Origin of the sequence: Enterobacter sp. NFIX58 (assembly GCF_900110475.1) — a bacterium.
Lineage (GTDB): Bacteria > Pseudomonadota > Gammaproteobacteria > Enterobacterales > Enterobacteriaceae > Enterobacter > Enterobacter quasiroggenkampii.
In genome coordinates, this window is record NZ_FODW01000001.1 from 1 (window position 1) to 56,681 (window position 56,681).

General features: G+C 56.7%; 56 protein-coding genes and 1 pseudogene (1 of these 57 running past the window's edge). 38 read left to right on the top strand and 19 right to left on the bottom strand.

From position 1 onward, the window contains the following. Positions 1–247 precede the first annotated feature (247 nt). Entirely contained in the window at positions 248–1,513 is a 1,266-nt protein-coding gene (locus tag BMW97_RS00005; RefSeq protein ID WP_045908189.1) for a dicarboxylate/amino acid:cation symporter, read from the bottom strand. A gap of 430 nt (positions 1,514–1,943) precedes the next feature. On the opposite strand from BMW97_RS00005, the gene BMW97_RS00010 reads away from it, so the two are divergent. From BMW97_RS00010 to BMW97_RS00085, 16 genes are all read left to right on the top strand, one after another. Beyond that, complete coding sequence (locus BMW97_RS00010) at positions 1,944–2,516, top strand: Csu type fimbrial protein (protein ID WP_008500422.1); 573 nt, start codon at positions 1,944–1,946, stop codon at positions 2,514–2,516. A 12-nt stretch (positions 2,517–2,528) separates the two neighbouring features. Further along, entirely contained in the window at positions 2,529–3,077 is a 549-nt protein-coding gene (locus BMW97_RS00015; protein ID WP_045908190.1) for a Csu type fimbrial protein, read from the top strand. 16 nt (positions 3,078–3,093) lie between these two features. Next, positions 3,094–3,852, top strand: coding sequence for a fimbrial biogenesis chaperone (locus BMW97_RS00020; RefSeq protein ID WP_045908191.1), 759 nt, complete (start codon positions 3,094–3,096; stop codon positions 3,850–3,852). Then, complete coding sequence (locus BMW97_RS00025) at positions 3,828–6,212, top strand: fimbria/pilus outer membrane usher protein (RefSeq protein WP_045908192.1); 2,385 nt, start codon at positions 3,828–3,830, stop codon at positions 6,210–6,212. Before BMW97_RS00020 ends, BMW97_RS00025 begins: the two co-directional genes overlap by 25 nt. Beyond that, positions 6,209–7,171 (top strand): Csu type fimbrial protein, encoded by a 963-nt coding sequence (locus BMW97_RS00030; protein WP_045908193.1) that lies wholly within the window; start codon positions 6,209–6,211, stop codon positions 7,169–7,171. Before BMW97_RS00025 ends, BMW97_RS00030 begins: the two co-directional genes overlap by 4 nt. Positions 7,172–7,255: 84 nt before the next feature. Further along, entirely contained in the window at positions 7,256–8,923 is a 1,668-nt protein-coding gene (tar, locus tag BMW97_RS00035; protein ID WP_045908194.1) for a methyl-accepting chemotaxis protein II, read from the top strand. Positions 8,924–8,967: 44 nt separating this feature from the next. Further along, positions 8,968–10,569 (top strand): methyl-accepting chemotaxis protein IV, encoded by a 1,602-nt coding sequence (gene tap / locus BMW97_RS00040; protein ID WP_045908195.1) that lies wholly within the window; start codon positions 8,968–8,970, stop codon positions 10,567–10,569. 19 nt (positions 10,570–10,588) lie between these two features. Beyond that, positions 10,589–11,455, top strand: a complete 867-nt coding sequence (cheR, locus tag BMW97_RS00045; RefSeq protein WP_008500429.1) for a protein-glutamate O-methyltransferase CheR — start codon at positions 10,589–10,591, stop codon at positions 11,453–11,455. Beyond that, entirely contained in the window at positions 11,452–12,501 is a 1,050-nt protein-coding gene (locus BMW97_RS00050; protein ID WP_090392328.1) for a protein-glutamate methylesterase/protein-glutamine glutaminase, read from the top strand. Before cheR ends, BMW97_RS00050 begins: the two co-directional genes overlap by 4 nt. A 17-nt stretch (positions 12,502–12,518) precedes the next feature. Then, complete coding sequence (gene cheY, locus BMW97_RS00055; protein WP_008500431.1) at positions 12,519–12,908, top strand: chemotaxis response regulator CheY; 390 nt, start codon at positions 12,519–12,521, stop codon at positions 12,906–12,908. A 10-nt stretch (positions 12,909–12,918) separates the two neighbouring features. Continuing rightward, positions 12,919–13,563 carry a protein phosphatase CheZ gene (gene cheZ / locus BMW97_RS00060; RefSeq protein WP_008500432.1) on the top strand — a complete coding sequence of 215 codons (645 nt, stop codon included), beginning with the start codon at positions 12,919–12,921 and terminating at the stop codon, positions 13,561–13,563. A gap of 148 nt (positions 13,564–13,711) precedes the next feature. Next, a complete protein-coding gene (gene flhB, locus BMW97_RS00065; RefSeq protein WP_021240449.1) occupies positions 13,712–14,860 on the top strand; it encodes a flagellar biosynthesis protein FlhB in 1,149 nt (382 codons plus the stop codon). Further along, positions 14,853–16,931 (top strand): flagellar biosynthesis protein FlhA, encoded by a 2,079-nt coding sequence (flhA, locus tag BMW97_RS00070; RefSeq protein WP_045908197.1) that lies wholly within the window; start codon positions 14,853–14,855, stop codon positions 16,929–16,931. Before flhB ends, flhA begins: the two co-directional genes overlap by 8 nt. Continuing rightward, positions 16,931–17,323: a flagellar protein FlhE gene (locus BMW97_RS00075; RefSeq protein ID WP_045908198.1), complete on the top strand. Its 393-nt coding sequence runs from the start codon at positions 16,931–16,933 to the stop codon at positions 17,321–17,323. The genes flhA and BMW97_RS00075 overlap by 1 nt, the downstream gene beginning before the upstream one ends. Positions 17,324–17,585: 262 nt before the next feature. After that, entirely contained in the window at positions 17,586–19,169 is a 1,584-nt protein-coding gene (locus BMW97_RS00080) for an MFS transporter (RefSeq protein ID WP_045908199.1), read from the top strand. Positions 19,170–19,173: 4 nt separating this feature from the next. After that, positions 19,174–20,313, top strand: a complete 1,140-nt coding sequence (locus BMW97_RS00085) for a beta-galactosidase BglB (RefSeq protein WP_090392673.1) — start codon at positions 19,174–19,176, stop codon at positions 20,311–20,313. Positions 20,314–20,389: 76 nt separating this feature from the next. Here BMW97_RS00085 and argS read toward each other — a convergent pair whose 3' ends face one another. Next, complete coding sequence (argS, locus tag BMW97_RS00090; RefSeq protein ID WP_045908200.1) at positions 20,390–22,123, bottom strand: arginine--tRNA ligase; 1,734 nt, start codon at positions 22,121–22,123, stop codon at positions 20,390–20,392. 239 nt (positions 22,124–22,362) lie between these two features. Here argS and BMW97_RS00095 point away from each other — a divergent pair, with 239 nt between their 5' ends. Then, positions 22,363–22,932 (top strand): VOC family protein, encoded by a 570-nt coding sequence (locus BMW97_RS00095; RefSeq protein WP_045908201.1) that lies wholly within the window; start codon positions 22,363–22,365, stop codon positions 22,930–22,932. Positions 22,933–23,001: 69 nt separating this feature from the next. After that, positions 23,002–23,745, top strand: a complete 744-nt coding sequence (gene cutC, locus BMW97_RS00100) for a copper homeostasis protein CutC (protein WP_045908202.1) — start codon at positions 23,002–23,004, stop codon at positions 23,743–23,745. A gap of 262 nt (positions 23,746–24,007) precedes the next feature. On the opposite strand, the gene cmoB is transcribed toward cutC, so the two are convergent. From cmoB to BMW97_RS00125, 5 genes are read right to left on the bottom strand one after another with little or no spacing between them, the layout of a single operon-like run. Continuing rightward, positions 24,008–24,979, bottom strand: a complete 972-nt coding sequence (gene cmoB / locus BMW97_RS00105; protein ID WP_045908203.1) for a tRNA 5-methoxyuridine(34)/uridine 5-oxyacetic acid(34) synthase CmoB — start codon at positions 24,977–24,979, stop codon at positions 24,008–24,010. Continuing rightward, positions 24,976–25,719 carry a carboxy-S-adenosyl-L-methionine synthase CmoA gene (gene cmoA / locus BMW97_RS00110; RefSeq protein WP_045908204.1) on the bottom strand — a complete coding sequence of 248 codons (744 nt, stop codon included), beginning with the start codon at positions 25,717–25,719 and terminating at the stop codon, positions 24,976–24,978. Before cmoA ends, cmoB begins: the two co-directional genes overlap by 4 nt. Positions 25,720–25,759: 40 nt before the next feature. Further along, the gene (locus BMW97_RS00115; RefSeq protein ID WP_021240443.1) at positions 25,760–26,155 is read right to left on the bottom strand and encodes an MAPEG family protein; all 396 of its coding nucleotides are present in this window, start codon (positions 26,153–26,155) and stop codon (positions 25,760–25,762) included. Positions 26,156–26,206: 51 nt separating this feature from the next. Beyond that, complete coding sequence (locus tag BMW97_RS00120) at positions 26,207–27,025, bottom strand: DUF72 domain-containing protein (RefSeq protein WP_045908205.1); 819 nt, start codon at positions 27,023–27,025, stop codon at positions 26,207–26,209. Continuing rightward, positions 27,022–27,588 carry a hydrolase gene (locus tag BMW97_RS00125; protein ID WP_045908206.1) on the bottom strand — a complete coding sequence of 189 codons (567 nt, stop codon included), beginning with the start codon at positions 27,586–27,588 and terminating at the stop codon, positions 27,022–27,024. Before BMW97_RS00125 ends, BMW97_RS00120 begins: the two co-directional genes overlap by 4 nt. Positions 27,589–27,851: 263 nt before the next feature. On the opposite strand from BMW97_RS00125, the gene aspS reads away from it, so the two are divergent. The 6 genes from aspS to ruvB all read left to right on the top strand — a co-directional run bounded on the left by aspS (position 27,852) and on the right by ruvB (position 33,107). Next, positions 27,852–29,624 (top strand): aspartate--tRNA ligase, encoded by a 1,773-nt coding sequence (gene aspS / locus BMW97_RS00135; RefSeq protein WP_032675040.1) that lies wholly within the window; start codon positions 27,852–27,854, stop codon positions 29,622–29,624. Between the two features lies 1 nt (position 29,625). Next, a complete protein-coding gene (gene nudB / locus BMW97_RS00140) occupies positions 29,626–30,069 on the top strand; it encodes a dihydroneopterin triphosphate diphosphatase (RefSeq protein ID WP_008500446.1) in 444 nt (147 codons plus the stop codon). Positions 30,070–30,096: 27 nt separating this feature from the next. Beyond that, positions 30,097–30,837 carry a YebC/PmpR family DNA-binding transcriptional regulator gene (locus tag BMW97_RS00145; protein WP_008500447.1) on the top strand — a complete coding sequence of 247 codons (741 nt, stop codon included), beginning with the start codon at positions 30,097–30,099 and terminating at the stop codon, positions 30,835–30,837. A 34-nt stretch (positions 30,838–30,871) separates the two neighbouring features. Beyond that, positions 30,872–31,393, top strand: a complete 522-nt coding sequence (gene ruvC / locus BMW97_RS00150) for a crossover junction endodeoxyribonuclease RuvC (protein WP_003859749.1) — start codon at positions 30,872–30,874, stop codon at positions 31,391–31,393. An 80-nt stretch (positions 31,394–31,473) separates the two neighbouring features. Further along, a complete protein-coding gene (gene ruvA / locus BMW97_RS00155; protein WP_045908207.1) occupies positions 31,474–32,088 on the top strand; it encodes a Holliday junction branch migration protein RuvA in 615 nt (204 codons plus the stop codon). Between the two features lie 8 nt (positions 32,089–32,096). Beyond that, positions 32,097–33,107, top strand: coding sequence for a Holliday junction branch migration DNA helicase RuvB (ruvB, locus tag BMW97_RS00160; protein WP_008500449.1), 1,011 nt, complete (start codon positions 32,097–32,099; stop codon positions 33,105–33,107). Positions 33,108–33,159: 52 nt separating this feature from the next. Here ruvB and znuB read toward each other — a convergent pair whose 3' ends face one another. Together znuB and znuC are read right to left on the bottom strand one after the other, a co-directional pair. Further along, positions 33,160–33,945 carry a zinc ABC transporter permease subunit ZnuB gene (gene znuB, locus BMW97_RS00165; protein ID WP_045908208.1) on the bottom strand — a complete coding sequence of 262 codons (786 nt, stop codon included), beginning with the start codon at positions 33,943–33,945 and terminating at the stop codon, positions 33,160–33,162. Next, positions 33,942–34,697, bottom strand: a complete 756-nt coding sequence (znuC, locus tag BMW97_RS00170) for a zinc ABC transporter ATP-binding protein ZnuC (RefSeq protein ID WP_045908209.1) — start codon at positions 34,695–34,697, stop codon at positions 33,942–33,944. Before znuC ends, znuB begins: the two co-directional genes overlap by 4 nt. 77 nt (positions 34,698–34,774) lie before the next feature. Here znuC and znuA point away from each other — a divergent pair, with 77 nt between their 5' ends. From znuA to lpxM, 3 genes are all read left to right on the top strand, one after another. Then, positions 34,775–35,719 carry a zinc ABC transporter substrate-binding protein ZnuA gene (znuA, locus tag BMW97_RS00175; RefSeq protein ID WP_045908280.1) on the top strand — a complete coding sequence of 315 codons (945 nt, stop codon included), beginning with the start codon at positions 34,775–34,777 and terminating at the stop codon, positions 35,717–35,719. Positions 35,720–35,734: 15 nt separating this feature from the next. Then, the gene (gene mepM, locus BMW97_RS00180) at positions 35,735–37,054 is read left to right on the top strand and encodes a murein DD-endopeptidase MepM (protein ID WP_045908210.1); all 1,320 of its coding nucleotides are present in this window, start codon (positions 35,735–35,737) and stop codon (positions 37,052–37,054) included. Positions 37,055–37,175: 121 nt separating this feature from the next. Beyond that, positions 37,176–38,147 carry a lauroyl-Kdo(2)-lipid IV(A) myristoyltransferase gene (gene lpxM / locus BMW97_RS00185; RefSeq protein WP_045908211.1) on the top strand — a complete coding sequence of 324 codons (972 nt, stop codon included), beginning with the start codon at positions 37,176–37,178 and terminating at the stop codon, positions 38,145–38,147. 45 nt (positions 38,148–38,192) lie between these two features. Here lpxM and pyk read toward each other — a convergent pair whose 3' ends face one another. Together pyk and BMW97_RS00195 are read right to left on the bottom strand one after the other, a co-directional pair. Beyond that, positions 38,193–39,635, bottom strand: a complete 1,443-nt coding sequence (gene pyk / locus BMW97_RS00190; protein WP_008500455.1) for a pyruvate kinase — start codon at positions 39,633–39,635, stop codon at positions 38,193–38,195. 140 nt (positions 39,636–39,775) lie between these two features. After that, positions 39,776–40,645 (bottom strand): MurR/RpiR family transcriptional regulator, encoded by an 870-nt coding sequence (locus BMW97_RS00195; RefSeq protein WP_023312229.1) that lies wholly within the window; start codon positions 40,643–40,645, stop codon positions 39,776–39,778. Between the two features lie 356 nt (positions 40,646–41,001). Between BMW97_RS00195 and zwf the strand changes: the two genes are divergently transcribed. The 3 genes from zwf to kdgA all read left to right on the top strand — a co-directional run bounded on the left by zwf (position 41,002) and on the right by kdgA (position 45,203). After that, positions 41,002–42,477, top strand: a complete 1,476-nt coding sequence (gene zwf / locus BMW97_RS00200) for a glucose-6-phosphate dehydrogenase (RefSeq protein WP_023312228.1) — start codon at positions 41,002–41,004, stop codon at positions 42,475–42,477. A gap of 233 nt (positions 42,478–42,710) precedes the next feature. After that, positions 42,711–44,522, top strand: coding sequence for a phosphogluconate dehydratase (gene edd / locus BMW97_RS00205; RefSeq protein WP_045908212.1), 1,812 nt, complete (start codon positions 42,711–42,713; stop codon positions 44,520–44,522). Positions 44,523–44,561: 39 nt separating this feature from the next. Then, positions 44,562–45,203: a bifunctional 4-hydroxy-2-oxoglutarate aldolase/2-dehydro-3-deoxy-phosphogluconate aldolase gene (kdgA, locus tag BMW97_RS00210; RefSeq protein ID WP_008500459.1), complete on the top strand. Its 642-nt coding sequence runs from the start codon at positions 44,562–44,564 to the stop codon at positions 45,201–45,203. 42 nt (positions 45,204–45,245) lie between these two features. On the opposite strand, the gene purT is transcribed toward kdgA, so the two are convergent. Beyond that, entirely contained in the window at positions 45,246–46,424 is a 1,179-nt protein-coding gene (gene purT / locus BMW97_RS00215; RefSeq protein ID WP_045908213.1) for a formate-dependent phosphoribosylglycinamide formyltransferase, read from the bottom strand. Between the two features lie 171 nt (positions 46,425–46,595). Between purT and BMW97_RS00220 the strand changes: the two genes are divergently transcribed. Together BMW97_RS00220 and ptrB are read left to right on the top strand one after the other, a co-directional pair. Continuing rightward, complete coding sequence (locus tag BMW97_RS00220; RefSeq protein WP_090392330.1) at positions 46,596–47,246, top strand: tellurite resistance TerB family protein; 651 nt, start codon at positions 46,596–46,598, stop codon at positions 47,244–47,246. An 85-nt stretch (positions 47,247–47,331) separates the two neighbouring features. Continuing rightward, positions 47,332–49,392 (top strand): oligopeptidase B, encoded by a 2,061-nt coding sequence (ptrB, locus tag BMW97_RS00225; RefSeq protein ID WP_045908214.1) that lies wholly within the window; start codon positions 47,332–47,334, stop codon positions 49,390–49,392. Here ptrB and exoX read toward each other — a convergent pair. The 3 genes from exoX to BMW97_RS00240 form a co-directional block, all read right to left on the bottom strand. After that, positions 49,389–50,051: an exodeoxyribonuclease X gene (gene exoX, locus BMW97_RS00230; RefSeq protein ID WP_008500463.1), complete on the bottom strand. Its 663-nt coding sequence runs from the start codon at positions 50,049–50,051 to the stop codon at positions 49,389–49,391. The genes ptrB and exoX overlap by 4 nt on opposite strands. Positions 50,052–50,075: 24 nt before the next feature. Further along, positions 50,076–50,726, bottom strand: a complete 651-nt coding sequence (locus BMW97_RS00235) for a carbon-nitrogen hydrolase family protein (protein WP_045908215.1) — start codon at positions 50,724–50,726, stop codon at positions 50,076–50,078. Positions 50,727–50,836: 110 nt separating this feature from the next. Beyond that, positions 50,837–51,067 (bottom strand): DNA polymerase III subunit theta, encoded by a 231-nt coding sequence (locus BMW97_RS00240; RefSeq protein ID WP_045908216.1) that lies wholly within the window; start codon positions 51,065–51,067, stop codon positions 50,837–50,839. A 137-nt stretch (positions 51,068–51,204) separates the two neighbouring features. Here BMW97_RS00240 and yobA point away from each other — a divergent pair, with 137 nt between their 5' ends. Genes yobA through BMW97_RS00255 form a run of 3 tightly spaced genes read left to right on the top strand, consistent with a single transcriptional unit; the run spans position 51,205 to position 52,802 of the window. Next, a complete protein-coding gene (gene yobA / locus BMW97_RS00245; RefSeq protein ID WP_048029432.1) occupies positions 51,205–51,576 on the top strand; it encodes a CopC domain-containing protein YobA in 372 nt (123 codons plus the stop codon). 1 nt (position 51,577) lies between these two features. Next, on the top strand, positions 51,578–52,447 hold the full coding sequence (gene copD / locus BMW97_RS00250; RefSeq protein ID WP_090392332.1) for a copper homeostasis membrane protein CopD: 870 nt from the start codon (positions 51,578–51,580) through the stop codon (positions 52,445–52,447). A 16-nt stretch (positions 52,448–52,463) separates the two neighbouring features. Further along, positions 52,464–52,802, top strand: coding sequence for a YebY family protein (locus BMW97_RS00255; RefSeq protein WP_008500468.1), 339 nt, complete (start codon positions 52,464–52,466; stop codon positions 52,800–52,802). Between the two features lie 376 nt (positions 52,803–53,178). On the opposite strand, the pseudogene BMW97_RS24220 reads toward BMW97_RS00255, so the two are convergent. The 3 genes and pseudogenes from BMW97_RS24220 to BMW97_RS00270 form a co-directional block, all read right to left on the bottom strand. Beyond that, positions 53,179–53,496, bottom strand: a pseudogene (locus BMW97_RS24220) (integrase); the annotation flags it as partial. Positions 53,497–53,567: 71 nt separating this feature from the next. Next, positions 53,568–54,020, bottom strand: a complete 453-nt coding sequence (locus tag BMW97_RS00265; protein WP_045908220.1) for a DUF3828 domain-containing protein — start codon at positions 54,018–54,020, stop codon at positions 53,568–53,570. 1 nt (position 54,021) lies between these two features. Beyond that, positions 54,022–54,381, bottom strand: a complete 360-nt coding sequence (locus BMW97_RS00270; protein ID WP_045908221.1) for a hypothetical protein — start codon at positions 54,379–54,381, stop codon at positions 54,022–54,024. 181 nt (positions 54,382–54,562) lie between these two features. Between BMW97_RS00270 and BMW97_RS00275 the strand changes: the two genes are divergently transcribed. Together BMW97_RS00275 and BMW97_RS23730 are read left to right on the top strand one after the other, a co-directional pair. After that, positions 54,563–54,802 carry a hypothetical protein gene (locus BMW97_RS00275; RefSeq protein ID WP_045908222.1) on the top strand — a complete coding sequence of 80 codons (240 nt, stop codon included), beginning with the start codon at positions 54,563–54,565 and terminating at the stop codon, positions 54,800–54,802. Positions 54,803–54,817: 15 nt separating this feature from the next. After that, entirely contained in the window at positions 54,818–55,138 is a 321-nt protein-coding gene (locus BMW97_RS23730; protein ID WP_139177165.1) for a hypothetical protein, read from the top strand. A 76-nt stretch (positions 55,139–55,214) separates the two neighbouring features. Here the strand turns inward: BMW97_RS23730 and BMW97_RS00280 are convergent, their stop codons facing one another. Continuing rightward, entirely contained in the window at positions 55,215–56,156 is a 942-nt protein-coding gene (locus tag BMW97_RS00280; protein WP_045908223.1) for a VirK/YbjX family protein, read from the bottom strand. A gap of 166 nt (positions 56,157–56,322) precedes the next feature. Between BMW97_RS00280 and pphA the strand changes: the two genes are divergently transcribed. Next, positions 56,323–56,681, top strand: the 5' portion of a protein-coding gene (gene pphA, locus BMW97_RS00285; protein WP_045908224.1) for a protein-serine/threonine phosphatase. 286 nt of this gene lie beyond the right edge of the window; the window shows 359 of its 645 coding nt (coding positions 1–359); its start codon is at positions 56,323–56,325; its stop codon lies beyond the right edge, outside the window.

The following is a 56,681-nucleotide window of genomic DNA, read 5'->3' on the forward strand; positions in this document are numbered from 1 at the left end:
GTGTTCGAGCCATTTGTAGGCCGGGTAAGGCGAAGCCGCCACCCGGCTTTTTTACATCCTGCTCCACCAGCTCAGCTTCCGTGGCCACCCATACGTTAATGCTCGGGGCCGTCTTCACTGCAGGATATCACGGCGAGTCACGTGGCATAAAAACAAAGCCGGGTGGCGCTGACGCTTACCCGGCCTACGTGTTCGAGCCATTTGTAGGCCGGGTAAGGCGAAGCCGCCACCCGGCTTTTTCATGCCATTACGCTTCCTGCTTTACCAGCTCAGCTTCAGCGTCCGCGTCCCGCGCACCTTCATTCTGCGACAGCATCGCGGTCGCAATACCATTCCCCAACACGTTAATCGCGGAACGGCCCATATCCAGGAAGTGGTCGATCCCCATCAGCAGCAAAATACCGGCGACCGGAATGTTGAAGCTTGGGATCGTCGCGGCCAGCACCACCAGCGAGGAGCGCGGTACGCCCGCAATCCCTTTTGAGGCCAGCATCAGAGTCAGCATCAGCACCGTCACTTCAGAGAAGCTCAGGTGAATGTTGTACGCCTGAGCGATAAACATTGAGGCGAAAGAGCAGTACACCATCGACCCCACCAGGTTGAAGGAGTAGCCAATCGGCAGCACGAAAGAGGCAATGTTGCGCGAGCAGCCAAAACGCTCCAGCTGCTCCAGCGTTTTAGGGTAGGCCGCTTCAGAACTGCTGGTGGTAAACGCCACCAGAACTGGATCTTTCAGCATGCTGACCAGGCGGAACACCTCTTTTTTCAGCACCATGTAACCCACGGCCAGCAGCACCATGCAGGTGAGAAGAATGGCAACATAGTAGCCGCCAATAAAGGAGGCATAGTTCAACAGAATGCCCAGACCCTGCGTGGCGATAACGGATGAGATTGCCGCGAAAATGGCCAGCGGCGCAACGTACATCACATAACCCGTGACCTTCAGCATGATATGGGAAACCACGTCCAGCGCAGCCACCAGTGGGGCATTGAATTTCTGCCCCAGCGACGCGCCGCCAATGCCGAAGAACATGGAGAACACCACAATCTGCAGGATCTCATTGTTCGACATCGCCCCCGCGATGCTGGTTGGAATGGTGTGTGACAGGAACGCTTTTAGCGTCATTCCCCCAACGGCCAGACCGGTATCCACCGCCTCGGTCGGGATGGTCAGGTTCAGCCCGCTTCCCGGATGCTCCAGCGTGACGATAAACAGGCCGACCAGAATAGAGAGCACGGATGAGCTGATAAACCATACCATCGCTTTGCCGCCCACGCGGCCAATGGTAGAGGTTTCGCCCAGCTTCATAATGCCGACGGTGAGCGTACTGAACACCAGGGGGGCAATGACCATTTTGATCAGTCGGAGGAAAATATCGGTCAGAAGGGTAATATTATCCGACCAGGCTTTGATGGCATCCGCAGATGCATATTCATGAATTGCTGCCCCTGAAAGAATACCCGCCAGCATGAATATCACGATGAAGAGTGTGAGTTTGTTTGCACTTGCCACGAAAAAAGACCCTCTATGCGCTTCAGATGTAGCCCGCGGCGATACATATAAATTTTTTATTACGACGCGGGAAATTATTCGGCACATAAATTGACGCAAAGCGTAGGGGGATACAACTCCTTTTTAAGTTTTATTAATTTTGTTGTTATTGCCATGACGATATATTGTGATCTGCATCACACTTTAATGGATATATTCTCAGAAAATAAATTAAAAAAGCGGGAAAAATGATTTTAACTACATGTTATTTAAGGAAATAAGAAGTCAATAAGACAAAGTGCTTATGCGTTAAGGGGCAGGTGGTCGAAGCGATATCCGTAAACTAAATTCTCAATAACCCCCCTCAGAGGAACATTAAGCGGGGCTAACATCTTGAACGAAATAAATAAAATGTGGCAAGGGAACGGAGACGTCTTCTGGAGGGTGGTAAATGAAAAGAAAACTCCTTTTGATCTGCGCAGGCACCTTACTGACTGCGACAACGGTCCATCAGGCGCTGGCCGTCACTAGTAGCGGCACCATCGGCGCGACGCTGACACTCACGAACGGCTGTCTGATAAACGGATCGCCCACGCAAAACGGCATTAACTTCGGGACACTGGATTTCGGCACCCATCCCGCAACGTTTTCCACTCTGACCACCCAGCTCACCGGCGCCAGCGGCGGAAACACCTTCACCATTCAATGTACGACCGCCAGCTATACGGTGGCGATCACCGGCAACACCAACTCCACCGCTCCCGGTACCGTTGTTGGCACCCCAGGAACACCTGCCCGCTATCTGGTTAACACCGCCAACGCGGCTCAGGGCGTGGCGTACAGCCTGTACAGTGATAGCGGGTTTAACAGCGTGATTGCCAATAACACCGCGTTGCCGATCGCCTCTACGGCAGGAGGGGTGGACAGTTACACCCTCTACGGACGTATTACCGGCGGCGGTAACAGCGTGACGGTCGTACCCGGAACCTACACAGACACGATTAACGTCAGCGTCACCTATTAGTCCTGCACCGCCATGAAGGCAACTCTCACAGGTCTGCGCATATGCGCAGAGGGACACGTGCAGCCTTTTTTCGCGCTGATCGTCGGATTGCTGATGACGCCTGCGGCGAATGCGGTGACATCACAGTCCTTTAAAGTCAGCGCGACCATCGTCCCGGGATGTGTGGTGACCACCGGCAGCGGAGGGCTTCTCGGGACGCTGGATTTTGGCACCCATAACGGCGTCGAGAGCGCACCGGTCAGCACCAGTTTTGTGCCAAACGGGGCCTTATCTATCGCCTGCACGCCAGGCGTGGCGCTGAGCATGAGCATTAATGGCGGCCAGAATTATTCAACCGTTCGCCGCATGAAACGCTCGAACGGCGCCGACGTGGTGGGATATCGGCTTTACAGCAGCAGCTCGCTGGCCGCGAACAGCGAGATTGGCGTCAACCAGGCGATACCGGTGACCTATAGCAACAGCAATAACATCGCGCTGCCGCTTTTTGGCGTGGCGCTACTGACCGGATTTAGCCCGGCAGGAACGTATTCCGATCAGCTCACCGTGACCTTGTCATGGTAATAAAGGGAGAGTGTTGATGAAGCCAATTGTCAGACCTGTTTGTCTGGTGGGCGCGTTGGGAATGGCTGTGGCAACCGGTCAGGCGCAGGCGGCAGCCACCATTCTGCTCTGGCCGATCGACCCATGGCTTGCGGCAGACGCCAACGCCACAGAACTGTGGATCCAGAACCAGGGAAACAGCGCCACAACGATGCAGGTGCGCATTGTGCGCTGGAAGCAGGAGGACGGACACGAGCGCTACACCGCACAGCAGGATGTGGTCGCCAGCCCGCCCATCGTCACGATTGGCACAGGCAGCAAGCAGCTTATCCGCCTTATTAAGCAAGCTCCCGTTCCCGCAGGCATCGAGCAAGCCTACCGCATTATCGTGGATGAAATTCCTCAGCCTGATGCCAAAGCAGAACCCACCATCGGCCTCAAATTGCAGATGCGTTACTCCATTCCGCTGTTTGTGTATGGTCAGGGGATCCCGACCATAAAAGAGGGGGCGCATCACGCGCTGGTGGAGACCCGGAACCTGAGCTGGCGGGTGACGCGAACGGATGGGCAGCCAGCACTGGAGGTCCGGAATCGGGGGGATGTCCATGTCAGGCTGAGCCAGGTGGCGCTGGAGCAGGGAGGGCAGAAACGCACGGTTGCGGAGGGATTGCTGGGTTACGTACTTCCCGGCAGCACCCGTAGCTGGCCGGTACCCGCGGGCGTTCGTCAGCCGGAGCGGATGAGCGCGCAGATTAATGCCAGGGACGCACAATGGCAGTCGACGCCCGTCAACTGAAGCCGGCGATGATGATACTGCTTTGCGTCAGTTCGGCGACCTGGGCTGAGCCCGGCGATGACAGCCTGCCGCCGCCGCCCCAGGCACAGGCGATACATGATGAAGCGGTCTTCCAGCTTGCCCTCGTGCTTAACCACTACGACACCGGTCTGGTCGTGCCCGTGACGCAGCGTAAAGGCGCTTTCTTTATCTCCAGCGCCGACCTGCTACGCGCGGGGTTGCCACCGGAACATGTTCCTGCCGGCGAGGTAAATCTCTCTTCGCTTTCTCAGGTGAGGGTCGAGTACGACAGCGCAGCGCAGCGCCTGCTGCTGACCGTTCCCCGCGACTGGGTCGCGTCCCGCGTGACGCCGTTCAGCGCGCAAGCGACGCAGGCCAAACCGCACTTCGGGCGCGGCGCGCTGCTCAATTACGATCTTTACACCAACCACACGGAGCATATCGGCGGACAGGCGTCTCTCTGGCATGAGTTCCGCTACTTTAACGAGAACGGTTCGTTTTCCTCCACCGGCTATGCCCGGGAAAATTTCACCGGCAACGAGGTGCAGCAGGAGGGGTATGTCCGCTATGACACGACCCTGCTGTTCACCAATGAGGATGACGCGATGAGCTGGAGCGTCGGGGACGTGATCAGCGATGCCCTGAGCTGGAGTTCCAGCGTGCGGATGGGGGGGATCAGCGTCGGGCGGGATTTCTCCCTGCGGCCTGACCTGGTGACGTGGCCCCTGCCCGAATTCGCCGGGGAAGCGGCGGTACCCACCTCGGTCGATCTTTTTATCAACGGGTATCGCTCCGGCTCAACCCAGCTTCAGCCGGGTCCCTTCACCCTGACCAATCTGCCCTATATCAACGGCGCCGGGGATGCGGTGCTGGTCACGACGGATGCGCTGGGGCGACAGGTCAGCACCACGCTGCCGTTTTACGTCACCAGCGACTTGCTTAAAAAAGGGCTGAGCGACGGCGCCGTGACGCTGGGCAGCCTGCGGCGTAATTACGGTATCAGGAATTTTGACTACGGCTCCGCGGCAGGCAGCGGCTCGTATCGCTACGGGGTGACGGACTGGCTGACCCTGGAAGGGCATGCGGAAGGGGCGCAGGAGCTGGCGCTGGGCGGGGCAGGGACGGTGATAAAACTCGGCCAGTTTGGCGTGGTGAATACCGCTTACTCGCAGAGCCGCATGCGCGGGGATACGAGCGGGCAAATCAACTGGGGTTACCAGTACAGCACCAGCGAGTTCAGCGTCGCCACCCAGCACACGCGCCGTGACCGCGGTTTTGGCAATCTGGCCCTTTACGACCAGCCGACGGTGTATGACGAGAACAATAAACCCATCGCCAGCTTCAGCCGCAATACGGACCAGTATTCTCTTACCTTCAATCTGGGGCAGTACGGCAACATCGGCGCGGCCTGGATCGGCGTGGAAAGTTTTGACAGTCAAAAAACCGAGCTGCTTAATCTCTCATGGAGTCGCAATTTGTGGGGCGCGAGCAGTATTTACCTCGCCGGGAGCCGGGACCAGCAGCGGGGAGACTGGACGGTCGCGCTGTCGCTGCAGGTGCCGCTGGGGGCACGCGACAGCGCCGCGTTCACCGTTGAAAACACCCCGGATGCCGGCAGTACCCAGCGCATCAACTATAACCACGCCATGCCGTCTGACGGCGGCTTTAGCTGGAACATGGCCTGGGCCAACCAGTCAAAATCCAGTGATTATCAACAGGGCACGCTGGGCTGGCGTAATAACAATATTGAACTGCAGGGCGGCGGCTACGGCGAAAGGGACATGATGACCTGGTGGGGCGAGGCGATGGGCGCGATTGTTCTGATGGACGGCGAGCTGTTTGCCGCGAATAAGATCAACGATGCGTTTGTCGTCATTAGTACCGACGGTCATCCGGATGTGCCCGTCAGCTATGAGAATCAGCCCGTCGGTAAAACGAATAACAACGGTTACCTGCTGGTCAGCGGGGTGTCGGCGTATTATCCGGCTAGCTACCGCATTGATACCCTGAACCTGCCGGCGGATACCCGTCTGAAAGAGACCGAGCGGCGGATCGCGATCCGGCGTCACAGCGGCTATCTGGTTGATTTCCCAATGGAGCAGGAGCGGGTGGCAAGCGTCATTCTGCACGATGTACGCGGCCAGGCGCTGCCGGTGGGAAGCCAGGTCCGACGCGCTTCGCGCAGCAATGCGGTGGTGGGGTATGACGGCATCGCCTGGCTGGAGAATCTTAGCGATGTGAACCCGCTGGAGGTGATCGCGCCTGATGGAAAACGCTGCAGGGCTACCCTGACCGTGGGAGCCAACCCGGAGCACAAGCTGCAAACCTACGGTCCGCTGGTGTGCCGGGAGTCGCCATGAAGCGCCTGCTGCTGTTGATACTGCTGCTGTTTTCCGGCGGCGGCTGGGCGGCGTGTACCGTCAGTACGGTCAACGCCTCGTTTGGCAGCGTCACGTCGTTTGCGCTCAGCGGAACCGGGGAGGTGGAAACCACCGGCACGCTGGTGGTGGCCTGCGATGCCATACTGAATCTGTTGACCAACGACTCGGTGACGCTGACCTATACCGCGGCATCGGTCTCGGGCAGCAGTCGGGCCACCATGAAACGCACGGACAACGCGGCCATCACGGACGTGATCCCCACCCGGCTGTGCGGACTCGCGGGCTGCGCGAGCAGCAGCGAGGTACAGATAAGCAAATCGTATACCTGGAGCGGGAATACGCTACTGGGGTTGCTGGGGTCAAAGCAGTACAACATCCCGCTCTATTTCCGTACCGTCGCCGGACAGAACGTTTCTGCCGGGCCGTATCAGGTGCAGTTAACCTTCAGCGTTAACTACAGCGTCTGCTCCGTGGGCGCGCTCGGTATTTGCACAATCAATCAGACGGGCACGGCGACGACCACCATTCTCCTTAACCTGACCGTGACCAACGACTGCAGCGCCATGACCACGCCGGACGTCAACTTCAACAGCGCGCCGCTGGTGCAAAGTTTCCCTACCGTCTCGCAGGCGATTGCCGTCACCTGTACCAAAGGCAGCACGTATACCATCGGCATTAACAACGGTGCTAACGCGCTGAATAACGTGCGCCGGATGGTAAGCGGCAGTAACTACCTGAGTTATGACATCTATAAAGAAGCCACGGGTAACCGCTGGGGCGGCAGCGGCAGCGAACGCTGGACCAGCGCGACGTCGTCGCAGGTCAGTACCGATGGTCTCCTGCGTACCTACAACTACACCGCGAAAGTGCTGACCAATCAGGCCACGCCACCCGCCGGAACCTACACCGATACGCTGATTGTCGACGTGGCTTTCTAACCCCGCGCTTTTCCCTTTCGCAAATGTAAAGTTCCTGTTGGCTGTGCCGATAACACCGTTAATAAATCTATGAGAAGGTGTTGTATGTTGAACCGTATCCGCGTTGTCACAATGCTCATGATGGTGCTGGTCATTTTCGCACTTCTTCAGCTCATCTCCGGCGGGCTTTTTTTCTCGTCATTAAAACAGAACCAGGACAGCTTTGCGGCCTCGAACGATCTCCGCCTGCAGCAGAGTGAGCTCACCTCAACGTGGGATCTGATGCTGCAAACGCGTATCAACCTGAGCCGCTCGTCCGCGCGCATGATGATGGATCCCAACAATCAGCAGAGCAGCGCGAAAACCGATCTGTTGAAAAATGCCCGTGCCACCCTCGCTGACGCCGCAAAACATTACGACGCCTTCAAAAAGATTACCCCGCAGCCTGCGATGGAGCAGGTGAGCCAGAACATTGACGAAAAATACAACGCCTATCATGCCGGTCTGGCAGAGCTGATTCAGTTCCTTGAGAGCGGCAACATGGACGCCTATTTCGCGCAGCCGACGCAGGGGATGCAAAACGCCCTCGGCGCGGCGCTGGGGGAGTACGCGAAGGTCAGTGGCGATCTGTATCACTCCGCGTTTGCTGAAAGCCAGAATGACTACCGCTTTGCGAAATGGCAGATGGCGGTGTTGGCGCTGGCGCTGGTCATTGTGCTGATCGCGGTCTGGTACGGCATTCGCCATATCCTGCTGAACCCTCTCGGTCGCGTCATTGCCCACATTCGTGACATTGCCGGCGGTGACCTGACCAAAACGCTGACCGTGTCCGGGCGTAATGAGATCACCGAGCTGGCAAACAGCGTTGACCATATGCAGCGTTCTCTTATCGATACCGTCGCCAACGTGCGTAGCGGCACGGATGCCATCTATACCGGCACCAGCGAAATTGCGATGGGCAATAACGACCTCTCTTCGCGCACTGAACAGCAGGCGTCCGCCCTGGAAGAGACGGCGGCCAGCATGGAGCAGCTCACCGCGACTGTGAAGCAGAACGCCGATAACGCCCGCCAGGCGTCTCAGCTGGCGGAAAACGCCTCCGAGACGGCACAGCGTGGCGGCCGCGTGGTGGATGGTGTGGTGAAAACCATGCACGACATCGCCGAGAGCTCGAAGAAAATCGCCGACATTATCAGCGTCATCGACGGCATTGCCTTCCAGACTAACATTCTGGCGCTGAACGCCGCCGTGGAAGCGGCGCGTGCGGGCGAGCAGGGACGCGGGTTTGCCGTGGTGGCCGGGGAAGTGCGCAACCTGGCCAGCCGCAGCGCCAACGCGGCAAAAGAGATCAAGTCGCTGATTGAAGATTCCGTCTCCCGCGTGGATACCGGCTCCGTGCTGGTGGAAAGCGCCGGGGAGACGATGAATGACATCGTGAATGCTGTCACCCGCGTGACGGACATCATGGGTGAAATCGCCTCTGCGTCTGATGAGCAGAGTCGTGGTATCGACCAGGTTGCCCTGGCGGTATCGGAAATGGATCGCGTGACACAGCAAAACGCCGCGCTGGTGCAGGAATCCGCTGCGGCGGCCGCTGCGCTGGAAGACCAGGCAAGCCGTCTGAAGATGGCCGTCTCGGCGTTTCGTCTCGCTTCACTCGCTGGAAACACGGTCACCCCGCAGGCGACGTACCGCGCGCCAGCCGCTGAACCGGCTGCAAACCGTACGCGTACCGCGACGACCGGACAAGATGAAAACTGGGAAACATTTTGACTGACAATTAAACCGCGGCTGCTTGCCGCTTGATGGGAGCGTGGATGTTAAATCGTATTCGTATCTCGACCACACTGTTTTTGATTCTGATCCTTTGCGGTGTGTTGCAGGTTGGCAGTAACGGGTTGTCTTTTTGGGCGTTTCGCGATGGCTATCAGAATTTGCAGGACGTTGAGGCGAGTAATCAGCAGCGCTCCGCACTGGCACAAACCCGTGCCGTGCTGTTGCAGGCAAGCACTGCGCTGAACAAGGCGGGAACCTTAACCGCGCTAAGTTATCCGCCGGATGACATTAAGGCGCTGATGGCCACCGCGCGCGACAGCCTGAAACAGGCTGACGCACAGTTTAAGGCCTTTACGGCACAGGCCACCGGTAGCGAGAAAGAGAAAGCGCTGAAGGCCGCCATGAAGACCCATTTTGAACAGTGGTACAGCGATCTGGACCATCAGGCGACGTGGCTTGAGAACAACCAGCTGTCGGACTTTATGACCGCGCCGGTTCAGGCCTCGCAGGCCGCGTTTGACGGCAGCTTTAACGCGTGGCAGCAGGATATTAACCAGTCTGTACAGCGTGCCGGTGACCAGAGCCGTCAAAGCTATCACATGTCGGGCGTCATCTTTGCCGTGGTGGTGATTCTGGCAGGGTTGCTGACCGGTGCCGCGCTGCTCTGGTCGCGCAGAATGATTGTGCAGCCGCTGGCCATTATCAGCAGCCACTTCGACAGTATTGCGAAAGGCGACCTGGCGCGTCCGGTGGCGGTGTTCGGCAAGAACGAAATTTCGGCAATTTTTGCCAGCCTGAAGGCGATGCAGGGATCGCTGCGGGAAACGGTATCCGACGTGCGTCAGGGCAGTTATGCCATGCACACCGGGATCTCAGAGATTGCGGCGGGTAACAACGATCTCTCGTCCCGCACCGAGCAGCAGGCGGCCTCGCTGGCGCAGACGGCAGCCAGTATGGAGCAGCTGACCGCGACGGTAAGCCAGAACGCCGATAACGCGCGTCAGGCGTCTGACCTGTCAAAACAGGCGGCGATGACGGCGAAGAAGGGCGGCGACCAGGCGTCCCACGTCGCCAGTACCATGCAGGAGATCGCCACCAGTTCACAGAAAATTGGTGACATCATCAGCGTGATTGACGGTATCGCGTTCCAGACCAACATTCTGGCGCTGAATGCCGCTGTGGAAGCCGCGCGTGCCGGGGAGCAGGGGCGCGGGTTTGCGGTGGTGGCGGGTGAAGTGCGTAACCTGGCGAGCCGCAGCGCCAACGCGGCGAAAGAAATTAAGGTGCTGATCGAAGAGTCGGTCTCACGCGTTCAGCAGGGCTCAACGCTTGTGGATACTGCGGCGAAAACCATGCACGAAATCGTCACCTCCGTGACGCGGGTGAACGACATCATGGGCGAGATTGCCTCGGCGTCGGATGAACAGCGTCGCGGCATTGAGCAGGTTGCCCAGGCGGTGAGCCAGATGGATCAGGTGACGCAACAGAACGCCTCGTTAGTTGAGGAAGCGGCAGCGGCAACCGATCAGCTGGCCAGCCAGGCGGATCGTCTGACCGGGCTGGTCGCGGTATTTAATGTGAAAGAGCACGTTGAAGCAGTAACAGAAGTCGGGCGGTCGCAGGCCGTGCCAGTTGTATCCTGAATGTAATTAAGAAGGCGCTATGACATCACCAATGCCCCCTGGGCAAACGTCATTATTGTTGCAGATGACACAGCGCCTCGCGCTGTCCGACGCGCATTTTCGTCGGATATGTCAGTTAATCTACCAGCGTGCGGGGATCGTGCTTGCGGATCATAAGCGGGACATGGTCTACAACCGTCTGGTGCGGCGCTTGCGTACGCTGGGGCTGGATGATTTTGGCCGCTATCTGAGCATGCTCGAGGCGAACCAGAACAGCGCAGAGTGGCAGGCTTTTATTAACTCGTTAACCACCAACCTGACGGCGTTTTTCCGCGAGGCTCACCACTTCCCGGTTCTGGCCGAGCATGCGCGCCGTCGCACCGGGGAGTATCGCGTCTGGAGTGCGGCCGCCTCGACGGGTGAAGAGCCGTACTCGCTGGCGATCACCCTTGCCGATACGCTGGGGATGGCGCCCGGGCGCTGGAAGGTCTACGCCAGCGATATCGATACCGAAGTGCTGGAGAAGGCGCGTAACGGCGTTTATCGCCAGGATGAACTGAAAACGCTGTCGCCGCAGCAGCTGCAGCGTTATTTCATGCGCGGGACGGGCCCGCATGAAGGCCTGGTACGCGTACGCCAGGAGCTGGCGAACTGCGTCGAATTCGCGCCCGTTAACCTGCTGGATAAGCAGTACAACGTGCCGGGGCCTTTCGACGCCATTTTTTGCCGTAACGTCATGATCTATTTTGATAAAACGACGCAACAGGACATTTTGCGTCGGTTTGTTCCGTTGCTCAAGCCTGACGGTTTACTGTTTGCCGGGCACTCGGAAAACTTCAGCAACCTCGTGCGTGAGTTTAGCCTGCGTGGGCAAACGGTATATGCGCTGAGTAAGGAAAAAGCATGAGTAAAATCAGGGTATTGTCTGTCGATGATTCAGCGCTGATGCGTCAGATCATGACTGAAATTATCAATAGCCACAGCGACATGGAGATGGTGGCAACCGCGCCTGATCCGCTGGTAGCGCGGGATTTAATTAAAAAATATAACCCCGACGTGCTAACGCTGGATGTCGAGATGCCGCGCATGGATGGCATCGATTTCCTCGAAAAATTAATGCGGCTGCGGCCCATGCCGGTGGTGATGGTCTCCTCCCTGACCGGGAAAGGATCGGAAATCACCCTGCGCGCGCTGGAGCTGGGGGCGGTGGATTTTGTCACCAAGCCGCAGCTCGGCATCCGTGAAGGGATGCTGGCGTACAGCGAGATGATCGCCGAGAAGATCCGCACCGCGTCGCGGGCGAAGCTTGCCGCCCACACGCCGATGGCCGCGCCGACGACCCTGAAGGCCGGTCCCTTACTCAGCTCGGAAAAACTGCTGGTCATTGGGGCGTCAACCGGAGGAACAGAGGCAATTCGTCATGTACTCCAGCCATTGCCGCTCTCAAGTCCGGGTATTCTGATCACTCAGCATATGCCGCCAGGCTTTACCCGTTCGTTCGCAGAACGCCTGAACAAGCTGTGCCAGATCAGCGTGAAAGAGGCGGAAGACGGCGAGCGCGTGCTCCCGGGGCATGCCTATATCGCGCCGGGCGACAAGCATATGGAGCTGGCGCGCAGCGGCGCTAACTATCAAATCAAAATTCATGACGGACCGCCGGTCAACCGGCACCGTCCGTCGGTGGATGTGCTGTTTCATTCGGTGGCGAAACATGCGGGGCGCAACGCCGTGGGGGTGATCCTGACGGGGATGGGCAACGACGGTGCCGCCGGAATGCTTGCAATGCACCAGGCTGGCGCCTGGACGATTGCGCAGAATGAAGCAAGTTGTGTGGTGTTCGGCATGCCGCGCGAGGCCATCAATATGGGTGGCGTGAGCGAAGTGGTCGATCTTAGCCAGGTAAGCCAGCAGATGCTGGCGAAAATCAGTGCCGGACAGGCAATACGTATTTGACTCAGGAGTATTATTTTATGGCGGATAAAGAGCTTAAGTTTTTGGTTGTGGATGACTTTTCCACCATGCGTCGCATTGTGCGCAACCTGCTGAAAGAGCTGGGCTTCAACAACGTTGAAGAAGCAGAAGACGGCGTTGATGCGCTGAACAAACTGCAGGCTGGCGGGTTTGGTTTTGTGATCTCCGACTGGAACATGCCAAACATGGACGGTCTGGAACTGTTAAAAACCATTCGTGCTGATGCGGGAATGGCGTCCATGCCGGTTCTGATGGTCACGGCAGAAGCGAAGAAAGAGAACATCATTGCCGCTGCACAGGCGGGCGCAAGCGGCTATGTGGTGAAGCCATTCACCGCGGCGACCCTGGAAGAGAAGCTCGGTAAGATCTTCGAGAAACTCGGCATGTGAGGTGTTGGTTATGATGCAACCTGCTATGAAACCCGTTGAAGAACACTCGCCGAGCGACATCATCGTCCGCATCGGCAGCCTGACGCGCATGCTGCGTGACAGCCTGCGTGAGCTGGGTCTGGATCAGGCGATTGCCGAAGCGGCGGAAGCGATTCCTGATGCCCGCGATCGTCTGGACTACGTCGTGCAGATGACCGCTCAGGCCGCTGAACGTGCGCTGAACAGCGTGGAAGCGTCGCAGCCGCACCAGGATGCGATGGAAAAGGGGGCGAAAGCGCTGACCAAACGCTGGGACGAGTGGTTTGAGAACCCTATCGAGCTGGCGGATGCCCGCGAACTGGTGACCGATACCCGTCAGTTCCTGGGGGATGTGCCGGGTCACACCAGCTTCACCAATGCCCAGCTGCTAGACATCATGATGGCGCAGGATTTCCAGGACCTGACCGGTCAGGTTATCAAGCGCATGATGGATGTGATTCAGGAGATTGAGCGCCAGCTGCTGATGGTGCTGCTGGAGAACATCCCGGAACCGGCAGCCCGTCCAAAACGCGAGAACGAAAGCCTGCTCAATGGTCCACAGCTCGACGCCAGCAAGGCGGGCGTGGTGGCAAGCCAGGATCAGGTGGACGACCTGCTGGACAGCCTCGGCTTCTGATGGTCCATTGCGCCTCAGGGGAGGGATGCCCCCTGAGGCGGTTTGCGACAAAATCACCGAAAAGAGCCCGAATAAACGGGCTTTTCCCGCCATTGGATTTCCGCTGCGCTGGCATGATACCCGTGACGTAATGGGCTGAGCGTGCACAGTGGCAGAAGAGAACGACGACAAAACGGAAGCCCCCACACCCCACCGACTAGAAAAGGCGCGTGAGGAAGGGCAAATCCCCCGATCCCGAGAATTGACCTCCCTGCTGATCCTTATCGTAGGCGTGTGCATTATCTGGTGGGGCGGGGAGTCGCTCGCCCGCAAGCTGGCGGGCATGCTGTCAACCGGCTTACGTTTTGACCACAGTATGGTCAACGATCCGAATCTGATCCTCAGCCAGATTATTCAGCTGATTAAAGGGGCCATGGTTGCGCTACTGCCCCTGATCACCGGGGTTGTGCTGGTCGCGCTGGTCTCGCCGGTGATGCTCGGCGGTCTGGTCTTCAGCGCCAAATCGCTGCAGCCGAAATTTTCCAAACTGAACCCGCTGCCGGGCATTGCGAAAATGTTCTCTGCGCAGACCGGGGCCGAGCTGCTCAAAGCTATTCTCAAATCGGTGCTGATGGGCAGCTCAGCGGGGTTTTACCTCTGGTACCACTGGCCGGAAATGATGCGTCTCATCAGCGAATCGCCTCTCACCGCGATGAGCAATGCCCTGAATCTGGTCGGACTCTGCGCGCTGCTGGTGGTGCTCAGCATTATCCCGATGGTGGGTTTTGACGTGATCTTCCAGCTCTATACCCACTTCAAGAAACTGCGGATGTCACGTCAGGATATCCGTGACGAATATAAGCAGATGGAAGGTGACCCACACGTGAAGGGGCGTATCCGCCAGATGCAACGTGCCGCCGCCCGTCGCCGCATGATGGACGATGTGCCCAAGGCCGACGTCATCGTCACCAACCCGACACACTACTCCGTTGCGCTGCGCTATGACGAAAACAAAATGAGCGCGCCGAAAGTGGTGGCAAAAGGGGCGGGGCTGATCGCTTTGCGTATCCGGGAAATTGGCACCGAACACCGCGTGCCGATCCTGGAAGCGCCTCCGCTGGCGCGTGCCCTGTACCGCCATGCGGATATTGGACAACAGATCCCGGGACAACTCTACGCCGCCGTGGCGGAAGTGCTGGCCTGGGTATGGCAGTTGAAGCGCTGGCGTCTGGCCGGCGGTCAACGGCCTGTGAAACCTGAGAACCTTCCGGTGCCTGCCGCGCTGGATTTTATGAACGAGAAGGACACTGATGGCTAATCTGGTGGCAATGTTGCGCCTGCCCGGCAACCTGAAATCGACCCAATGGCAGATCCTGGCCGGGCCGATTCTGATCCTGCTAATTCTGTCGATGATGGTACTGCCGCTCCCGGCGTTCATCCTCGACCTGCTTTTCACTTTCAATATCGCGCTGTCCATTATGGTGCTGCTGGTGGCGATGTTCACCCAGCGTACCCTGGAGTTCGCCGCGTTCCCGACCATTCTGCTGTTTACCACCTTGCTCCGACTGGCGCTGAACGTAGCGTCAACGCGTATCATCCTGATGGAAGGTCACACCGGGGCGGCAGCGGCAGGTAAAGTGGTGGAAGCGTTCGGCCACTTCCTGGTGGGTGGTAATTTCGCTATCGGTATCGTGGTGTTCGTCATCCTCGTGATCATCAACTTTATGGTCATCACCAAAGGTGCAGGGCGTATTGCGGAAGTGGGCGCGCGCTTTGTGCTCGACGGGATGCCCGGCAAGCAGATGGCGATCGACGCCGATCTGAACGCCGGTCTTATCGCTGAAGATGAAGCTAAAAAGCGCCGTGCGGAAGTGACGCAGGAGGCGGACTTCTACGGCTCCATGGACGGTGCGAGTAAGTTTGTCCGCGGTGACGCCATCGCGGGCATTCTGATCATGGTGATTAACGTGGTCGGCGGTCTGCTGGTGGGCGTGTTGCAGCACGGGATGGACATGGGCCACGCGGCGGAAAGCTATACGCTGCTGACCATCGGTGACGGTCTGGTCGCGCAGATCCCGGCGCTGGTGATTTCCACTGCGGCAGGTGTCATCGTGACGCGTGTGAGCACCGATCAGGACGTTGGCGAGCAGATGGTGGGCCAGCTGTTCAGTAACCCGCGCGTGATGCTGCTGGCCGCGGCGGTTCTCGGGTTGCTCGGTCTGGTGCCGGGTATGCCAAACCTCGTTTTCCTGCTGTTTACGGCGGCGCTGCTGGGTCTTGCCTGGTGGATGCGTGGCCGTGAAACCAAACCGGCAGCGGAACCTGTTCCGGTCAAAATGCCGGAGAATAACCAGGCCGTTGAAGCGACCTGGAACGACGTTCAGCTCGAAGATTCCCTGGGAATGGAAGTCGGGTATCGCCTGATCCCGATGGTCGATTTCCAGCAGGACGGCGAGCTGCTCGGCCGTATCCGCAGTATCCGTAAAAAATTCGCCCAGGACATGGGCTTCCTGCCGCCGGTGGTACACATCCGCGACAATATGGACCTGCCGCCCGCGCGCTACCGCATCCTGATGAAAGGCGTTGAAATCGGCAGCGGTGATGCCTATCCGGGCCGCTGGCTGGCGATTAACCCCGGCACCGCCGCAGGCACGCTGCCGGGCGAGCAAACTATCGACCCGGCCTTTGGTCTGGCCGCGATCTGGATTGAAAGCGCGCTGAAAGAGCAGGCGCAGATCCAGGGTTATACGGTTGTTGAAGCCAGTACCGTGGTGGCGACCCATCTTAATCACCTGATTGGGCAATTCTCGGCGGAGCTGTTTGGCCGTCAGGAAGCGCAGCAGCTGCTGGACCGCGTCACGCAGGAGATGCCGAAGCTGACGGAAGATCTGGTCCCGGGCGTGCTGACCTTAACCACGCTGCATAAGGTGCTGCAAAACCTGCTCGACGAGAAGGTGCCGATCCGCGATATGCGCACCATTCTGGAAACCCTTGCCGAGCACGCACCGATACAAAGCGATCCGCACGAGCTGACGGCGGTGGTGCGCGTGGCGCTGGGACGGGCAATCACCCAGCAGTGGTTCCCGGGAACCGGGGAAGTGCAGGTGATCGGCCTCGATACGCCGCTTGAGCGTCTGCTGCTGCAGGCTCTGCAGGGCGGGGGCGGCCTGGAGCCGGGCCTGGCGGACCGTCTGCTGGCGCAAACCCAGGAGGCGCTGGCGCGTCAGGAGATGCTGGGGGCGCCGCCGGTGCTGCTGGTGAACCACGCGCTGCGTCCGCTGCTGTCGCGCTTCCTGCGTCGCAGCCTGAACCAGCTGGTCGTGCTGTCGAATCTGGAGCTGTCGGATAACCGTCATATCCGCATGACCGCGACGATTGGAGGAAAATAATGCGTAAGTGGCTTTGGATAGTGCTCTTCCCGCTGGCAGCGCAGGCTGCCGGGGGAGGTACCTGGCAGGCGAGCAGCATGGGGGTGACCCTCAGCAACCGCGGTGTTGCTATGTCGTCTAACCCGCTGTCGGCTTCGGAAGAGGTTTCCGGTCAGATGGGCCTTGTGGTCTGGAACTACCGGCTGATTGGCCCTACGCCAGCGGGCTTGCGGGTGCGCCTCTGCTCTCAGACGCGCTGTACCGAAATCGACGGCGAAAATGGAACAACGCAGGCGTTCAACGGCGTGCCAGCTATTGAGCCTTTGCGTTTCATCTGGGAAGTGCCGGGCGGAGGACGTTTGATCCCGGCGCTGAAGGTGCAGAGCAATTCTGTCATCGTGAACTACCGCTAACACCCTGCCTTTTCACCAGCCATCAGGCAATTTTGATGGCTGGCTCTCAAAACTGACCTCGCCTTTTGATCAAAAAGAAACACTGTTTTATAAATCAGTGACGCGCGTAACCATACTCTTTGTATTTTTGCCATTCCCCCTCTTTGCAATGGCAGAAACAGAAAGGTATCAACAAGCCGATGCAATTACTGTAGCCGTATTAAAGCTCCCGGACGAGGCTTGCTTGCAGGGAGTCTCCCAAAACTGATTAGGGTTGACGGCAATGAAAACACGTAAAATTGGACTCGCGAATTATCTTGCGTACGGATCAGGCGATTTCCTAGGGGCGGGTACCACCGCCCTGACGGCGGCCTGGCTTTTATATTTTTATACCACCTTCTGCGGACTCTCACCGATCGAAGCAACGTTCATCTTTGCCGCGGCAAGGGTGCTGGATGCCGTAGTTAGCCCGTTAATGGGCTTTTTAACCGATAACTTTGGTACGACCTGGCTCGGTAAGCGCTTTGGCCGTCGTAAGTTCTTTATCCTGCTGGGTATTCCGTGCGTGTTCAGCTACTCGCTGATGTGGGTTGGGGACATGAGCTTCTGGTATTACCTGCTGACTTATCTGGTGTTTGATATTGTCTACACCATGATTCTGGTGCCGTACGAAACGCTGGTGCCGGAAATGACTGACGACTTTAAACAGAAAACGAAGTTCTCCGGGGCGCGCATCTCTATGGCGCAGATGTCCGCCATTCTGGCCTCCTTCCTGCCGGGGATCCTGTTGACCCACTTCGGGAAAGACAACGCGGTTTCCTTCTTCTACGCAAGCCTGGTCTTTTCTGTGCTCTGCGCGCTGATGCTGACCTTCGTCTGGTGCTTCACCTGGGAGCGCCCGCGCGAAGAGTGGTCTGAAGCGGCGCTGCGTGCTGAAGAAGAGAAGAAGAAACTGACGCTGGGGCAGAGCCTCAACCGGCTGATCGTTGAGTTAAGCTCCACGCTGCGCATCAAAATTTTCCGTCAGCATCTGGGCATGTACCTCGGCGGCTATATCGCGCAGGACGTGTTTAACGCGGTATTCACCTACTACGTGGTGTTCGTGCTGATGCAGGAAGCGTCAATGGCGTCCAGTCTGCTGGGCACGATGGCTATCTTCCAGTTCATTGCGGTTATCGCCATGATCCCGCTGTGTATCCGCTTCGGGCCTGCACCGTCCTACCGCATGGTTGTGGTGCTGTTTGGCCTGGCGTCTCTCTCATACGCCGTACTCTATTATGCTGGCCTGAGCGACGTCTACGCTCTGCTGTTGCTGATCTCTGCGGTCGCAGGGCTGGGTCGTGGCGGTATCAACTACGTGCCATGGAATACCTACACCTACATCGCTGACGTGGATGAAGTGATCACCGGCCAGCGCCGCGAAGGTATTTTCGCGGGCATCATGACCCTGACCCGCAAGGCGTCGCAGGCCGGTGCGGTGATGCTGGTGGGCATCGTGATGCAGATGTCCGGCTTTGTCAGTGGTCAGAAAGTGCAGCCTGCGGAAGTGAGCCACACCATTTTGATGATCCTGAGCGTGGGCACCATCCTGGTGCTGTTCTGCGGCTTCCTTGTTTCCCTGCGCTTCAAACTCAATTTGCAAACCCACAGCACGCTGCGCGAGGAGACCGCGAAAATGCGTGAGAGTGGTCATGCGATGCCTGAGTCAGCGACGCCACACGCCCGCGCCACCGTCGAGATGCTGGCCGGTATGCCTTATGAGTCACTGTGGGGCAATAACAACATCGGTTATCTGAATCGCAATAAGCCAGCGGCACCTTCTCTCAAGGATCGCGCGGTACTGAATTCGACATACAACAGAGGTTAAGATGATGAAAGTTTGGCCTGTCAAACATAGCCCGTTATTACGTCAGCCAGAGCGCTTTATCGCCCGGGACGAGCTGAAATCGCTGATTCAAAAGGTGACGCATAATCTGGTCAATATCCGCGACAAAACGGGGGAATTTTTGCTGCGGCTGGACGACGGGCGCGTGATCGACACCAAAGGCTGGGCCGGATGGGAGTGGACGCACGGCGTTGGCCTGTATGGTATCTGGCAGTATTACTGCCAGACCGGCGACGAAGGTATGCGCGACATCATCGACAGCTGGTTTGCCGACCGCTTTGCGGAAGGCGCAACCACCAAAAACGTTAATACCATGTCGCCGTTCCTGACGCTCGCTTATCGTTACGAAGAGAGCCAAAATCAGGCCTGGTTGCCGTGGCTGGAAAGCTGGGCGGAATGGGCGATGGCGGAGATGCCGCGCACTGAACACGGCGGGATGCAGCACATCACCCTGGCGGAAGAGAACCATCAGCAGATGTGGGACGACACGCTAATGATGACGGTGCTGCCGCTGGCGAAAATTGGCAAGCTGCTCAACAAACCGGAGTACATTGAAGAGGCGGTGTATCAGTTCCTGCTGCACGTGCAGAATCTGATGGACCGGGAGACCGGACTGTGGTTCCACGGCTGGAGCTATGACGGTAATCATAACTTTGCCCGTGCCCGCTGGGCGCGTGGCAACAGCTGGCTCACCATCGTGATCCCGGACTTCCTCGAACTGGTGGATCTGCCGGAAAGCAACGCCGTGCGCCGCTACCTGGTGCAGGTATTGAACGCGCAGATTGCCGCGCTGGCGAAGTATCAGGACGGGAGTGGTTTGTGGCACACGCTGCTTGACGATCCACATTCTTATCTTGAGGCGTCCGCCACGGCAGGGTTTGCCTACGGCATTCTGAAAGCCGTGCGCAAGCGCTATGTTGGCGCGGAGTATGCCGAAGTGGCAGAAAAAGCAATTCGCGGTATCGTCAGGAATATCTCGCCGGAAGGCGAGCTGTTGCAAACGTCGTTCGGCACGGGGATGGGGAGCGATCTTGAGTTTTATCGTCAGATCCCGCTGACCTCAATGCCGTATGGGCAGGCGATGGCGATACTGTGTCTGACGGAGTATTTGCGTAAATACTTCTGAACCTGTGGATATCCCCGGTGGCGCTGCGTTTACCGGGGCTACAAAACAAAACCCGGCTTGCGCCGGGTTTTTTGCATTACATACGTTCTACGGTTTCGATACCCAGGGTATCCAGACCCAGCTTCAGGGTCTTCGCCGTCAGCTGCGCCAGCTTCAGGCGGCTGTTGCGGACCGATTCATTTTCCGCAGACAGGATAGGGCAGTGCTCGTAGAAGCCGGAGAACAGACCCGCCAGGTCGTACAGGTAAGCACACATCACGTGCGGCGTGCCATCACGTGCGACCACGGTCAGCGTCTCTTCGAACTGCAGCAGACGCGCTGCCAGCTGTGCTTCACGATCTTCCGTGATGGTCACGGCGGCATTCGCCAGCACGCTTTCGTCGATATTGGCTTTACGGAAGACCGACAGCACGCGGGTATAGGCGTACTGCATGTATGGCGCCGTGTTGCCTTCAAACGCCAGCATGTTATCCCAGTCGAAGATATAGTCGGTGGTACGGTTTTTGGACAGGTCAGCATATTTCACCGCACCGATACCCACAGCGTTGGCCAGTTTTTTCAGCTCGTCGGCCGGCATGTCCGGATTCTTCTCGGCCACCAGACGACGGGCGCGTTCCAGCGCTTCGTCCAGCAGGTCGGACAGCTTCACGGTCCCGCCCGCACGGGTTTTGAACGGCTTGCCGTCTTTACCCAGCATCATGCCGAACATGTGGTGTTCCAGCGGAACGCTGTCCGGCACGTAACCGGCTTTACGCACGATCGTCCACGCCTGCATCAGGTGCTGGTGCTGACGGGAGTCGATGTAGTACAGCACGCGGTCGGCATGCAGCGTTTCGTAACGGTATTTCGCACAGGCGATGTCGGTCGTGGTGTAGAGGTAGCCGCCATCCTTTTTCTGGATGATCACGCCCATCGGTTCGCCTTCCTTGTTTTTGTACTCATCAAGGAACACAACCGTTGCGCCTTCGCTCTCAACCGCCAGGTTTTTCGCTTTCAGGTCAGCCACAATGCCGGGCAGCATTGGGTTATACAGGCTTTCACCCATCACGTCGTCACGGGTCAGGGTGACGTTCAGACGGTTATAGGTCAGCTGGTTCTGAGACATGGTGATGTCAACCAGCTTGCGCCACATCTCGAGGAAGTATTGATCGCCGCCCTGCAGTTTTACCACGTAGCTGCGCGCGCGCTCGGCAAAGGCTTCGTCTTCGTCGTAGTGTTTTTTGGCTTCGCGATAGAACCCTTCCAGGTCCGCCAGCGCCATTTCGCCCGCGTTTTCCTGCTGCTGTTTTTCCAGGTAAGCAATCAGCATCCCGAACTGGGTACCCCAGTCGCCCACGTGGTTCGCGCGGATCACCTTGTGACCGAGGAACTCGAGCGTACGCACCGCGGCATCACCGATGATGGTGGAGCGCAGGTGGCCAACGTGCATCTCTTTCGCCACGTTCGGGGCAGAGTAGTCGATCACGACGGTCTGCGCTTCCGGCTGGGAAACACCCAGACGGTCAGATTTCAGCGCCGCGTCAACGTGGCTTGCCAGGAAGGCAGGCTCAAGGAAGATGTTGATAAAGCCCGGGCCGGCGATTTCGGTTTTGCTGGCAATGCCGGCGAGATCCAGATGCGTCAGTACCTGCTCAGCGAGCTGTCGCGGCGGCATGCCCAGTTTTTTAGCCACTGCCATCACGCCATTAGCCTGATAGTCGCCAAACTGTACTTTTGCTGACTGACGAACCTGCGGTTCGCAATCCGCAGGCGCGCCTGCGGCAATCAGTGCCTGACTGACTTTTTCGGAGAGAAGAGCCTGAATATTCACCTGGATACCTTACTTTTTTGATGCGGGCTCACAACCACCCGCGCCAGTTAGAGAATTTAGGGCGGGAGTATACTGCAAATGCCTTCTGCCGTCAGCATCGCGGGGCCTGAAGATTGCTCAGAATCCAGGCTAAGAAGGTATGCATAAACATGCAGTCATAAAAAGCCGGATTCTGCGGTTGGTCAAAACAGGGCAACAGAGTAAATTAGCGGCTTTGCGACACGAAAAGAGAGTGACTTATGGCGAACTGGCAATCCATTGACGAACTGCATGATATTTCCGCAGATTTACCGCGCTTCACCCAGGCGTTCACAGAACTTGCCACCCGTCTGGGTCTGGATATTGCGCCGCTTGAGGCCGATCACATCTCTTTGCGCTGCCATCAGAATGCCACCGCAGAGCGCTGGCGTCATGGGTTCGAACAGTGCGGCGAGTTACTGTCCGAGAACATCATTAACGGTCGGCCTATTTGCCTGTTCAGGCTGCGTGAGCCGGTGAACGTGGCCCACTGGCAATTCACCGTGGTTGAACTGCCGTGGCCGGGCGAGAAGCGCTATCCGCACGAAGGGTGGGAGCACATTGAAATTGTCCTGCCGGGTGAGCCGGAGACATTAAACGCGCGTGCGCTGGCCCTGTTAGCTGACGAAGGCTTAAGCCAGCCAGGGATTTTTGTGAAGACCAGTTCACCCAAAGGTGAGCGCGAGCGATTACCGAATCCGACGCTGGCCGTCACGGACGGGAAGGTGACGGTGAAGTTTCATCCCTGGACCATTGAGCAGATCGTTGCCAGTGAAGCGCAAGAGATGTGAGTTCCCGCCGGGACTGAAAGCTGACGGCATGTCATGATGGCTCGTTTGGTGGGAGTAAAGGAGGATTAAATGGCGCTGCTGGAGATTTGCTGTTACAGCGTGGAGTGCGCCGTCACCGCGCAAAAACACGGGGCTGACCGCATTGAACTGTGTGCGGCACCCAAAGAGGGCGGGCTGACGCCTTCTTACGGTGTGCTGAGGGCAGCCCGTCAGGCCGTCACCATTCCCGTTCACCCGATTATTCGTCCGCGCGGCGGTGATTTTTGCTACACGGCGGGCGAGTTCGGTGCCATGCTTGAAGACATCGCCCTCGTTCGCGACCTGGGGTTCCCGGGGCTGGTCACTGGCCTGCTGGATGAGGACGGCAATATTGATATCCCGCGCATGCGTCAGGTCATGAGCGCCGCGAAGGGGCTGGCCGTCACGTTTCATCGCGCATTTGATATGTGTAAAGATCCGCTTCAGGCCTTTGAAACGCTTGGAGAACTTGGCGTGGCGCGCGTTCTGACCTCGGGTCAACAGGCGTCCGCAGAAAAAGGAATGCAATTAATTACGGAACTAAACGCACATTCCCGCGTTCCAATAATAATGGCGGGTGCGGGAGTCCGTGCCAGCAATCTGGAACTGTTTTTAAACGCCGGGGTAAAAGAGCTGCACAGCTCGGCAGGCAAATGGATGCCGTCACCCATGCGTTATCGCAATACAGGATTGTCTATGTCGACGGATGCTGAAGCGGATGAGTATTCACGCTACGGTGTCGAGGGAGAGTCGGTTGCGGAAATGAAGTCGCTGATTGAGCGCCATCACGTGTAGCAACGTACCGATTTTTACCGCGCATCATGTCGCCCAATATGATGCTTGCTTGTACCAGGCCCCTGCAAATTACACAGGGGCCTTTTTTTCTCCTTCATATTTCAAGCCGCAGCCGCGTTGGCCGCCTCGCTCACCCCGGTCACTTACTGATGTAAGCTCCCGGGGATTCGCTGCGTTGCCGCCTTGCTGCAACTTGAACTATTTTGGAGAAAACGTGCGACGCGTAGGCCGGGTAAGGCGCAGCCGCCACCCGGCTAACAGGTTACGGCTTCGTCGCTATCAGCACCGCACGCATCGGCGCCGGATAGCCTTCAATGGTTTTACTGTGATCGGTCGGGTCGAGGAACTGCTCCAGCGATTCGGTGATCATCCAGTCGGTGCGGCGCTGCTCTTCGATTGAGGTCACGCTGACATCGGCAATCCGCACGTCCACAAACCCGCATTTCTCCAGCCAGTTCTTCAGCGCCAGCGCGGAAGGGATGAAGTAAACGTTGCGCATCTGCGCGTAGCGATCGCCCGGCACCAGAACGGCATGTTCATCGCCTTCGATGACCAGCGTTTCCAGCACCAACTCGCCGCCGCTGACCAGCTGATCTTTCAGTTGCCACAGGTGCTCCAGCGGGGAACGACGGTGGTACAGCACGCCCATGGAGAACACGGTATCAAACGCTTTCAGAGCGGGCAGTTGCTCAATACCCAGCGGCAGCAGGTGTGCGCGCTGGTCGTTACCCAGCAGCTTACGTACCGCTTCAAACTGGCACAGGAACAGCTGCATCGGGTCAATACCCACCGCCAGATGCGCACCCGCGCCAATCATGCGCCACATGTGGTAACCGCTGCCGCAGCCCACGTCCAGAATGGTGCGCCCGGTCAGGTCGGAAAGGTGGGGCAGAACGCGATCCCATTTCCAGTCTGAGCGCCATTCGGTATTGATGTTCACGCCGTACAGCGAGAACGGTCCTTTACGCCACGGCATCAGGTTGCGCATCAGCGTTTCGATGCGGTTGATCTGCCCTGGCGGAAGCGGTTCTTCACTCTCTGCGGTGACGCTGTGCAGGAGATCCAGACGATGCGGGGTCAGCTCGGGCAGAAACTCCACCGCATTCGCCCACTGCTTTAACAGGCCGTGCTGCTGATCGCGCTGCCAGGCGGCAATCTGCGCAGGCAGCGTCTCAAGCCAGTGTGAGAGCTGATTTTTGGCAATCAGCTGATAGAAATTACTGAACTCGATCATGCCGGTTTCCCCGCTTTCAGCGCCACCAGAGAACCAAAGTTGAAGCACTGGAACCACAGTTCGCTATGCTCAAATCCGGCCTGACGCAGGCGCGCCTTGTGGGTTTCTACGGAGTCCGTCAGCATCACGTTTTCGAGCATGCTGCGCTTCTGGCTGATCTCCAGCTCGCTGTAGCCGTTCGCACGCTTGAAATCGTGATGCATATTGAACAGCAGCTCGCCAACCTCGGCATCTTCAAAACTGAATTTCTCTGAGAGCACCAGCGCGCCGCCAGGATTCAGCCCCTGATAAATTTTGTCCAGCAGCAACTGGCGGTCTTCCGGCACCAGGAACTGCAGCGTGAAATTCAGCACGACCATGGACGCGTTAGTGATCTCAATCTCGCGGATATCGCCTTCCACCACGTCCACTGGCACAGGGGCTTTGTAGGCGTCAATATGACGACGGCAGCGTTCAACCATCGCCGGGGAGTTATCGACGGCTATGATTCGGCAGCCTTCGTGGTGAACGTTACGACGAACCGACAGCGTTGCCGCGCCGAGCGAGCAGCCCAGGTCATAGACCTGCGTGCCGGGTTGAACGAAGCGCTCAGCCAGCATGCCGATCATAGAAATAATATTGGAATAACCGGGAACAGAGCGCTGGATCATATCCGGGAAGACTTCGGCTACCCGTTCATCGAAGGTCCAGTCGCCCAGGCTGGCGATAGGCGCGGAAAAAAGCGTGTCGCGATCTGACATAACGTAAAAATCCGGGAAAAATAAAGTGGCGTATTGTGCGCTAATGGAGGGAGAAAACCAACTCCCACGGCATATACCACAGGTTAGCCAGCACCATCAGCAAAAGTGAACACCAGGTCGCACTCATGCCGGAACGACGCCAGCGGATTAAGCGGTGGTGAAAACCGTAATAGTGCATCAGGCGGCCAGCGATAAGCAGCAGGCCACAGATGTGTACCATCCAGGTTTCTGCGCCATTCATCTCCATAAACAGCAGCAGGATTAAGGCCGCGGGGATGTATTCGACCGCATTGCCGTGAATGCGGATTGCGCTTTGCAGCTCGGAAAATCCGCCGTCACCGTAGGAGACGCGGTAGAGCGTTCTGAGGCGCACAACATCAAATGAAAATTTAATCAGCAGTAATGCACCTAACACCGCATACAGCGCGCTGACCATACAAACTCCCTGTTTTTGGCAGATGGCACTTCACTATGATAGGGGGTGATATCAGAAAAGAGAAGATTGTTGTGGGATGGAAGGGGCGCTGCCCACGGACGGCACCGCAGTCTGCAAGGCCTGCCACAGAGCATCGACCAGTTCGGGGGCCTGGGCAATATCCGGCGTGTGCAAAAAGAGATACGGCGTGGTGGTGTGTTCCCACGAGGCCAGTTTTTCCAGCCAGACGGCGAACAGCGCCTGGTTTTGCGGCATGTTATCGCTGCCGATAAACCTGACCATGGGGTTCTGCGCGGTCACCACGGCATGAACGGGCACTTTTGGCTTTTTACGCTGCGCCTCAATGATGGCCTCACTGTGCGGTATCGCGCTGTGCACCGGACGGCTATCGAGGATCACCCGGTTAACGGAACGCTCGAGAAGGCCGCGGTTGAGCGCTTTTTCTGCTTCGCCCTTCGCAAAGAAGTCCTGGTGTCGAACTTCCACGCCGTAGGTAAACTCCCGGGGCAGGGCGTCCAGAAACGTCCACAGTGCGGGCAGGTCGCGCGGGCCAAAGACGGCCGGAAGCTGCAGCCAGTACTGGCCAATGCGGTTTGCCAGAGGCGCCATCCGGGCAAAGAATTCGTCGGTCAACTCACCGCAGTTTCGCAGCGCGGCCTGGTGAGAAATGGTCGCCGGAAACTTGAAGCAGAAGCGGAAGTCGTCGGTCGTTTGTTCCCGCCAGCGCGCAACAATCTCGGCTTTCGGGAGCGCATAAAGGGTAGTGTTACCCTCGACGCAGTTGAAGTGTCGGGCATACTCTTCAAGGCTGGTGATGCCAAGGCGCACCCATTTCGGGTGCGACCACTGGGGTAAACCGACATACATCATAGCGCGCTGACAATCTCATCCGTGCTGCGCACGCGGCCGATGCGCGGGAAGATGTGGGTCATGCTGCCCTGGTGCTGTTCCGCGGAGGCCGCGCTGCAGGCATCTTCGGCGATCACCAGATTAAAGCCGAGCTCCCACGCGTTGCGGGCAGTCGATTCCACGCCGATGTTGGTGGAAATACCGCACAGGATAATGGTGTCAATGCCGCGACGGCGGAGCTGCAGCTCAAGATCGGTGCCGTAAAATGCGCCCCACTGGCGTTTAGTGACTTCGATGTCGCTGTCGCGTTTGCCAAGCGAGACCGGGTACGTCCACCAGTTTTCCGGCAGGGCTCGCGCGGGTGCCTGCGCATCAACGGGCTGTTTTAACGCTTCGGCATAATCCGCAGACCAGCCGACGCGCACCATGACAACCGGGGCACCGCTGGCGCGGCATTTTTCTGCCAGGCGGGCGGCGCGGCTGACTACATCGTCCGCGGTATGCGGGCCACCGGCGAAGGGCAAAATGCCTTCCTGTAAATCAATGACTACAAGCGCGGTTTTTCTGGCATCAAGGGTTAACATCGTTACTCCCGTTAAATTAATCACTTCCAGACACCATACGACGTGATGGCCTGTTATTGGTCGCATAATTTTGTTAATTTTTGTGAGAATGCGCAATAAGAGTGCAGCAAACGACCGCCTGGCCGTGGTTCGCTCTTATCGTCCGGCGGAATTTCCAGTATAATAGCCGCCTTTTTTCATCCAGTTGTGACATACAGAAAGCTGCGACATAGTAGCCTGCATACCAGGCGACATTTAGCCTGCGGCTAATTAAGGGATATCTCATGCGTACAGAATATTGCGGGCAGCTGCGTCAGTCCCACGTCGGACAGCAGGTCACCCTGTGTGGTTGGGTCAATCGTCGTCGTGATCTTGGTAGCCTTATCTTCATCGATATGCGCGACCGCGAAGGTATCGTTCAGGTGTTCTTCGATCCGGATCGCGCAGATGCGTTGAAGCTGGCCTCTGAGCTGCGTAATGAGTTCTGCATTCAGGTCACTGGCACCGTACGTGCGCGTGACGAGAAAAACGTTAACGCCGACATGGCGACGGGTGCCATTGAAGTGCTGGCGTCCGATCTGACGATCATCAACCGTGCTGAAGCGCTGCCGCTGGACTCCAACCACGTCAACACCGAAGAAGCGCGTCTGAAATACCGCTACCTGGATCTGCGTCGCCCGGAAATGGCTCAGCGCCTGAAAACCCGTGCGAAAATCACCAGCCTGGTGCGTCGCTTTATGGATGACCACGGTTTCCTCGATATCGAAACCCCGATGCTGACCAAAGCCACGCCGGAAGGCGCGCGTGATTACCTGGTGCCATCCCGCGTTCATAAAGGCAAATTCTACGCGCTGCCGCAGTCTCCACAGCTGTTCAAACAGCTGCTGATGATGTCCGGATTCGATCGCTACTATCAGATCGTGAAATGCTTCCGCGACGAAGACCTGCGTGCTGACCGCCAGCCTGAATTTACCCAGATCGATGTGGAAACCTCCTTCATGACCGCCGAGCAGGTGCGTGAAGTGATGGAAGCCCTGGTGCGTAGCCTGTGGAATGACGTGAAAGGCGTTGAGCTGGGCGATTTCCCAATCATGACCTTCGCGGAAGCCGAGCGTCGCTATGGCTCTGACAAACCAGACCTGCGTAACCCAATGGAGCTGGTAGACGTAGCTGATCTGGTTAAAAACGTGGAGTTCGCGGTATTCGCGGGCCCGGCTAACGACGCCAAAGGCCGCGTAGCAGCGCTGCGTGTACCGGGCGGAGCGGCTCTGAGCCGTAAGCAGATCGACGACTACGGTAACTTCATCAAGATCTACGGCGCGAAAGGTCTGGCCTATATTAAAGTGACCGAACGTGCGAAAGGTCTGGAAGGTATCACCAGCCCGGTCGCGAAATTCCTGAACGCAGACATCGTTGAAGCGATCCTGGAGCGCACCGGCGCGCAGGACGGCGACATGATCTTCTTCGGTGCAGACAACAAGAAAGTCGTTGCGGATGCGATGGGCGCGCTGCGTCTGAAGCTCGGCAAAGACCTGAACCTGACCGACGAGAGCAAATGGGCGCCGCTGTGGGTTATCGACTTCCCAATGTTTGAAGACGACGGTGAAGGCGGCCTGACCGCGATGCATCACCCGTTCACCTCACCAAAAGAGATGACAGCGGCAGAGCTGAAAGCGGCACCGGAAGAGGCGGTCGCCAACGCCTACGATATGGTCATTAACGGCTACGAAGTGGGCGGCGGTTCCGTGCGTATTCACAGCGGTGAAATGCAGCAGACCGTGTTCGGCATCCTGGGCATCAACGAGCAGGAGCAGCGTGAGAAATTCGGCTTCCTTCTGGACGCGCTGAAATACGGTACGCCTCCGCACGCGGGTCTGGCTTTCGGTCTTGACCGTCTGACCATGCTGCTGACCGGCACCGATAACATCCGTGATGTGATCGCCTTCCCGAAAACCACTGCCGCCGCGTGTCTGATGACCGAAGCGCCAAGCTTTGCCAACCCGGCCGCACTGGCTGAGCTGGGCATTGAGGTGGTGAAGAAGGAAGAGAAAAACTGATATGACATATAAGCTCCCCGTTTCGGTCCTGGTGGTCATTTATGCAGAAGACACGAAGCGGGTGCTGATGTTGCAGCGGCGCGATGATCCTGAATTCTGGCAGTCGGTTACCGGCAGTCTGGAAGAGGGAGAAACCGCGCCGCAGGCCGCCGCGCGTGAAGTAAAGGAAGAGGTCGCCATTGACGTTGCCCGCGAGCAACTGACCCTGAAGGACTGTCAGCGCACGGTGGAGTTTGAAATTTTTAGCCATTTACGTCATCGCTACGCGCCGGGTACCGAGCGCAATACGGAGTCCTGGTTCTGTCTCGCGCTCCCCCATGAACGGGAGATCGTGTTTACCGAACACCTGACCTACCGCTGGGTGAATGCGGCGGATGCCGCCGCACTGACCAAGTCGTGGAGCAACCGGCAGGCGATTGAAGAATTTGTAATTAACGCAGCCTGAAAAGGCGCGATTTTTGGAGAACTTTTTATGGCAGGTCATAGTAAGTGGGCCAACACCAAACACCGCAAAGCGGCACAGGATGCCAAGCGCGGTAAGATCTTTACCAAAATCATTCGCGAGCTGGTGACGGCAGCGCGTCTGGGCGGCGGTGACCCGGCTTCTAACCCGCGTCTGCGCGCGGCGGTGGATAAAGCGCTGTCCAACAACATGACGCGTGACACCCTAAACCGTGCTATCGCACGTGGCGTGGGTGGCGATGAAGACGCGAACATGGAAACCATCATCTATGAAGGTTACGGTCCTGGCGGTACGGCGGTAATGGTTGAGTGCCTGTCCGACAACCGTAACCGTACCGTTGCGGAAGTGCGCCACGCGTTCACCAAAACCGGTGGCAACCTGGGCACTGACGGTTCCGTTGCGTACCTGTTCAGCAAAAAAGGCGTCATCTCTTTCGAGAAAGGCGACGAAGATGCGATCATGGAAGCGGCGCTGGAAGCCGGTGCGGAAGACGTGGTGACCTTTGACGACGGTGCTATCGACGTTTACACCGCGTGGGAAGAGATGGGTGCCGTGCGCGATGCGCTGGAAGCGGCTGGCCTGAAAGCGGACAACGCTGAAGTCTCCATGATTCCGTCCACCAAAGCGGACATGGATGCAGAAACGGCACCAAAACTGCTGCGTCTGATCGACATGCTCGAAGACTGCGACGACGTGCAGGAAGTGTACCACAACGGTGAAATCTCTGATGAGGTTGCAGCGACTCTCTGATGAGAGCGTGTAGATCCGTTACAGGAGACGCGTGATGTCGATTATTCTCGGGATTGACCCAGGCTCACGCGTCACCGGGTATGGCGTTATCCGTCAGGTGGGACGCCAGTTAACCTACCTCGGCAGCGGCTGTATTCGCACCAAAGTGGACGATCTGCCTTCGCGCCTGAAGCTCATTTATGCGGGCGTGTCGGAGATCATCACCCAGTTTCAGCCGGACTATTTCGCCATCGAACAAGTCTTTATGGCGAAAAACGCCGATTCGGCGCTAAAGCTCGGTCAGGCGCGTGGAGTGGCCATCGTGGCTGCGGTAAACCAGGATTTGCCGGTATTTGAATACGCGGCACGTCAGGTCAAGCAGACGGTGGTGGGCATCGGTAGCGCGGAGAAAAGTCAGGTGCAGCACATGGTGCGTACCCTGCTGAAGCTCCCTGCAAACCCGCAGGCTGACGCCGCGGATGCGCTGGCGATTGCAATTACCCACTGTCACGTCAGCCAGAACGCGATGCAAATGAGCGAGTCGCGGCTCAATCTGGCGCGAGGCAGGTTACGATAATGACAAATCAGGCTGGATGTTTATCCAGCCTTTTTTTATTATGTCGGCAGTTAATTTCTTCCAGAACGCAGGAGCGTCACGTGATAGGCAGACTCAGAGGCATCATCATTGAAAAACAACCCCCGTTAGTGCTGCTGGAAGTGGGTGGCGTGGGCTATGAAGTCCATATGCCGATGACCTGCTTCTACGAGCTGCCGGACGCGGGCAAAGAGGCGATTATCTTTACTCAGTTTGTGGTGCGTGAAGATGCTCAACTGCTGTACGGCTTCAACAACAAACAGGAACGCACGCTGTTCCGCGAGCTGATTAAAACCAACGGCGTAGGGCCAAAGTTGGCTCTGGCGATCTTATCCGGCATGTCAGCGCCACAGTTTGTGAATGCCGTTGAGCGTGAAGATCCTGCTGCGCTGATTAAGCTTCCTGGCATTGGTAAGAAAACGGCAGAGCGCCTGATTGTCGAGATGAAAGACCGCTTCAAAGGCCTGCATGGCGATCTCTTCACGCCGGCGGCCGATCTGGTGCTGACCTCCCCAGGCGCGCCTGCGACGGATGATGACGCCGAGCAGGAAGCGGTTGCCGCGCTGGTGGCGCTGGGCTATAAACCTCAGGAGGCCAGCCGCATGGTAAGTAAAATTGCCAAACCGGACGCCAGCAGTGAAACCCTGATTCGTGAAGCGCTGCGCGCTGCATTGTGAGGTAAAGGATGATTGAAGCAGACCGCCTGGTTTCGGCAGGCACTGTTCAGGCAGAGGATGTGGTGGATCGCGCGATTCGCCCAAAACTGCTTGATGAGTACATTGGCCAGCCGCAGGTTCGTTCCCAGATGGAGATTTTTATCCAGGCGGCAAAACTGCGCGGCGATGCGCTCGATCACCTGCTGATTTTTGGCCCTCCGGGGTTGGGCAAAACCACGCTCGCGAATATCGTCGCTAATGAAATGGGCGTAAACCTGCGCACCACCTCCGGCCCGGTGCTGGAGAAGGCGGGCGATTTGGCGGCCATGCTGACCAACCTCGAACCGCATGACGTGCTGTTTATCGATGAGATCCACCGTCTGTCACCGGTGGTGGAAGAGGTGCTCTATCCGGCGATGGAAGATTATCAGCTGGATATCATGATTGGTGAAGGTCCGGCGGCACGCTCCATCAAAATCGATCTGCCGCCGTTTACCCTGATTGGCGCAACAACGCGAGCCGGGTCGTTGACCTCTCCACTGCGCGACCGCTTCGGTATCGTGCAGCGTCTGGAGTTTTACCAGGTGGCCGACCTCCAGCACATCGTTGGCCGCAGCGCCCGCTATATGGGGCTGGAGATGAGCGAAGAGGGGGCGTTTGAAGTGGCGAAGCGTTCCCGCGGTACACCGCGTATCGCCAACCGCCTGCTGCGCCGCGTGCGTGACTTTGCTGAGGTGAAGCACAACGGTTCGATCTCCGCAGAGATCGCCGCGCAGGCGCTGGATATGCTGAACGTCGATGCCGAAGGTTTTGACTACATGGACCGCAAGCTGCTGCTGGCGGTGCTGGACAAGTTCTTTGGTGGCCCGGTCGGGCTGGATAACCTGGCGGCGGCAATCGGGGAAGAGCGTGAAACCATTGAGGATGTGCTTGAACCGTATCTGATCCAGCAGGGCTTCCTGCAGCGCACACCGCGTGGCCGCATGGCGACGGTGCGGGCGTGGAATCATTTCGGCATTACGCCACCGGCAATGCCGTAAGCAGCGATAATTTGTAGCCCCGGTAAGCGAAGCGCCACCGGGGACATGTCCACTACTGCGCGGTCTTCTTCATCATACTGAAGATAAACAGCACCGCTGCACTCAGCACCACGGACGGCCCCGCAGGCGTGTCATAGAACGCCGAGAAGGTGAGTCCACCCGTTACCGCAATCATTCCGACAATCACGGCCACACCGGCCATCTGCTCCGGCGTACGGGCAAAACGACGCGCCGTAGCCGCAGGGATGATCAGCAGTGACGTAATAATCAGCGCCCCGACAAACTTCATCGCCACGCCAATGGTTAACGCCGTTACCAGCATCAGCAGCAGCTTAACGCGCTGCAGCTTCACGCCGTCGACAAACGCCAGGTCCGGGCTGACGGTCATGGCCAGCAGGTTACGCCACTGCCAGAGCAAAATGCCGAGCACCACCGCAACGCCAATCGCGATAGCGATGAGATCGTCTGGCGTGACGGCCAGCAGGTCACCGAACAGGTAAGCCATCAGATCCACGCGGATATTCGACATTAGACTGACCACCACCAGGCCCAGCGACAGGGCACTGTGCGCCATGATGCCAAGCAGGGTATCGATGGCGAGGTGAGGGCGCTTTTCCAGCCAGACCAGACCGGCCGCCAGCAGCAGCGTGACCACAATCACCGCGTAGAACGGGTTGACGTTCAGCAGCAGGCCAAAAGCCACACCCAGCAGGGACGCGTGCGCCAGGGTATCACCGAAGTAAGACATTCTGCGCCACACCACAAACGAGCCGAGCGGGCCCGCGGCGCAGGCAAGCATAATCCCGGCCAGCCAGCCGGGCAGTAACAGTTCAATCATGAGTGTCCATTTCCCCGACGCAGAACGATTCGTCCCTGCAAATCATGGCGATGATTATGATGATGGCGATAGATGCCGAGCTGTTCAGCGCCGCGAGGGCCGAACATGGAGATAAATTCCGGGTGCATGGAGACCACTTCAGGCGTGCCGGAGCAGCAGATATGGTGGTTAAGACACAGCACTTCGTCAGTCTTTGCCATCACCAGATGCAGGTCGTGGGATACCATCAGTACCGCACAGTTCAGTTCCCGGCGCAGCTGGTCAATGAGGTCGTATAGCGCGACCTGGCCGTTGACGTCTACACCCTGCGTTGGCTCATCCAGTACCAGCAGCTGCGGGCTGCTGAGCAACGCGCGGGCAAGTAAAACGCGCTGCGTTTCTCCACCGGACAGTTTTTGCAGCGGCGCATCGACAAGATGGCCCGCCTGCACGCGCTTCAGCGCCGGGAGAATATCGGCTTTACGCGTGCCGGGACGCAGGCGCAGGAAACGGCTCACCGTCAGCGGCAGTGTGGCGTCGAGGTGCAGTTTTTGCGGCACATAGCCGATGCGCAATTTTTCCTCGCGCCTGATCACGCCTTCATCGGGTGCGACCAGACCCAGTACCACACGTACCAGAGTGGATTTGCCTGCGCCATTGGGGCCGAGCAGCGTCAGAATTTTGCCGGGCTTCAGATCGAGCGACACGTCAGAGAGGACGCGGCGCTGGCCAAATGAGACCGAAATATTTTCAAGGGAAACCAATGTCGTCATGTCATTTTAAGCTTGAAGAAGTCAACGAATGTTATAATATCACATTCCACGCATTCACTACGATGATTAGTCGCATTATGTTACATAAAAATACGCTTCTTTTCGCAGCATTATCCGCTGCCCTTTGGGGTACAACCGCACAAGATGTTAACGCTGCGGTTGTCGCTTCGCTTAAACCACTCGGGTTCATCGCGTCAGCCATTGCTGACGGGGTAACAGAAACCCAGGTTCTGCTCCCGGATGGTGCATCGGAGCATGATTATTCCCTGCGCCCTTCCGATGTAAAACGCTTACAAAACGCGGACTTAGTTGTCTGGATCGGTCCGGAAATGGAAGCGTTTATGCAGAAGTCAGCAAAACAGGTGGCGGGTGAAAAACAGGTCGCGATTGCCGACCTCCCCGGCGTGAAACCGTTACTCATGAAAGGGGCGGATGACGACGGCGACGAACATGACCATCATGCTGCCGACGGTGAAAAAGGTGATGGAGATCACCATCACGGCGAGTACAACATGCATCTTTGGTTATCCCCAGAGATAGCGCGGCTTTCAGCGGTTGCAATCCATGACAAATTAGTGGAACTTATGCCGCAAAGTCGAGCCAAACTAGACGCCAACCTGAAGGATTTTGAGGCACAATTAGCCGCAACCGATAAGCAGGTTGGTAATGAGCTCGCACCGTTGAAAGGAAAAGGGTATTTCGTTTTTCATGACGCCTACGGCTATTACGAAAAACACTACGGTTTGACCCCGCTGGGTCATTTTACCGTCAACCCTGAAATTCAACCTGGTGCGCAGCGTTTACATGAAATCAGAACACAGCTGGTTGAGCAAAAAGCGACATGCGTTTTTGCTGAGCCACAGTTCAGGCCAGCGGTCGTAGAAGCCGTGGCCAGGGGGACATCCGTGCGCATGGGGACCCTTGACCCGCTAGGAACGAATATCCAGTTGAGCAAAGCGAGCTATTCGCAGTTCCTCAGCCAACTGGCGAACCAGTATGCGAGCTGCCTGAAAGGAGATTAACGAGGAAGTGAATACGTGCAACAGATAGCCCGCTCTGTCGCCCTGGCATTTAACAATCTGCCTCGACCCCACCGCGTCATGCTGGGGTCGCTTACAGTACTCACCTTAGCGGTCGCCGTCTGGCGGCCCTATGTTTACCACCCGAGTTCTGCCCCTATCATCAAAACCATCGAGCTTGAAAAGAGCGAAATCCGCTCTTTGCTGCCTGAAGCCAGCGAGCCTATCGACCAGTCGGCTCAGGAAGATGAAGCTATTCCACAGGATGAACTGGACGATAAAACCGAGAACGAAGCGGGTATTCACGAATATGTTGTTTCTACCGGGGACACGCTGAGCAGCGTGCTGAACCAGTACGGCATCGACATGGGGAATATCAGCCAGCTGGCGGCGGCAGATAAAGATCTTCGCAACCTGAAAATTGGGCAACAGCTCTCCTGGACGTTAACGGCCGATGGCGATCTGCAGCGTCTGACCTGGGAAATGTCCCGCCGCGAAACCCGCACCTACGATCGCACGGCAACGGGCTTTAAAATGACCAGCGAAATGCAGAAGGGCGACTGGGTAAACAGCGTTCTGAAAGGCACCGTGGGGGCAAGCTTTGTTTCCAGCGCGCGTGATGCAGGGTTGACCAGCGCTGAAATCAGTTCGGTGATCAAAGCCATGCAGTGGCAGATGGATTTCCGCAAACTGAAGAAGGGCGATGAGTTCTCCGTTCTGATGTCCCGCGAAATGCTGGATGGTAAGCGCGAGCAAAGCCAGCTGCTGGGCGTGCGTCTGCGCTCCGAGGGCAAAGATTACTACGCGATCCGTGCCGAAGACGGTAAGTTCTACGACCGCAGCGGTACGGGCCTTGCAAAAGGCTTCCTGCGCTTCCCGACGGCTAAACAGTTCCGCGTCTCCTCGAACTTTAACCCGCGTCGTCTGAACCCGGTAACCGGGCGTGTCGCACCACACCGTGGCGTTGACTTTGCCATGCCGCAGGGGACACCGGTTCTGGCGGTAGGGGATGGTGAAGTGGTGGTGGCCAAACGTAGCGGTGCAGCCGGGTATTACGTCGCGGTACGTCATGGCCGTACGTATACGACCCGCTACATGCACCTGCGTAGGCTGCTGGTTAAACCGGGCCAGAAGGTGAAACGTGGCGATCGTATTGCGATCTCTGGTAATACCGGACGCTCTACCGGCCCGCATCTGCACTATGAAGTGTGGATTAACCAACAGGCTGTGAACCCGCTGACGGCGAAACTGCCGCGCACCGAAGGCCTGACAGGTAAAGATCGTACTGATTATCTGGCGCAGGTGAAAGAGGTATTGCCGCAGCTGAGCTTAGACTAAGCCCTCTGTTTTTGTTAAAAAAGCCGGCGCACACTGACGCCGGCTTTTTCTTTTGTGCGCGGACGACTGCCTCGCTACACTATCTGAATAATTTTTTGCGTCATCAGACCCTGGATCCAGCATGGAAACCCAAAAAAACAATATTGAATACATTCCTGAGTTTGAAAAATCCTTTCGTCATCCGCGCAACTGGGGCGCCTGGCTTGGCGTTTATGCCTTTGCGGGGATAGCGATGCTGCCGGCTTCCGTCCGCGATCCTGTCCTGGGTAAAATTGGCCGTCTGGCCGGACGTTTTGGCAAGAGTGCCCGCCGTCGCGCGCAGATCAACCTCTATTACTGTTTTCCGGAAAAGAGTGATGCCGAGCGCGAGGCAATCATTGATGAGATGTATACCACCGCACCGCAGGCCATGGCGATGATGGCGGAGCTGGCGCTGAAAGGGCCGGATAAAATTGTCGATCGCGTTGACTGGAAAGGGCTGGAAATCATCGAGGAGATGCGTCGCAATGACGAGAAAGTCATTTTTCTTGTCCCACACGGCTGGGGCGTTGATATTCCGGCGATGCTGATGGCCTCTCAGGGCCAGAAGATGGCGGCAATGTTCCACAATCAGGGCAATAAGATTTTCGATTTTGTCTGGAATACGGTGCGCCGTCGTTTTGGTGGACGCCTGCATGCCCGTAACGATGGCATTAAGCCCTTCATTCAGTCGGTACGCCAGGGGTACTGGGGCTACTATCTGCCGGATCAGGACCATGGCCCCGAGCACAGCGAGTTTGTCGATTTCTTTGCGACTTATAAAGCGACGCTCCCCGCGATTGGTCGCCTGATGAAAGTTTGTCGTGCCCGGGTGATCCCGCTGTTCCCGGTCTATGACGGCAAAACGCATCGCCTGAGTATTGAGGTTCGTCCGCCGATGGACGATCTGCTCACCGCCGATGACCACACCATTGCGCGTCGGATGAACGAAGAGGTGGAGATTCTGGTGGGACCGCATGCGGAACAGTACACGTGGATTTTGAAGCTGCTTAAAACGCGCAAACCGGGTGAAACAGAGCCGTATAAACGCAAAGAGCTGTATCCAACGAAATAAAAAAAGCCCTCTCCATCTGGAGAGGGCTTTTTAACAGAGACATTATTATTCGACGGTCATAACGCGGGTGGTGTTGGTTGAGCCGATGGTGCTCATCACATCGCCCTGGGTCACAATGACGATATCACCGGACACCAGATAGCCTTTGTCGCGCAGCAGGTTTACGGCATCGTGCGCGGCGGCCACGCCGTCATTGGTGCTGTCGAAGTGAACCGGCGTCACGCCGCGGTACAGCGCCGTCAGGTTCAGCGTACGTTCGTGACGGGACATGGCGAAGATCGGCAGACCCGAGCTGATACGCGAGGTCATCAGCGCGGTGCGGCCAGATTCGGTCATGGTAATGATCGCGGTAACGCCCTTAAGATGGTTTGCCGCATACATTGCCGACATCGCAATCGCTTCTTCCACGTTGTCGAACTGCACGTCCAGACGGTGTTTAGAGACGTTGATGCTAGGGATCTTTTCAGCGCCCAGGCAGACGCGCGCCATGGCGGCCACGGTTTCTGCCGGATACTGGCCCGCTGCGGTTTCTGCGGAGAGCATCACCGCATCGGTACCGTCCAGCACGGCGTTTGCCACGTCCATGACTTCGGCACGGGTTGGCATCGGGTTAGTGATCATCGATTCCATCATCTGAGTCGCGGTGATCACCGCGCGGTTCAGCTGACGTGCGCGACGAATCAGGGCCTTCTGAATACCGACCAGCTCAGGGTCGCCGATTTCCACACCCAGGTCGCCGCGCGCAACCATCACCACGTCAGACGCGAGGATCACGTCGTCCATGGCATCCTGATCGCAAACGGCTTCTGCACGCTCAACTTTGGCGACGATTTTGGCATCGCAGCCTGCATCGCGTGCCAGGCGACGCGCATAGTTCAGATCTTCGCCGCAGCGCGGGAAGGAGACAGCAAGGTAATCAACGCCGATCAGCGCAGCCGTCACGATGTCCGCTTTGTCTTTATCGGTGAGCGCCTCTGCAGAGAGGCCGCCGCCCAGTTTGTTGATGCCTTTATTGTTGGAGAGCGGGCCGCCGACGGTAACTTCGGTGAACACTTTCATGCCCTGAACTTCCAGCACTTTCAGCTGTACGCGGCCATCATCAAGCAGCAGGATATCGCCAGGTACGACGTCAGCCGGGAGGCCTTTATAGTCGATACCGACTTTTTCTTTATCGCCTTCACCTTTGCCCAGGTTGGCATCCAGCAGAAATTTGTCGCCGATATTGAGGAAAACTTTCCCCTCTTTAAAGGTGGAGACACGAATTTTTGGACCCTGCAAATCGCCGAGGATAGCAACGTGGCGGCCCAGTTTTGCTGCGATTTCACGCACTTTATCGGCACGTAATTTATGGTCTTCTGGCGTACCGTGAGAGAAGTTCATACGCACCACGTTGGCACCGGCGGCGATAATTTTTTCGAGATTATTATCGCGATCGGTGGCCGGGCCTAAGGTGGTTACGATCTTGGTTCTGCGAAGCCTTCTGGACATGTAATACTCCGTTGACTGAAACAACTTTGGTGTTGCGTGAACATTGAATCGGCCTTCATCTGCTGCAAGGCAGCGGCGAGGGGACCGAATGCCGTAAATCGTTACATCGTCATTATTCGTGACGTCTTCGTTATCAACTATCAGGGAACATCGCTCTTTATAAGCAATTCTTTATCAAAACGCGATTCCTTCAGCGCTTCCTTGACCCGCTTCAAGTTATCCCGGAATTTTGCCCCCCGACGTAAGGTAAAACCGGTCGCGAGCACGTCAATCACGGTGAGCTGGGCCAGGCGGGAGACCATCGGCATATAAATGTCGGTGTCTTCCGGCACGTCGAGGGTGATCGCCAGCGTTGCCTCACGCGCCAGCGGCGTGCCTGCCGTTGTGAGGGCAATCACCATGGCATCGTTTTCACGGGCCAGCTGCGCCAGCTCTACCTGACTCTTGGTGCGGCCGGTATGCGAAATCAGTACCACGACGTCATCTTCACTGCAATTCATACAGCTCATGCGTTGCAGGACAATGTCATCGGAATAAATCACCGGGACGTTAAAGCGGAAAAATTTGTTCATGGCGTCATGCGCGACGGCTGCCGACGACCCGAGCCCAAAGAACGCAATTCGCTTGGCCTGGGTGAGTAAATCCACCGCGCGATTCACGGAGCTCATGTCCAGTGACTGACGGACGTGGTCGAGCGAAGCCATGGCCGACTCAAAAATTTTCGCGGTATAGGCATCAACGCTGTCGTCTTCATCCACATTACGATTAACATAAGGGGTGCCGTTAGCCAGACTTTGCGCCAGATGCAGTTTAAAATCAGGAAAGCCGCGCGTTTCCAGGCTGCGGCAAAAGCGATTGACCGTGGGTTCGCTAACACCCGCTTCCTGTGCCAGAGCGGCGATGCTTGAATGAATCGCCTGAGCGGGAGAGGCGAGAATGACCTCGGCCACTTTTCGCTCGGATTTGCTAAGGTGTTCCAGTTGAAACTGGATTTTTTCCAGCATGTTCATGTTAACAGGATGCTCATGGGTGTAAACGATTTCATAAATTGATGAAATCGTGATTCGATTTAGCCGATATTACCCTTGTGGCTTCCATTAAGGGTAACAATCGACAAGATAATGTTGTTGTTTTTTTTCATTACTTGATCGGTGTCGGGTTTTGCTATGACCCTGTTGCGCAAAGAAACGACGGTTGTTGCGTCATTAAGCCGTCGAAATCATCCGAAGGGTGAAAAATCGCGGTATCGCACGCGACGATAAGCGCTAATGGTTTCGGGAATGACGTAAAAGCAGTACAGTGCATTGTAATAAAATTACAACGATACCTGGCAGAAGTACCAGGTGATCCAACTGAGGAGAATGACATGGCGGTAACGCAAACAGCCCAGGCATGTGACCTGGTCATTTTCGGCGCGAAAGGCGATCTTGCACGCCGAAAATTGCTGCCTTCCCTGTATCAACTGGAGAAAGCGGGCCAAATTCATCCGGATACCCGTATTCTGGGTGTAGGGCGCGCCGACTGGGACAAGGACGCTTATACTAAAGTTGTCCGCGAGGCGCTCGAAACTTTCATGAAGGAAAAAATTGATGAAAGTTTGTGGGATACCCTGAGTGGACGTCTCGATTTCTGCAACCTGGACGTTAATGATGTCAGCGCGTTTACCCGCTTAGGCGCGATGCTGGATCAGAAAAACCGTGTCACGATTAACTATTTCGCCATGCCGCCAAGCACCTTCGGCGCCATCTGTAAAGGCCTGGGCGAAGCCAAACTGAACGCCAAACCGGCGCGCGTCGTGATGGAGAAGCCGCTGGGTACGTCGCTGGCAACCTCGCGTGAAATCAACGACCAGGTGGGCGAGTTCTTTGAAGAGTGCCAGGTCTACCGTATCGACCACTATCTCGGTAAAGAGACGGTACTGAACCTGCTGGCCCTGCGTTTTGCCAACTCCCTGTTTGTGAATAACTGGGACAACCGCACTATCGACCACGTGGAAATCACCGTGGCAGAAGAGGTGGGTATTGAAGGCCGCTGGGGTTACTTTGACCAGGCCGGCCAGATGCGCGATATGATCCAGAACCACCTGCTGCAGATTCTGTGCATGATTGCCATGTCTCCACCGTCTGACCTGACGGCGGACAGCATCCGTGACGCAAAAGTGAAAGTGCTGAAATCGCTGCGCCGCATCGACCGCTCCAATGTGCGTGAGAAAACCGTTCGCGGCCAGTACACCGCCGGGTTTGCGCAGGGCAAAAAAGTGCCGGGCTACCTGGAAGAAGAGGGCGCGAACAAGTCCAGCAACACCGAGACGTTCGTGGCGATCCGCGTGGACATCGACGACTGGCGCTGGGCGGGTGTTCCGTTCTACCTGCGCACCGGTAAGCGTCTGCCTGCGAAATGTTCCGAAGTGGTTGTCTACTTTAAGAACCCGGAACTGAACCTGTTCAAAGAGTCCTGGCAGGAGCTGCCGCAGAACAAGCTGACCATTCGTCTGCAGCCGGACGAGGGCGTGGATATCCAGATCCTGAACAAAGTGCCGGGCCTGGATCATAAACACAACCTGCAGACCACCAAGCTGGATCTGAGCTACTCCGAAACCTTCAACCAGACGCACCTGGCCGATGCGTACGAGCGTCTGCTGCTGGAAACCATGCGCGGTATTCAGGCGCTGTTCGTGCGTCGCGATGAAGTGGAAGAGGCGTGGAAATGGGTCGACTCCATCACCGAAGCCTGGGCTGCCGATCAGGATGCGCCAAAACCGTATCAGGCGGGTACCTGGGGACCTGTCGCGTCGGTGGCGATGATCACCCGCGATGGCCGCTCCTGGAATGAGTTTGAGTAAGATAATCCGCTAGCCCGAAAGTGTTATTTTACCGGTAACATGATCTAACACAGCTCGTGGCATAATTTTCAACTTTTAAGCTCCGCGTGGATTCACCCGCGGAGCTTTTTTTATTACACTGCCGGAAGTGATTTTGCCCCTGAGCTCCGGACAGCAAGCGTTTCAGCGTTGTTAACAACTGCCAGCGACTTTGTAAACTCCCGAGCCCGGACAGATAAATGAGAGGAGCTTTTATGAATCCGACATTGTTACGCGTAACACAACGCATTATTGAGCGCTCGAAAGAGACCCGTTCGGCCTACCTCGCCCGGATTGAGCAGGCAAAGAGCAACACCGTCCACCGATCTCAACTGGCCTGCGGTAACCTGGCGCACGGCTTCGCCGCCTGCCAGCCTGACGATAAAGCGTCGCTGAAAAGCATGTTGCGTAACAATATCGCCATCATTACCGCCTATAACGATATGCTCTCCGCGCACCAGCCCTATGAGGTTTACCCGGATATCATCCGTAAAGCGCTGCACAGCGTGAATGCGGTCGGCCAGGTGGCGGGTGGGGTACCCGCCATGTGCGACGGCGTAACGCAGGGTCAGGACGGTATGGAGCTCTCCCTACTGAGCCGCGAAGTGATTGCCATGTCCGCGGCGGTGGGTCTGTCACACAACATGTTTGATGGTGCGCTCTATCTCGGCGTGTGCGACAAGATTGTTCCGGGCCTGGTGATGGCCGCGCTGTCGTTTGGTCATCTGCCTGCGATCTTTGTGCCGTCAGGCCCAATGGCAAGCGGCCTGCCGAACAAAGAAAAAGTCCGTATCCGCCAGCTGTACGCGGAAGGGAAAGCAGACCGTCAGGCGCTGCTGGAGGCGGAAGCCGCGTCCTACCATGCGCCGGGCACCTGTACGTTCTACGGTACCGCAAACACGAACCAGATGGTGGTGGAGTTTATGGGGATGCAGCTTCCGGGCTCATCCTTTATCCAGCCGGACGCGCCGCTGCGCAAAGCGCTGACCGAGGCTGCGGCCCGTCAGGTCACGCGTCTGACCGGAAACGGCAACGAATGGATGCCGATGGGCAAAATGGTCGACGAAAAGGTCATCGTCAACGGGATTGTCGCGCTGCTGGCAACCGGTGGGTCAACCAACCACACCATGCACCTGGTGGCCATGGCGCGTGCTGCGGGCATTCTGATTAACTGGGATGACTTCTCCGAGATCTCTTCCGTGGTGCCGTTGATGGCGCGCCTGTACCCGAATGGCCCGGCGGACATTAACCACTTCCAGGCCGCGGGCGGCGTACCGCTGCTGATGCGCGAGCTGCTGAAAGGCGGCCTGCTGCATGAAGATGTCAACACCGTGGCGGGCTTTGGCCTGCAGCGCTACACCCAGGAGCCATGGCTGAACAACGGCGAGCTGGACTGGCGTGAAGGGGCGAGCGCGTCTCTTGATGCGCAGGTTATCGCCACCATCGACAAACCGTTCTCTCCTCACGGTGGCACCAAAGTGCTCAGCGGTAACCTCGGTCGCGCGGTGATGAAGACCTCTGCCGTACCGGAAGAGAACCAGATTATCGAAGCGCCGGCGGTGGTATTTGAAAGCCAGCACGACGTATTACCTGCCTTTGACGCCGGTCTGCTCGATAAAGACTGCGTGGTGGTGGTGCGTCATCAGGGGCCTAAAGCCAACGGGATGCCAGAATTACATAAACTTATGCCACCACTTGGTGTATTATTGGACCGCCGTTTCAAAATTGCACTGGTGACCGATGGACGCCTCTCTGGCGCCTCAGGTAAAGTGCCTTCAGCCATCCACGTGACGCCGGAAGCGTACGACGGTGGCCTGCTGGCGAAAGTGCGTGACGGTGACATGATCCGCGTTAACGGTCAGACAGGCGAGTTAACCCTGCTGGTGGATGATGCCGAACTGGCGGCACGTCAGCCCCATATTCCTGACCTGAGCGCGTCGCGCGTGGGAACAGGACGCGAAATGTTTGGCGCGCTGCGTGAGAAACTCTCCGGTGCTGAGCAGGGCGCAACCTGTATTACGTTTTAAGACGACTTGATTTTAACGATCTGGCGAGAGAAAACTCTGATGAAAAACTGGAAAACAAGTGCAGAAGCAATCCTGACCACGGGCCCTGTCGTGCCGGTTATCGTGGTAAACAAGCTGGAGCACGCCGTACCGATGGCGAAAGCGCTGGTTGCGGGCGGCGTTCGCGTTCTGGAAGTCACCCTGCGCACCGCCTGCGCGATGGATGCTATTCGTGCGATTGCCAAAGAAGTGCCGGACGCCATCATTGGTGCGGGTACCGTGACGAACGCAAAACAGCTGGCTGAAGTGACTGAAGCGGGCGCACAGTTTGCTATCAGCCCGGGCCTGACCGAGTCGCTGCTGAAGGCCGCGACCGAAGGCACTATTCCGCTGATCCCGGGCATCAGCACCGTTTCTGAACTGATGCTGGGCATGGACTACGGTCTGAAAGAGTTTAAATTCTTCCCGGCGGAAGCGAACGGCGGCACCAAAGCGCTGCAGGCCATTGCCGGTCCTTTCTCCCAGGTACGCTTCTGCCCGACGGGCGGTATTTCTCCTGCCAACTACCGTGACTACCTGGCGCTGAAAAGCGTGCTGTGCATCGGTGGCTCATGGCTGGTTCCGGCGGATGCGCTGGAAGCGGGCGACTGGGATCGCATCACCAAACTGGCTCGCGAAGCGGTGGAAGGCGCGAAGCAGTAAGTCATTCGTCGCATGAAAAACGGGCCTTTCGGCCCGTTTTTTTTATCCCTCTACCTTAACGCTTGCTGCGGCCGCTTTCGCTCTCGCCACGGCGTCGTCAACGTTATCCCCGGTGGCTAATGCCACGCCAAGACGACGGGTTCCGTCGATCTCCGGCTTACCGAACAAACGTACCTGCAACCCGGCACCCACCGCCGCGTCGACGTTATCAAACGTAACGTTCTGGCTGGTTAACTGCGGCAGGATCACCGCCGAGGCGGCCGGGCCGTACTGACGGATACCGCCGACGGGCAGGCCGAGGAAGGCACGCACGTGCAGAGCGAACTCGGAAAGATCCTGCGAAATGAGCGTGACCATGCCGGTGTCATGCGGGCGCGGGGAGACCTCGCTGAAAATCACTTCATCACCGCACACAAACAGCTCCACGCCGAACAGGCCATAGCCGCCCAACGCCAGGACGGTTTTACGGGCGATCGCCTGCGCACGTTCCAGCGCCAGAGCGCTCATCTGCTGCGGCTGCCAGGATTCGCGGTAATCGCCATCCTCCTGGCGGTGACCAATCGGGTCGCAGAAATGGACGCCGTCAACGGCGCTGACGGTCAGCAGGGTGATCTCGAAATCAAACTTCACCACGCCTTCGACGATGACGCGGCCGGCACCGGCGCGGCCACCCTGCTGGGCGTAATCCCACGCCTTGTCGAGCGTGCTGCTGTCGCGAATAAAGCTCTGTCCTTTACCGGAAGAGCTCATCACCGGCTTAACGATGCACGGGTAACCAATCTCCTCTACGGCCTGCAGGAATGCGGCCTTATCGCCAGCAAAACGATAGCCCGAGGTGGGCAATTCCAGCTCTTCCGCCGCCAGGCGACGAATGCCTTCGCGGTTCATGGTCAGCTTTGCGGCTTTCGCGCAGGGCACCACGCGCTGGCCTTCCTGCTCAAGCGCAATCAGCGTATCGGTGGCGATGGCTTCAATTTCTGGTACCACGAAATCGGGTTTCTCGCGCGTAATCAGCTCGCGAAGGGCATCGCCATCCAGCATGTTAATCACATAAGAACGATGGGCGACGTGCATGGCGGGCGCATCGGCGTAACGGTCTACGGCAATGACTTCTACGCCTAAACGCTGGCACTCAATAGCGACCTCTTTTCCCAGCTCGCCCGATCCCAACAGCATCACTCGCGTCGCCGCAGGTCGCAGCGCGGTTCCTAAACGAATCATAACAATCCCCCTGAAAAAGTTGCGGGTAGTATAAACGAAAACGTTTGCGTCTGTCTTGTGCACCGCTAGGCGCGGGAGGAAGAAATTTGCGCTTCTTTAGCCCGGCCAGACATTTCCTGACGCCTGCTCGCTTACGCTGTGGAACATATTCACCGTTAAGTGAGGGAAACCATGTCTGGCTGGCTAAATCAATTGCAATCACTGTTAGGGCAGAAAACATCGTCTTCCGGAGAGCGGGACCTCAGTAAACTGCTGGTACCCGGGGCGCTCGGCGGGCGGGCTGGCCTGCTGGTCGCGAATAAATCCTCGCGCAAGCTGCTGGCAAAGTACGGGACAGGCGCGCTGCTGGCCGGTGGGGGCGCCATTGCGGGCACCGTCCTGTGGAATAAATACAAGGACAGGGTCCGGACCGCGCACAGCGACGAACCGCATTATGGCGAGCATACTTCGCCGCTGGATCTGCGTACTGAACGGCTGATCCTGGCGCTGGTTTTTGCCGCGAAAAGTGACGGGCATATTGACGATAAGGAACGACTGGCGATTGAACAGCAGCTGCGTGAAGCTGGCGTTGAAGAGAAGGGCAGAGCGCTGGTGGCGCAGGCTATTGAACAGCCTCTGGAGCCGCAGCGTCTGGCGCAAAGCGTGAAAAATGAGGAAGAGGCGCTTGAACTCTATTTCCTCAGCTGTGCCGCCATCGATATCGATCACTTTATGGAACGCAGCTACCTGAATGCGCTTGGAGACGCGCTGAAGATCCCCCAGGACGTGCGTGAGGGCATTGAGCGGGATATCCGGGAACAAAAACAGGCGTTACAGGGATAGTGCTCGCCGTTGCGATCCGGTTTCGCTTGCATCATGCGTGGGTTTTGCCAACCTTATAGGGTGTAAAACTAAAAAGAATGATGACATGCCACCGAAAGCCCGACGTATACCTTATGCGATCACCACGCATGGCGATACGCGTATAGACAACTATTACTGGCTACGGGACGATTCGCGCTCCCGGCCAGAGGTGCTCGACTACCTGCACGAGGAAAATGACTACGGCCGCAAGGTCATGTCCAGTCAGCAGACGCTTCAGGACCAGCTGCTGAATGAGATGGTGCAGCGCATTCCTCAGCGCGATATCTCGGCGCCCTGGACCAAAAACGGCTATCGCTACCGCCATATTTACGAGCCCGGCAACGAGTATCCCATCTACCAGCGTCAGTCGGTGCTCAGCGCCGAATGGGATGCGTGGGATATTCTGCTGGATGCCAACCAGCGCGCCGCCCACAGCGAGTTTTATACTCTGGGCGGCATGTCCATTTCACCGGATAACGCGGTAATGGCGCTGGCGGAGGATTATCTCTCGCGTCGCCAGTACGGCCTGCGTTTTCGCAATCTGGACACCGGCAACTGGTATCCTGAAATGCTGGAAAACGTCTCCCCGGATTTTGTCTGGGCGAATGATTCCGAGACGGTTTACTACGTCAAAAAGCATGCCTCTACGCTGCTGCCCTATCAGGTATGGCGACATACCGTGGGGACAGACTCTGCAGACGACGAGCTGGTCTATGAAGAGAAAGACGAAACGTTCTATGTCAGCCTGCATAAAACCTCCTCGCGCCATTATGTGATTATCTTCCTGGCCAGCGCCACGACGTCGGAAGTCCTGCTGCTGGATGCCGAGCTGCCCGACGCCCAGCCGCTCTGTTTCCTGCCGCGCCGGAAGGATCATGAGTACAGCCTGGATCACTTCCAGCACAGCTTTTATCTGCGTTCGAATCGCGAGGGTAAAAACTTTGGTCTCTATAAAACCAAAGTGCGCGATGAGCGCAAATGGGAGGTGCTTATCCCCGCGCGGGATCAGGTGATGCTGGAAGGGTTCACCCTGTTCACCGACTGGCTGGTGGTGGAGGAGCGTCAGCGGGGGCTGACCAGTATCCGGCAAATCAACCGTAAGACGCGGGAAGTGGTGGGGATCGCGTTCGACGACCCGGCCTATGTGACGTGGATTGGTTTCAACCCGGAACCTGAATCCTCGCGGCTGCGCTACGGCTACTCATCGATGACCACACCGGACACCCTGTTTGAGCTGGACATGGATACGGGGCAGCGCCAGGTGATTAAACAGACCGAGGTCAAAGGGTTTGAGTCTGAAAACTACCGCAGCGAGCACCTGTGGGTCACCGCCCGGGATGGCGTCGAGGTCCCCGTCTCGCTCGTCTATCACAAAGCCCACTTCCAGAAAGGCAAAAACCCGATCCTGGTGTACGGCTACGGCTCCTACGGCTCAAGCATGGATGCCGATTTCAGCAGCAGCCGATTAAGCCTGCTCGATCGCGGCTTTGTTTTCGCCATCGCCCATATTCGCGGCGGCGGTGAGCTGGGGCAGCACTGGTATGAGGACGGGAAATTCCTGAAAAAGAAAAACACCTTCAATGACTACCTCGACGTCTGCGATGCGCTGATTGAGCAGGGCTATGGCGATCCGCAGCTCTGCTTTGGCATGGGCGGCAGCGCGGGAGGCATGCTGATGGGGGCGGTGATCAACCAACGCCCCGAGCGCTTTAAGGGGATTGTCGCGCAGGTGCCATTTGTCGATGTGGTGACGACCATGCTCGATGAATCCATCCCCCTTACTACAGGGGAGTTTGAAGAGTGGGGGAATCCGCAGGATGAGATTTACTACCGCTATATGAAAACGTACAGCCCGTACGATAACGTGGAAGCGAAAGCCTATCCCCACATGCTGGTCACCACCGGTCTGCATGATTCTCAGGTGCAGTACTGGGAGCCGGCAAAATGGGTAGCGAAACTGCGGGAGCTGAAAACCGACGACAACCTGCTGCTGCTGTGTACCGATATGGACTCCGGTCACGGCGGGAAATCGGGTCGATTTAAATCCTACGAAGGGGTTGCTCTGGAATATGCCTTCCTGATTGGCCTGGCGCAGGAGACGCTGCCAGGCCGTGCGGAGCGTTAAGCTTCGCCCAGATAGTGCTTCAGCGTCAGGCGCAGTTCCGGGCTCATTTTGTCGAGGTTGTTATACAGCCAGCGTAAATAGCCCGGGTCTTTATCCGCAATATCCGACACCGCTCTGCCCCGGTATTTACCAAAAGTAAACGTGGTCAGCAGTGCGGGGCGTCCGGTAATCGTTGCCATATCGTCCGGCGTCCAGCCCGAGGTATTCATAATATCGATGAGTAGCGCGGCGGTGATATAGCAGTCATACAGGGCCCGGTGATGGTGAAGCCCTTCAGGCGTGCGCACGCTGAGCTTGCGGGACTTGTACAGCGCCATATTGCTGTATTTAATGCCTGGCCAGAGGCGACGTGCCAGCTTCATGGTACAAATCCATTCTCCCGGCATCTCAGGTAGCACCCGGCGGTCAAAACTGGCGTTATGCGCGACGTACCAGGGGCTACCGTAATAGTGGGGTATGATCTCTTCGATCCACGGCTTGTCCGCCACCATCGATTCGGTAATGCGATGGATAGCCATCGCCTGAGGGCTGATGGGGCGGTCGGGACGCACCAGATGGCTCATTGGGTTGACGATTTTACCATCAACCACGTCGACAGAGGCCACTTCCACAATTCCGCCCTGAAGATCGCAAGTTTCGGTATCGATGACGCGCAGCATTGAACACTCCTGAGCTTAAAACGCCTAGCCTAAAGGAATGATATCGCCTTGCCAACCCTCTCCGCCGAGCGTGCCGGTCAACAGCAGCTCGCCCCGATCGGCGCGGACGATCAACTGACCTTTTTCATCCCACAGCGCGCTACCGCCGCAGGCGTTCGCCATCAGCACCGCAATGGCATATTTATGCGCGAAGCGCTGCAGGGTACTGATGGACTGCCGCCAGCGGTGATCCTCCACGGACTGGCTGCTGGTAAACAGCGACGCTCTGGGATCGAGATTGGGGGAATCGGCATGGGCATCAATAATGCTGAGCTGTTTCTCCCCCGGCACCAGGCTGGCACCGCTACCTTGGGGGTAGCGCAGGATGCGGTGACGGGCGGGCGTGAAGAGCGCGAGGCCTTTCTGGCGCTGACCGTTCCGTTCCAGGGGGAGCCCGGCAATCACGGTAATCCGGTAAAAATGCGCCGCGTCCAGCAGCGGTTCCAGCTGCGCGTCATCGGGTGGGGGAGGTAGCGTAGTGTTACCCGAGCCTGTTAATGAGAGTTCAGGGAACACCAGCAGATCGCACCGCTGCCGTGCTGCTTCGGCGATGAAGCGCAGGTGGTGCGTGATATGGTCATCGACACTCTGATGCTGCCCACCATACTGGGCTGCCGCTATATTCCAATGTGACATCGTGACTTCCTTATACACTGAGTCGCAGAGATTTAAGAATACACCTAAATTTATCAGGGTTTTCTTATCCTGCCAGATTCAGCGTAAGGAAGTGTAACGGCTCGTTAAGCTTATTTAACTTTAGGTTCGTACGGTAAACGGGAGAGGTTAACCGAGGCGAGACGGTGGGCGATGAGTCTTTCGCGAAACCAGTTGCGCAGATGGGCGGGCTGTTCCCGTTCAACGACTTCAGCCACGACAGGCATGTTGTAGCGCTCTTTGAACGCGACGCCAGCGGCAGCGAGATCGACATTCACTTTATCCATCTCGTCCTGTGGAAGGGCGGCCAGATTGATCTTCATTACCTTCTCCTTTTTCTGCGGCGGCAACGTTACCGCGATTGCACAACGATGACAAGCGGAGGCAGGATGTTCCTCGACTCGTTTATTATACAGCGTTATTCTTTAGCATACAGACATAACAAAAAGGAATGATTGCGATGGGTTTCTCCGCTTCCCGCGCGGTATGCGCACTGGTTTTTCTGACCTCTACAATGATGACCTCCTCCGCGCTGGCGCATGCGCATCTTAAGCAGCCGATCCCGGCAGCGGACAGCGTGGTGAGCGCTCCGCAGGCACTTACACTGCATTTTTCAGAAGGCATCGAACCGGGATTTAGCGGTGTGGTGGTGACGGACGCACAAAAGCAGGTCATCAAAACGGGTACCGCTACGCGAGATGAAAAGAACAAGGCGCAACTCACCGTTCCGCTGGAACAAACGCTGACGTCAGGGACGTACCAGGTAGACTGGCATGTCGTCTCTGTAGACGGTCATAAAACCAAAGGCAGCTATCACTTTAGCGTGAAATAGCATGCTGGCGCTGTGTTATATCGGGTTGCGCTTTGTCCATTTCGGGGCGCTGATGCTGGTTTTTGGCAACGCGCTTTACAGCGTCTGGTTTGCGCCTTCCTCTCTCCAGCGGCTGATGTCCCGGCGTTTCCTGCTGCAGCAGAAAGTGGCGGCCTTAGTGAGCCTGACGGCTGCACTCCTGATGTTTATGCTTCAGGGCGGTTTGATGGGTAACGGCTGGGGAGATGTGTTTGCCCCGCAGGTCTGGTTAGGCGTGATGAGGACACAGTTTGGCGGCGTCTGGCTGTGGCAAATGATTCTTGCTGTGATGACGGTCGCTGCAGCATGGCTCGCGCCGCTGAAAGGTTCGCGGCTGCTGCTGCTCGCCATGGGCCAGCTTATCCTGCTGGCGGGGGGAGGGCACGCGGCGATGAACGACGGTCCGATGGGGGCGTTGCAGCGCCTTAATCACGCGTTTCACCTGATCTGTGCTGCTACCTGGCTTGGCGGATTACTGCCCCTGCTATTCTGCATGCGTCTGGCGAAAGGGCGCTGGCAGAATGCCGCCATCTATACCATGATGCGCTTCTCGCGCGTGGGCCATTATGCGGTCGCGGGCGTGCTGCTCAGCGGAGCGATCAATGCGCTCATGATACTGGGCGTCCATATTCCCTGGCAGGCTGACTACGTGCAGTTTTTGTTGTTCAAATGTGCGCTGGTGGCGTTGATGGTGGTAATTGCGCTGGCAAATCGGTATTTTCTGGTGCCACGGTTTCGTCCGGAGACCGGGCGAGCACAACAGATTTTTATCAGGATGACACAGGCAGAAGTGGTGCTGGGGGCGCTGGTACTGGCAACGGTCAGTCTGTTCGCCACCTGGGAACCCTTCTGACAAGGTTAAATATCATATGAAAAAGACAGTACTTTCTCTCATATTGCTGGCCTGCACGGGGAGCGCGTTTGCCGCACCGCAGGTTATCACCGTCAGCCGTTTTGAAGTGGGTAAGGATAAATGGGCGTTCAATCGCGAAGAGGTGATGCTGACCTGCCGTCCGGGCCATGCGCTGTATGCCATCAACCCGAGCACGCTGGTGCAATACCCGTTAAATGAAACCGCCGAGCAGCAGGTGGCCAGCGGAAAGAGCAGCGGCCAGCCGATTAGCATTATTCAGATCGATGACCCGGCGAATCCGGGCCAGAAAATGAGTCTGGCCCCGTTTATCGAGCGCGCCGACAAGCTCTGCTAACTGTTCAGGTTTCCAATAAAAAACCGCAGATGCTTGCGAAAGCACTGCGGTTTTTCACATTTTATGATGCTCTGGCGCTTTTTTTCCGACCGCTTTAGCTGTGGACTGGAAAACCTGGCGTCGTCATCTATTCTTAAAAGGCAAGGCGACTTAGCCTGCATTAATGCCAACTTTTAGCGCACGGCTCTCTCCCAAGAGCCATTTCCCTGGACCGAATACAGGAATCGTATTCGGTCTCTTTTTATCTGCGTTTTATTTCAGTCACTTACGGCGCTCCGTCCGAAAATGTCCTAAAATTGTCCGAACTTCAATATCCGGCATTTCTCGTTATACCATACCGTTTTTAACATTCACAATTCATTTACACGCAAATTTATCAAATCATCATGAATTCTTTTTTCCTGCTGTCCAGGTACTTTGTGGTCATTTTTTCTGACTTGTGACCGAACAGCCGCTGAACAAACTCCTTCACGTACCTCCTCCCCGACAGGCTTCGGATCTCATGAAATGACGGTGGCCTGTCCATAAACTCAAGCCCTGAATAATTCCTCGCCTTTACAAACCCTTTCGTAAGACTATCCAGATTTATACTGCCGTCCTGGCTGTTTTTTCGGATCCCTTGGCTTATCAAAAAATCGCACCGGCTAACCAGGCGGCAGCAATCGCTCACTGTTGATAGCCGCAGGCCCGGTGCTGCTTTCCGGCGATACGGCAGGGGAATTTGCGAAGATGCATTGCATCAGTACCCCTGTCATATGGTCGTTATCATTTAGTGCTTAAATTGTCTGGTACGTCCGCGCCTGCAACGGACTGTATTTTCCAGGTTCCATCCTCTTTCACCATGCAATCAATCACGGTGTGATCTTTCTTTTTGCCGAAAGAAATATAAACCTGCATGCATGCTGCATCGAAATCGAGTCCCACGGCGCTGACAACACCCCAGTCATCGTAATAATCCTGAGACTTAATGAACATATCAACATCGGGAACGTCGTATTCATTGGGATCAAGCTTATCCATGGCTTCGAGTTTGTGGATGGTGTCGCGGGTTACGTACTTACCCAGTGCGGCATAATCGGCCTCTGGCTGCTTGTCGCTCATGATCTGCGAGATGTACCATTTATTAAACTGCAACGCTGCATCCACTTCTGGTGGTAACTTCCCCGCAGCTGACGCTATCAAGGGAAGTAACAAGGCTGTCAGGATAATTTTTCTCATATTAGTTATGCCTGTAAATTTCGTATGCGGGTTGTATGTCTCTGTACCCCTTTCCTGGGTACATCGAAGACTGAACAAAATCAGAATACCAGACACCGCTTCCGCTATAGATGCACGCATGGCCCCAGGGGTGTCCGGGGATAGGCTGAATAACTGCCACGTCACCTTTAATGGGTGTCCCGTAAACGAGATGGAAACCGGCAGCAATCAAATTGCTTTTCATATCCTTAGCGTAATGCGTGTTGTGAATATTCGCACCGCCTGCGCGAATGGCCTTCGAGACAAATTCGGCACATCTTTTTTGACTATGAGCGCCGGCATGCTGGCGAGCATACGAAACGGCGCTATTTGCATTCCACATAATGTTTTCCTTGTCAATTGAATGAGTAACTGGAAAAAACATTACGCCAATAAGTTAGGCATTTATGTAAGGAATGGTGACTTGCGATTAACCACTATCGGTATGATTTATGGGAATAAATTAAATAATAAACCAGCCTGATGCCCGCCGTTAAGTAGGATTTTTTTATGGGCGAAATCCCATGCCCTACAAACACACTTTGTCTGAAGTGCTGATGTTCTACGGTATCAAGCCGTTCATTCCGGTCATGCAGACAATCTTTAGTATGCAGGTGCCGCGTGGCACGATTGCAATCGCCATTTCGTTACTGGGTGCGCATATGGTCAATGGAATCATTAAATTTTTCGTTAAACGCAAGGCAGGGTTAGGCCTGCAGGAGATAAGTAAAAATGGGTCATGTATCCCCGCATTTCAGCCTTAAAGAGTTTGCCTGTAAATGTGGCAGCGGCTTTACCGCCGTGGCGATTCACAAACAAATGAAACGGTTCCTGTGGACGTTTTGATGAGTCTTCCGGGGTTTAATGCTCACAGCGATGCGGTATCAAAATATCCGCTGACCAACACCAGTCGCGGACATATTATTCATGCCCCGAAAGAGGCCATTTTCAACCGCAGGTCAACGCTCGATTTTCAGATGAAAAAGCCAGTCGTTGAGAAGAGGGTAAAAGAACCCGGTTCGACATGGCGCGAACTTGTGACATTAATATTCGATACGGAAATCGAACAATGTGCCTTTTTATTGCCAGAACGAACCTGACGATAATAACGTGTTCAGATTTGAAGAACGTAACAGCCCTTTCAGGGCAGTTACGTTGTCAGTCGTTATTTATGACTTAAAAGTGAGACCGAACCGATGCCTCGATTTCATCAAGCAGCTCAAAGCGACGGCGGTATTCAGCGCGTTTTTTACTGGCGATCTCTTCAAGGGATTTGCGTGCCATCTGCAGCGGCAGCTGCCAGCAGAAAGCGGAGAGTTTTTTACCGTCCAGAGATGCCCAGAATTCATCATAGCTGGCGTGGAAATGGCGGCCTTTGCTGAGGCGATAGCGCAACGCGCGGAAAACGTGGCCCTCATCGCTGACGGCAAAAATCGCCCGGACAGAGGACTGTGCAGCCAGCTGGAAAAGCACTTCCATCAACACGCGCTTTGGGAACAAGCCGTGGCAGGCGCGGGTGGCCTGTTTAATCACGTCACGCGTTACGCTGCGACGGGGACCCTGAAGCCCGCCAATGACCATGACTTGCTGACCGTTGCTGCGTGCGACGCTAAAGGTCAGGCTGGCCAGCAGCGTATCCTCGTTGTCGCGAAGCCACAGCGTGCTTTCACCTTCACGCTCGGCTTTCCCCGCAGAGGACGCATTGACCGTATAGATAACACCGTCTTTTGCATGGAACTGCGCAACGGGTTGCTCCTGCGGGCTGGTCAGGGCCTGGGCGAGGCAGCTCTCTTTCAGGCTATCAATCCAGTAATAATGGTTAACGATCGCGTCGGCGCGATCGTTAGCCGTCAAACCGCGCATCAGGTACTGCCGGTGGGTTTTGCTTGGCAATGTAATTTGAGAGGCCAGCAGTTTGTCGAAATCGTCGCGACCAGAAAGCGCCTCCAGCATGCGATGGGTAGAAGACCAGAACACCAGCGAACGTAACAGGAACTTCAGGCGATATTCGCGTTTGCGCCAGATCGGTCCCGGGACGCGTTTGCCGTTCACCAGCTCGGAAATAATATTTGTGCGATGCGGATAGAAAACATCGTTATGCAGGTGCGTATTAGACACGTGAAGACCCCTCTTTTTTTCTCCCTTTATTCTAAAGAGCCAGGAAAAAGGGATTAATAGCGCGAGGATCTTTATTTCTGTTTGGTTTACCGTTTGTTTCACTTCGTGAGGACCACGCCCGCCTGTTGCATTTTCTGCGGCGGCTATACTGTTAACAGGAGGGGCTATGTATCAGCGAATTGAAGGTGGAATGTGGCGTCACGTCTGGGTTGTCAGCGATATACATGGCTGTTATCAGTGGCTTATGGAGGAGCTTAAACGCCGTCATTTTAACCCGTATGAGGATTTGCTTATTTCCGTTGGGGATATGATCGATCGTGGGCCTGATAGCGTGAAATGCCTGCAGTTAATTCGTGAAAAATGGTTTCGTGCCGTCCGGGGCAACCATGAGCAAATGGCGCTCGACGGTCTGGATAATAACGATTTTTCTCTCTGGATGATGAATGGCGGAATGTGGTTTGCGCAACTTGAACGCGACCAGCAACAGCTTGCGCTGTCGTTGCTCGAGGCCTGTCGCGATTTACC

Excerpts from the sequence above, each read along its gene's own strand:
- lpxM (WP_045908211.1), top strand. The coding sequence starts at position 37,176 with ATGGAAACCCAAAAAAACAATATTGAATACATTCCTGAGTTTGAAAAA.
- BMW97_RS00010 (WP_008500422.1), top strand. The coding sequence starts at position 1,944 with ATGAAAAGAAAACTCCTTTTGATCTGCGCAGGCACCTTACTGACTGCG.
- yobA (WP_048029432.1), top strand. The coding sequence starts at position 51,205 with ATGGGTTTCTCCGCTTCCCGCGCGGTATGCGCACTGGTTTTTCTGACC.
- zwf (WP_023312228.1), top strand. The coding sequence starts at position 41,002 with ATGGCGGTAACGCAAACAGCCCAGGCATGTGACCTGGTCATTTTCGGC.
- BMW97_RS23730 (WP_139177165.1), top strand. The coding sequence starts at position 54,818 with ATGTGGCAGCGGCTTTACCGCCGTGGCGATTCACAAACAAATGAAACG.
- BMW97_RS00025 (WP_045908192.1), top strand. The coding sequence starts at position 3,828 with ATGGCAGTCGACGCCCGTCAACTGAAGCCGGCGATGATGATACTGCTT.
- BMW97_RS00115 (WP_021240443.1), bottom strand. The coding sequence starts at position 26,155 with ATGGTCAGCGCGCTGTATGCGGTGTTAGGTGCATTACTGCTGATTAAA.
- exoX (WP_008500463.1), bottom strand. The coding sequence starts at position 50,051 with ATGCTGCGCGTCATCGATACCGAAACTTGCGATCTTCAGGGCGGAATT.
- tap (WP_045908195.1), top strand. The coding sequence starts at position 8,968 with ATGTTAAATCGTATTCGTATCTCGACCACACTGTTTTTGATTCTGATC.
- aspS (WP_032675040.1), top strand. The coding sequence starts at position 27,852 with ATGCGTACAGAATATTGCGGGCAGCTGCGTCAGTCCCACGTCGGACAG.
- BMW97_RS00020 (WP_045908191.1), top strand. The coding sequence starts at position 3,094 with ATGAAGCCAATTGTCAGACCTGTTTGTCTGGTGGGCGCGTTGGGAATG.
- BMW97_RS00080 (WP_045908199.1), top strand. The coding sequence starts at position 17,586 with ATGAAAACACGTAAAATTGGACTCGCGAATTATCTTGCGTACGGATCA.
- znuB (WP_045908208.1), bottom strand. The coding sequence starts at position 33,945 with ATGATTGAACTGTTACTGCCCGGCTGGCTGGCCGGGATTATGCTTGCC.
- cmoB (WP_045908203.1), bottom strand. The coding sequence starts at position 24,979 with ATGATCGAGTTCAGTAATTTCTATCAGCTGATTGCCAAAAATCAGCTC.
- BMW97_RS00220 (WP_090392330.1), top strand. The coding sequence starts at position 46,596 with ATGTCTGGCTGGCTAAATCAATTGCAATCACTGTTAGGGCAGAAAACA.
- purT (WP_045908213.1), bottom strand. The coding sequence starts at position 46,424 with ATGATTCGTTTAGGAACCGCGCTGCGACCTGCGGCGACGCGAGTGATG.
- BMW97_RS00125 (WP_045908206.1), bottom strand. The coding sequence starts at position 27,588 with ATGTTAACCCTTGATGCCAGAAAAACCGCGCTTGTAGTCATTGATTTA.
- cmoA (WP_045908204.1), bottom strand. The coding sequence starts at position 25,719 with ATGTCAGATCGCGACACGCTTTTTTCCGCGCCTATCGCCAGCCTGGGC.
- flhA (WP_045908197.1), top strand. The coding sequence starts at position 14,853 with ATGGCTAATCTGGTGGCAATGTTGCGCCTGCCCGGCAACCTGAAATCG.
- BMW97_RS00255 (WP_008500468.1), top strand. The coding sequence starts at position 52,464 with ATGAAAAAGACAGTACTTTCTCTCATATTGCTGGCCTGCACGGGGAGC.
- BMW97_RS00030 (WP_045908193.1), top strand. The coding sequence starts at position 6,209 with ATGAAGCGCCTGCTGCTGTTGATACTGCTGCTGTTTTCCGGCGGCGGC.
- znuA (WP_045908280.1), top strand. The coding sequence starts at position 34,775 with ATGTTACATAAAAATACGCTTCTTTTCGCAGCATTATCCGCTGCCCTT.
- BMW97_RS00015 (WP_045908190.1), top strand. The coding sequence starts at position 2,529 with ATGAAGGCAACTCTCACAGGTCTGCGCATATGCGCAGAGGGACACGTG.
- BMW97_RS00270 (WP_045908221.1), bottom strand. The coding sequence starts at position 54,381 with ATGTGGAATGCAAATAGCGCCGTTTCGTATGCTCGCCAGCATGCCGGC.
- tar (WP_045908194.1), top strand. The coding sequence starts at position 7,256 with ATGTTGAACCGTATCCGCGTTGTCACAATGCTCATGATGGTGCTGGTC.
- ptrB (WP_045908214.1), top strand. The coding sequence starts at position 47,332 with ATGCCACCGAAAGCCCGACGTATACCTTATGCGATCACCACGCATGGC.
- BMW97_RS00195 (WP_023312229.1), bottom strand. The coding sequence starts at position 40,645 with ATGAACATGCTGGAAAAAATCCAGTTTCAACTGGAACACCTTAGCAAA.
- ruvB (WP_008500449.1), top strand. The coding sequence starts at position 32,097 with ATGATTGAAGCAGACCGCCTGGTTTCGGCAGGCACTGTTCAGGCAGAG.
- BMW97_RS00265 (WP_045908220.1), bottom strand. The coding sequence starts at position 54,020 with ATGAGAAAAATTATCCTGACAGCCTTGTTACTTCCCTTGATAGCGTCA.
- znuC (WP_045908209.1), bottom strand. The coding sequence starts at position 34,697 with ATGACGACATTGGTTTCCCTTGAAAATATTTCGGTCTCATTTGGCCAG.
- BMW97_RS00085 (WP_090392673.1), top strand. The coding sequence starts at position 19,174 with ATGAAAGTTTGGCCTGTCAAACATAGCCCGTTATTACGTCAGCCAGAG.
- BMW97_RS00275 (WP_045908222.1), top strand. The coding sequence starts at position 54,563 with ATGCCCTACAAACACACTTTGTCTGAAGTGCTGATGTTCTACGGTATC.
- cheZ (WP_008500432.1), top strand. The coding sequence starts at position 12,919 with ATGATGCAACCTGCTATGAAACCCGTTGAAGAACACTCGCCGAGCGAC.
- BMW97_RS00235 (WP_045908215.1), bottom strand. The coding sequence starts at position 50,726 with ATGTCACATTGGAATATAGCGGCAGCCCAGTATGGTGGGCAGCATCAG.
- BMW97_RS00095 (WP_045908201.1), top strand. The coding sequence starts at position 22,363 with ATGGCGAACTGGCAATCCATTGACGAACTGCATGATATTTCCGCAGAT.
- kdgA (WP_008500459.1), top strand. The coding sequence starts at position 44,562 with ATGAAAAACTGGAAAACAAGTGCAGAAGCAATCCTGACCACGGGCCCT.
- BMW97_RS00075 (WP_045908198.1), top strand. The coding sequence starts at position 16,931 with ATGCGTAAGTGGCTTTGGATAGTGCTCTTCCCGCTGGCAGCGCAGGCT.
- nudB (WP_008500446.1), top strand. The coding sequence starts at position 29,626 with ATGACATATAAGCTCCCCGTTTCGGTCCTGGTGGTCATTTATGCAGAA.
- BMW97_RS00120 (WP_045908205.1), bottom strand. The coding sequence starts at position 27,025 with ATGATGTATGTCGGTTTACCCCAGTGGTCGCACCCGAAATGGGTGCGC.
- edd (WP_045908212.1), top strand. The coding sequence starts at position 42,711 with ATGAATCCGACATTGTTACGCGTAACACAACGCATTATTGAGCGCTCG.
- BMW97_RS00145 (WP_008500447.1), top strand. The coding sequence starts at position 30,097 with ATGGCAGGTCATAGTAAGTGGGCCAACACCAAACACCGCAAAGCGGCA.
- cheY (WP_008500431.1), top strand. The coding sequence starts at position 12,519 with ATGGCGGATAAAGAGCTTAAGTTTTTGGTTGTGGATGACTTTTCCACC.
- pyk (WP_008500455.1), bottom strand. The coding sequence starts at position 39,635 with ATGTCCAGAAGGCTTCGCAGAACCAAGATCGTAACCACCTTAGGCCCG.
- cheR (WP_008500429.1), top strand. The coding sequence starts at position 10,589 with ATGACATCACCAATGCCCCCTGGGCAAACGTCATTATTGTTGCAGATG.
- ruvC (WP_003859749.1), top strand. The coding sequence starts at position 30,872 with ATGTCGATTATTCTCGGGATTGACCCAGGCTCACGCGTCACCGGGTAT.
- BMW97_RS00050 (WP_090392328.1), top strand. The coding sequence starts at position 11,452 with ATGAGTAAAATCAGGGTATTGTCTGTCGATGATTCAGCGCTGATGCGT.
- BMW97_RS00240 (WP_045908216.1), bottom strand. The coding sequence starts at position 51,067 with ATGAAGATCAATCTGGCCGCCCTTCCACAGGACGAGATGGATAAAGTG.
- copD (WP_090392332.1), top strand. The coding sequence starts at position 51,578 with ATGCTGGCGCTGTGTTATATCGGGTTGCGCTTTGTCCATTTCGGGGCG.
- cutC (WP_045908202.1), top strand. The coding sequence starts at position 23,002 with ATGGCGCTGCTGGAGATTTGCTGTTACAGCGTGGAGTGCGCCGTCACC.